Genomic DNA, 57128 nt, shown 5'->3' with positions numbered 1-57128 from the left:
CGCGGGCGTCAGCGCCACCGGCAGCGGCCCGTACCGCAGCAGCCGCCCCCACACCAGCGGCAGCAGCATCAGCGTGGCCAGCAGGCTCAGGCCGAACATCGCGTAGCAGCCGAGCAGCAGCGCCTCGCGGGCCTGCACCGCGCCGGGCGGCAGGTGCGGTACCAGGGCGGGGCCGAGTGCGGCGGCGACCATCGGCGCCACCACCGGAAGCAGCCACACCGGCGAGGCGTCGTCAGCGCCGATCCGGTGCCGGGTCACCATCAGGTACGGGACCGCCGCCGCGACCAGCAGCCCGCTCGCGGTGCCCGCCGTCCACAGCGCGGCGTCCAGCGTGACGGCGGCGCGCTCGCCGACCACCCGCGGCCCCAGGGCGAGCGCGCCCCCGCCGACCGAGAGCAGCGCCATCGGCAGGCAGCCGTAGAAGGGTGCGACGGCCGGGTCGCGCAGGTGCGCCCGCGCCGCGTCCGGGTGCCTGGCCCAGTGCCCGGCCCGTGCGGCGAGCACCAGGCAGAGCAGCCCGGCGGCCAGCACCCACACCCCGGTGCACGCGTCCCGCAGCCACCCGGGGCTGCCGGGCAGCGCGGCCCCCGCGTTCCCGACGATCGCGGTGCCCATGACGGCCGCGTACCAGTTCGGGCCGACGTATCTGAGGCGGAGGCCGGTGGTGCGTACGGCGGCGGGGGCGGAGACGACGGTGACCATGTCCTCCACGATCACCGGGAACGGGGCCGCCCGGTAGCACCCTCCCGGCGATCACCTCATAAGCTGGGGTTATGACCTCAGGCGACTCGTCCACAGGTGACCGGCCCGCAGGTGACCGGCCCGCAGCCGGGCTTGCCGGGAGGGTGCCGGACCTCGGCGGGATGGAACTGCTCGTCGCCGTCGCCCGGCTGGGGAGCCTGGGGCGGGCCGCGCGGGAGCTGGGGATCAGCCAGCCGGCCGCCAGCGGGCGGATGCGCGCACTGGAACGGCAGCTCGGGGTGGCGCTGGTACGGCGGTCGCCCGGCGGGTCGCGGCTGACGGAGTCCGGCGCGCTGGTCACCGAGTGGGCGCGCAAGGTGCTGGAGGCCGCGGCGGACTTCGACGCAGGGGCGCGGGCGCTGCGCGGGCAGCGCGACTCCCGGCTGCGGGTCGCGGCGAGCATGACCGTCGCCGAGTACCTGCTGCCCGGCTGGCTCACCGCCCTGCACGTACGCCACCCCGGCACCGCCGTCTCGCTGGCCGCGGGCAACTCCGTCGCGGTCGCCGCGCAGGTCGCCTCGGGCGCGGCCGACCTCGGCTTCGTCGAGGGCCTCGACGTGCCCGCGGGCCTCGACGCGGTCGTCATCGGTCAGGACCGGCTGCTGGTCGTGGTCGCCCCCGCCCACCCGTGGGCCGCCCGCCGCAGGCCGCTGCCCGCCGCCGAGGTGGCGACCACCCCGCTGCTGCTGCGCGAGGAGGGCTCCGGCACCCGGCAGGTGCTCGACGCGAGCCTCGCCCCGCACGGCGGCCCGGCCGTACCCCTGCTGGAACTCGCCTCCACCACCGCCGTGAAGACCGCGGCCGTCGGCGGCGCAGGTCCCGCCGTGCTGAGCGAACTCGCCGTCGCCGACGAGCTGTCCGCGCACCGGCTGGTCGACGTCCCCGTCGCAGGACTCGACCTGCGCAGGGCGCTGCGCGCGGTGTGGCCCGCGGGGCACCGCCCGGCAGGCCCGGCCCGCGACCTGCTCGGCCTCACCCGCCGCGCCGCACCTCGCAGATAGCCCAGGGCGGCCCCGAGCACCAGGCCGGGCCGCCCTCCTTACGGGATTCTCATGCGAGGGCCATAGGGTGACCGCCGTGACGACGACGACCCCGCCCGGCTGGTATCCAGAACCCGGGCACACAGGCAACGGCCCGGCGATGGAACGCTGGTGGGACGGCTCCGCGTGGACGGAGTACACCAGGACCGCCCCCGTGCCCGACGCGGCCCAGCAGGCGTACCCCGGCTACCCGTCGGGACCCGACTACATCGGATACCCCGGCGGCGGCACGGGCGGCCCCGGCGGCCGGCGCACCGGGACGGTGGTGATCGCCCTGGTCGCCTCGCTGGTCCTGATCGGCGCGATCGTCGCCGGCGTCCTCGTCCTGGGCAAGGACGACAACAAGAACGACGACGCGAAGACCTCGCCGACGCCCACCCACACCGGCGGCCGCATACCCGGACCCGCGCCCCAGCCGTCCGACGGCGGCAGCGGCGGTGACGACGGAGGCACCGGGGGCGACAGCGGCGGCTCGGGCAACCTGCCGCCCAACGACGGCAAGTCTGCCGTCGACGCCGCCGACGCGGTCAGCCTGCCGGTGCTCGACGGCTGGACCGGCCAGTCCGGCCTGAAGGGCTCCAGCGTCTCCTACGGCCCCTACACCTGCCCCGGCACCTCGGGCGGCACCTGCTCGCTGGCCGGCGCCAACGCGGAGCCCGCGGCCCAGGAGGAGATCACCGCCACCACCGCGGAGGGCGCAGCCAAGGAGGACATCGCCAAGAACGCGGCGGCCTCCTACAACCAGGACACCTACGGCGCCACCACCTCGCACCAGCAGCTCAAGGCCGGCGCGGTGACCGTCGCGGGCCAGAAGGGCTACTACGTGCGCTGGAAGGTCACCACCGCCTCCGGCACCAAGGGCTACGTCCAGTCGCTGGTCTTCCCCTCGCCGTCCACCAAGCAGCTGGTGCTGGTCCGCTTCGGCTTCGACATCACCGCCAAAGCGCCGGGCGCGGACGTGATCGACCAGATCGTCCAGGGCATCAAGTCCGACACCAGCCTCGGCAGCGGCACCGCCGGCGGCACAGGAACCGGGGTCTGAGACCCGCCGTCACCCCTCCCACCGCGGCGGCGGCGGACCCGGCCGGCCCTCTGGCACAGCTCAGAGGAAGGTCTTGCCCTCGCCGCGGTAGGTCGGCACCACCGCTGCCACCTCGTCGCCGTCGATCAGGTGCAGTTCGGCGAACCGCTCGCACAGCTCGCCGGCCTTCGCGTGCCGGAACCACACCTTGTCGCCGATCAGCAGGTCGTCGGCCGCAGACCCCAGCAGCGGGGTCTGCACCTCGCCCGCGCCCTCCTGCGGGTCGTAGCGCAGCCCCTCGGGCAGGTACGGCACCGGCAGCCGGTCGCCGCCCGGCGCGCCGGACGCCGGGTAGCCGCCGCCGAGCACGGTGACCACGCCGACGCCGGGGCGGCGCACCACCGGCAGCCCGAACAGCGCGGCCGGGCGGCCCCGGAAGGACGTGTAGTTGTCGAAGAGCCGCGGCACATAGAGCCCGGAGCCCGCCGCGATCTCGGTGACCGCGGCCTCCGCCGCCGTGTGCTGCACGCTGCCGGTGCCGCCGCCGTTGACGAACTCAAGGCCCGGCTCGACCGCGCGCACCGCCCGTACGGCCTCGGCCCTGCGCGCCGCCAGCTCCTTGCGGGCCGCGGACTGCATCAGGCGTATCGCCATCGAGCGCACCGGCCGCCCCCGCAGCGCGTCGCCGACACCGGCGACATGCCCCTCGTAGCCCATGACGCCGACCAGCCGGAAGCCGCGGCGCTCGGTGACCGTACGGGCCACCGCCGCCAGCGCCTCCGGGTCGTGCAGCGACGAGCGCAGCGCCCCGATCCGCAGCCGGCCCGCCAATTTGCGCAGGCTGGTGTCCAGTTCGAGGCACACCCTGACCGTCTGCGTGCCGGAGCCGCGGGCCGCGTCGATCAGGTCGAGCTGCGCCACGTCGTCCACCATCACGGTCACCGCGGCGGCGAGCTTGGGGTCGGCGGCCAGCTCGGCATAGGCGGCGCGGTCCGCCGAGGGGTAGGCCAGCAGCACATCGGTGAAGCCGGCCCTCGCCAGCCACAGCGACTCGGCGAGCGTGAACGACATCAGGCCCGAGAAGCCGTCGTGCTCCAGGGCGCGCTCCAGCAGGGCACGGCAGCGTACCGACTTGGTGGCGACACGGATCGGCTTGCCGCCGGCCCGCCGCGCCAGGTCGGCGGCGTTGGCGTCGAACGCCGCCAGGTCCACGACCGCGAGCGGGGCGTCGAGATGGGCGGTGGCCCGGTCGTACCGGGCGCGGTCGGCTGCGTGCTCTGACATGTGCCGCAGCTTGCCAGACCGGCCCTACCGGGCGGTAGGGCCGCGCTGCCCCGGGCCCGCGGGAACCGTAGGCCCCAGCAACCCCGTAGAGTGACGCGCAAGCCGCGCAGGTACAGGTCATACGAGGGGGCGCCGGGTGAGCACCGGAGTGGACAACGGAGAACCCCCGGCGACTCCGTTCCCCACCCTCCACCCCCGCACCCCCGAGCCCGCCGACGGCCCCCCGCCCCCGCCCCGCCACCGCCCGGTCCCGCCGCCCCCCAACCCCGCCACCCGCCTGACCGACCCGCCGCCCGCGCACGGTGCCGCCTCCCCGGCCGCGCCGGCGGCGGCAGACGGCGGTGGCGTCCTCCCGGCTGCGCCTGCCGCGCCGGTCGCTCCGCCCCGGGCGCATGCGTCGTCCGCGGCGCCGGATGCGGGCGGGGTCTTGCCGGGTGCTGCTGTGCCGCCTCCGGCGCCGGACGCGGGTGGGGCTTTCCCGGCTGCGCCTGCCGCGCCGGTCGCTCCGCCCCGGGCGCCCGCCTCGTCCACGCAGGACGCGGGTACGCCCCCGCCCGCCGCGCCGCCGAGGCCGTACGTGCCCGCGCCGACCGCCGCGCCCGACGCCACGCGGGTGCCGCCGCGGCCGGCCGCGCCGCCACCGCCTGCACGTACGCCCGTGCCGCCCCCGCCGCAGGCCGAGGCCCCGGCTGCCGCCCCGGAGGCGCCGCCCGGGCCGGCCGTACCGCCGCCGCCCGCGCACGCGCCGCAGCCGGTGACCGTCACACCGCCGCCCGCGGCCGTGCCCCCGCCGCCGCACGCGGCGCCCGCGCCCCCGGCCTACCCGCCGCGGAGGAGCCGGGCGGTCAGGGGAGCCGCGGCCGTGTCCGTCGTCGTCGGGCTCGGGCTGATCGGCGGGGCGGTCGCCGGTGCCGTGATCGACCGCGGCCCGCACGCGGCACCTCAGGCCGCACCCGGCAGCCCGGCGGAGTTCGCGCAGGCGCGGGACGTGTGGCACAGCGCACCGGTCGGCACGCTCTTCCCGCCGACCGTGGCGGGCAAGGGCGCGGGTCCCGGCGGCGCCGACCGGACGTGGACCCGGGTCGGGGTCGCCGCGCCCAGCACCTGCACCGGCGCCTTCGACCCGCTGCTCGGCCAGGTCCTGGCACCCACCGGGTGCCTGAAGCTGCTGCGGGCCACGTACGTGGACAGCACGTCGACCACGGTCACCACGGTGGGCCTGCTCGTCACCACGGCGGACGCCGCCGGCATGCAGGCGCTCGGCAGCCGCTGGTCCGGCGAGCACCTCGGCGACCGCACCGACCTGATACCGCGCCCCGTCGCCTTCCCCGGTACGCCCGCGGCCGCGTTCGGCGTGAAGCAGCGCGGCAGCTGGGACGTACGGGTCTCCGCGAACCTGCCCTTCGTCGTCTACGCGGTCAGCGGTTTCGCCGACGGCCGCGCCGTCCCCGGCCCGCAGCCCGCGTCCGCCGCCCTGGCCGCCGGCGCGACCACCGCCCCGGCGCAGGCGGGCCTCGGCCACGACGCCACCGGCCTGGCCAAGGCCATCGACGCCCGCCTGACCGCGACCGTGACCGCGGAACTGCACCCGACCCCCACCGCGCGAACGGAGCCCCGATGACCCCCCGCACGCCCCCCGGCCCCGGGGGCGTACCCACACCCCGCTTGGCCCCCGGCCCGGAACGCATACGGCCGACCGGCCCCGGCGCGACCCCCGGCCCGGAGGGCGTACGGACCACCCGCCGGCTGGCCCCCGGCCTCGGAGGCGTACCGACCACCGGCCGTAACGCGGCCCTCGGCCCGGACGGCGTACGGACCGTCGGCCGCACGCCCCCCGGCCCCGGGGGCATACCCGCCGCGCGCCGCCGCAGGGTTCTCGCGGGCAAGGCCGCAGCCGTCCTCACCGCCGCCGCCGCGCTGCTCGCCGCCGGCGGCGAGCCGGCTGCCGCTGACACCGTCAGGGACCGGGAGTGGGCGCTGGCGGCGCTGCATGCGCAGACGGCGTGGGAGACCAGCAAGGGCGCGGGCGTGACGGTCGCCGTGCTCGACACCGGTGTCGACGCCACCCACCCCGACCTGACCGGCCAGGTCCTGGCCGGCAAGGACCTGGTGGGATTCGGCGCCTCCCGCGGCGACAAGACGTGGGCCAACCACGGCACCGGCATGGCCGCGATCATCGCCGGGCACGGCCACGGCCCCGGCGGCGGCAGCGGAGTGCTGGGCATCGCGCCCGAGGCCAGGATCCTGCCCGTGCGGGTGATCCTGGAGGAGAAGGACCCCAAGCGCGACCAGGCGAGGAAGAGCCGGGGCGGGGCGCTGCCCGAGGGCATCAGGTGGGCCGCGGACCACGGCGCCGGCGTCATCAACCTCTCACTGGGCGACGACAGCGCGACCGCCGCCCCGGTGGCCGCCGAGGCGGACGCGATCCAGTACGCGCTGGGCAAGGGCGTCGTCGTGGTGGCCTCCGCGGGCAACAGCGGGGACAAGGCGGACCGTTCCTCCTACCCGGCCGCCTACCCGGGGGTCATCGCGGTGGCCGCGGTCGACCAGAGCGGGCGCCACCCCTCCTTCTCCACCCACCGCTGGTACGCCTCGGTGGCCGCACCCGGCGAGGACGTCGTCATCGCCGACCCGGACCGCAAGTACTACGACGGCCTGGGCACGAGCGCCGCCTCCGCGTACGTCTCAGGCGCCGCCGCCCTGCTCAGGTCGGCCTACCCCGAGCTCAGCCCGCTGCAGATCAAGCAGGTGCTCCAGGACACCACCCGGCACAAGCCGAAGGGCGGCAGGAGCGACGAGATGGGCACCGGCGAGATCGACCCGGCCGCGGCGCTGGCCGCGGCGGCGAAGCTCAAGCCGGCACCGCTCGCGCCGGTCGCCGCCGCCTACCCGCACCGCTACTTCGGCACGGGCCCCGACCCGGCGCCGGCGCCCGAGGCCGCTTCCAGCGTCCTGGGCAACGGCGTCGCCGCCGCCTTCGGCGCCGTCGGCGCGGTGCTGGTCGCGCTGGCCGCGCTGCTGTGGTTCCGCCCGCGGCGGCCCGCCCCCGCGGGCACGGGCGACGTACCGCCGCCGGATAGGCTGCCGGAGTGGCGCTGAAGAACATCCCCGACCCCGGTTACGCCGACGACGACGGCTCCGCGGACCCCGCCCTGGCCGCGGCCCTGGCCGCATGGGCCGCGGACCGCGGCAGGGAGCCGGAGCTGATCGAGGCGCTGCACGGCGCCAGGCTGCTGGTGCCGGTGGTCGCGGTGCTGGGCGAGGCGGAGACCGGCCCGGACGGGCTGCGCCGGGAGAAGAGCAGCGACATGGCGGTGCCCACCATCCAGGCACCCGGCGGAAGGCGTGCCCTGCCCGCCTTCACCTCCACGGCGGCGCTGGCGCGCTGGCGCCCCGACGCGCGGCCGGTCGCCGTACCGCTGCACCAGGCGCTGCAGGCGCTGGCCCACGAGCAGGCCGACACGCTGCTGATCGATCTGGCGGGGCCGGTCACGTACGAGCTGACCGGCGCCGCGCTGCGTACCGCCGCCCGCGGCCCCGGGCGCGGGGAGCCGCTGGACGACCCCGGGGTGCGGGCCGCGCTGCGGGCCGCGGTGGCCGCGGAGCCCGGTGTGGTGCGCGCCCACCTGACGCCCGGCACGGACAGCGACGGCACCCTCGGCCTGGTGCTCGCGCCGGGCGCGGACGTGGCCCGCACGGGTCGGGCGCTGGCCGCGGCGCTGGCCGCGGACGACACGCTGCGGGCGGGCCTGCGCCAGGGCATCGACCTGGCCCTGCTGCCGCCGGACGCCGTCCTGCCCGGGGAACCGCTCTTCACCCGCTGACCGCCCCGCCCGGCAGGTGCGCTCTTGTGGCATGGCAGACGGCTTTCGTCCGAGATGTGGGTTTCACCCGAAAAGCCGACAATGCCAAAGCAGGCACAGCGATCACCGTCGTGGAGGTCCGCATGGACATGCGAACGATCACCGAGAACCGGACGCCCGACGACCAGCGGGCGTTCGTCTGCGAGTTCCTGGGCACCATGGCCCTGGTCTTCTTCGCCGTCGGCGCGGCCGTGCTCTCCGGCGAGTACATCGGCACTCTGGGCATCGCGCTCGCGTTCGGCCTGGTCCTGCTGGCCATCGCCTACGCCGTCGGCCCGATCTCCGGCAGCCATGTCAACCCGGCGGTCACCCTGGGGATGCTGTTCGCGCGGCGGATCACCCTGCGTACCGCCGTCGAGTACTGGATCGCGCAGTTCCTCGGCGCCATCGTGGGCGCCGCGCTGCTGCTGCTGGTCGCCAAACAGGTGCCGGGCCTGCAGACGCACGGCGCCTTCGGCACCAACGGCTACGGCTACCGCTCGGCGGTCGGCATCAACATCTTCGGCGCCTTCGTGGCCGAGGTGATCCTGACCTTCCTGCTGGTATTCGTCGTCCTCGCGGTCACCCACCGGATCGCGGTGGTCGGCTTCGACGGGCTGCCGATCGGCATGGCGCTCGCCGTGGTCCACCTGATCGGCATCCCGCTCACCGGCACGGGTGTGAACCCGGCCCGCAGCCTGGCCCCCGCGCTCTTCGCGGGCAGCCCGGCGCTGACGCAGGTGTGGCTCTTCCTGGTGGCCCCACCGATCGGCGCGATTCTCGCCGCCCTGGCGCACGAGGTCACCCACCCGGCCCTGGCCGCGGTCCGCGCGGCAAGGGCGGCGGCAGCAGAAGCCGAGACGGCGGCCAGGGCTGCGGGAGAGGAGGGCTGACGCCCGAGGTCCCGTAGTGGTCGGCCGAGGTACGAGGCCGCCCGCGCAGGGACCGAGCAGGAGGACCGACCAGGCAAAGGGGCGGGATGAGCCGGCGGTCAGCCGAAGACGGGTCCCGTGAGCTTCTCGCCCGGGCCCTTGCCCGGCTCGTCCGGGACCACCGACGCCTCGCGGAAGGCCAGCTGCAGCGACTTGAGCCCGTCCCGCAGCGGCGCCGCGTGGAAGGTGCTGATCTCGCCGGCGCTCGCGGTGACCAGGCCGGCCAGCGCCTGGATGAGCTTGCGGGCCTCGTCGAGGTCCTTGTGCGCCTCGCCCTCCTCGGCCAGGCCGAGGTTCACCGCGGCGGCGCTCATCAGGTGCACGGCCACCGTGGTGATCACCTCGACCGCGGGCACGTCCGCGATGTCGCGGGTCATATCGTCGAAGCCGGGGGCTGGTGCGTCGCTCATGCCCGACACGATATGCCCCGTCCGGCCGATTACGACCCTCGGCCCTGCGCTGGTATGCTGGGTGAACGACCGGTCGGGCACCAGTGTGTCCGACCACCAAGTGGAGGCTCCGATCTCCCACCTGCTCGGCCACAAGGCCGACGGGTCCCGGTCAGACGGCGAGCACCGGCAGCATGCCGGTGGACACCGTCCGATGCGCCCCGCGGAATAACGCGGCGGTGCTCCCGGTTGTGAGGAGCCCCGCCTGTGTCCCGTACGGGGCGTTTTCTGCGCCTTGGGTACGGGTCGGTCGGAGGACAGCAGACCCGAGCACGGCTGTCGGCCAGTCAGCCGTGTGGTGCAACCGAGGAGGCCCCATCAGCGCCGAGCCCCGCATCAACGACCGGATTCGCGTTCCCGAGGTGCGACTTGTCGGTCCCAGCGGCGAGCAGGTCGGCATCGTGCCGCTTGCCAAGGCCCTGGAGCTTGCGCAGGAGTACGACCTCGACCTGGTCGAGGTAGCGGCGAACGCACGTCCGCCCGTGTGCAAGCTCATGGACTACGGGAAGTTCAAGTACGAGTCGGCCATGAAGGCCCGTGAGGCGCGCAAGAACCAGGCGCACACGGTCATCAAGGAGATGAAGCTCCGGCCGAAGATCGACCCGCACGACTACGACACCAAAAAGGGTCACGTCGTCCGGTTCCTCAAGCAGGGCGACAAGGTCAAGATCACGATCATGTTCCGCGGACGCGAGCAGTCCCGGCCGGAGCTCGGCTACCGGCTGCTGCAGCGCCTCGCGGAGGACGTCCAGGACCTCGGCTTCATCGAGTCGAACCCGAAGCAGGACGGCCGGAACATGATCATGGTCCTCGGTCCGCACAAGAAGAAGACCGAGGCCATGGCCGAGGCCCGTGAGGCGCAGGCCGCCCGCAAGGCGAGCAGCCGCCAGGGCGACGCGTCGGCCGATGCGGACGCGGACGCGCAGGTCGAGGCCCCGGCCGACGCCGGCTGAGACGAAGAACATCCCGGAGCGCCCGGCTCCGGGTCGGGTAAAGCAGAACTGACGCTCTCCGTGCGCCTTCGGGCGGACGGGAGGGCCAGCGACGAGGAGACTACGGCGCCATGCCGAAGAACAAGACGCACAGCGGTGCGAGCAAGCGCTTCAAGATCACCGGCTCCGGCAAGGTGCTGCGCGAGCGCGCCGGCAAGCGCCACCTGCTGGAGCACAAGCCGTCCAGCAAGACCCGCGCCCTGACCGGCACGGTCGAGGTCGCCAAGCCCGACGCCAAGAAGATCAAGAAGCTGCTCGGCAAGTGACGGCCGTGCCCCCGCCGGGGCGCACCGTCCCGGGCCGGGAGTCCATTCGCTTTCGGGCCGCGTGAGTCCTACCGCGGTCCCCTAGAAGGAGTTATCAAGTGGCACGCGTCAAGCGGGCAGTCAACGCCCAGAAGAAGCGCCGGGCGATCCTGGAGCAGGCCAGCGGTTACCGCGGTCAGCGTTCGCGCCTGTACCGCAAGGCCAAGGAGCAGGTCACCCACTCCCTGGTCTACAACTACAACGACCGCAAGAAGCGCAAGGGCGACTTCCGTCAGCTGTGGATCCAGCGCATCAACGCCGCTGCCCGCGCCAACGGCATCACCTACAACCGCTTCATCCAGGGCCTGAAGGCCGCCAACGTCGAGGTGGACCGCAAGATCCTCGCCGAGCTTGCTGTCAACGACGCAAACGCCTTCGCGGCGCTGGTCGAGGTCGCGCAGAAGGCGCTGCCCGCGGATGTGAACGCCCCGAAGGCGGCGTGAGGCTGCGCGCAAGGCGCAGTGCGGTTCTCAGGACCCGCGGGTGGTCGTGACGCCCGCGGGTCCTTCGCTGTCCCCCGCTGCCCGGCAGGGCCGCGGGCGCACCGACCCAGGAGCAGGCACCCCGATGGGCACCACACCGGAACTGACCTCGCTGCGTTCCGCGCGGGTCACCGCCGCGCACCGGCTGGCCCGGCGCAGCTTCCGCGGCAAGGAGCGGCGCTTCCTCGCCGAGGGACCGCAGGCCGTACGGGAGGCCGTCGCGCACCCCGGGGGACCGGCCGGGCGCACCCTGGTCGAGCTGTACGCCACGCCCGAGGCCGCCGAGCGGCACGCCGACCTGGTCGCCGCGGCCCGGGAGGCCGGGGCGCCGGTGCTGACCGCCACGCCCGAGGTGATGGCGGAGATCTCCGACACCGTCACCCCGCAGGGCGTCGTCGGGCTGTGCCGCTTCCTCGACACGCCCTTCGCCGAGGTGCTGCGCTCCCGGCCCCGGCTGGTCGCCGTCCTGGCCCACGTCCGCGACCCCGGCAACGCAGGCACCGTGCTGCGCTGCGCGGACGCGGCGGGCGCCGACGCGGTCGTCCTCACCGACGCCTCGGTCGACCTGTACAACCCCAAGGCGGTACGCGCCTCCGCCGGCAGCCTCTTCCACCTGCCGGTCGCGGTCGGGGTGCCGGTCGCCGACGCCGTCGCCGGGCTGCGCGCCGCGGGCGTACGCGTCCTGGCCGCCGACGGGGCGGGGCAGCGCGACCTGGACGCTGAGCTGGACGAGCGCACCATGCAGGGGCCCACCGCCTGGATCTTCGGCAACGAGGCCTGGGGCCTGCCCGAGGAGACCAGGGCGCTCGCCGACGAGGTGGTGCGCGTCCCCATCCACGGGCGTGCGGAGAGCCTCAACCTCGCCACGGCCGCCGCCGTGTGCCTCTACGCATCCGCTCGTGAGCAGCGTGCGCCCGCAGGGTGCCGCAGCGTGACCTCCAGCTAGTAGGGTGGCGGCCCGGGGGACCCTGAAAGGGGGGTGGCGCGCATGGGTGTCACGGCGCGAAGGAACGGCGCGCACAACGGCCTGACGGTCCTGCCCGCGGACTCGCGGCAGCCGCCTGCGGCCGAACACGACCAGGCGGCGGACCCGTACCCGGGCGCCGCAGGTGCCTACGGCCTGCACCCCGACGACCTGCCCGACGGGCTGCTGGTCGCCGACCACACCGGGCGCGTCGTGTGCTTCAACGCCGCCGCCGCCAAGATCACCGCACTGCGCCCGCAGGACGTCCTGGGGCGGCCCGTCGACCAGGCGCTGCCGCTCGAGGACCTGGAAGGCCGCCGCTGGTGGCCGCTCACCGACCCCTACGGCGGCCTGGCCATCAGGGCGGGCCAGCCCGAGCGCAACCTGCTGCTGCCCGGCGGCCGCGAGGTGCTGGTCGCCGCCCGCTACGTGCGCGAGCGGCCCACAGGCCCGGTCCGCCGGCTGGTGGTCACGCTGCGCGGCACCGACGCCAGGCGGCGCACGGAACGCAGCCACGCCGAGCTGATCGCCACCGTCGCACACGAGCTGCGCTCCCCGCTGACCTCCGTCAAGGGCTTCACCGCGACGCTGCTGGCCAAATGGGAGCGCTTCACCGACGACCAGAAGAAGCTGATGCTGGAGACCGTCGACGCCGACGCCAACCGCGTCACCCGGCTGATCGCCGAACTCCTCGACATCTCCCGCATCGACTCCGGGCGGCTCGAAGTGCGCCGCCAGCCGGTCGACCTGGCCGCCGCCGTCCAGCGGCACGTCGACGCGCACGTCGCCGCAGGCCAGCCGCCGGACCGCTTCGGCGTACGGGTCGGGCAGCCGCTGCCCGAGCTGTGGGCGGACCCCGACAAGATCGACCAGGTGCTTGGCAATCTGCTGGAAAACGCGGTGCGGCACGGCGAGGGAACTGTCACCATCGAAGTGGCGCCCTCCTACGCCGGCGCGTCGTACATGGTCGGCGAGCGGTGGTCCACCGGTACAGTGGTCACCGTCAGCGACGAGGGTCCAGGCATCCCGGAGGAGTCCATGAGCCGCGTGTTCACCCGCTTCTGGCGGGGCAGCAAGCGCGGCGGCACGGGCCTGGGCCTCTACATCGTCAAGGGCATCGTCGAGGCGCACGGCGGCACCATCTCGGTCGGCAGGGCCGCCGGCGGCGGCGCCGAGTTCCGATTTACGCTGCCCGTCGGGGCACCCGCGTTCATGGCCTGAGCGGCACCGCCGCCGGAGGCCACCCACCGGGAAGCGCTTGTACTTGGTCGGTCTTCCTGCTCTCCCCCTACCTTCGGCGGGAGGTGCCCCCTTCCTGCGCGGGCGGCCTCGTTCCTCGGCCGACCACTCCGGAAGCTCGCGCGTCAGCCCTCCTAGACGGGCGAAAAACAGCCCCCCCTTTTCGCGCCAGTAGACTCGTGCCCTGGCATGTGTCCGGTCGGGCAGAGCCTCCACCGGAAGGTCGGCACGCGAGGCGCCCCCAACATCATCCATTTCGGAACGGGAAGAGATGTCGGCACCGAATAAGTCGTACGACCCTGTCGAGGTCGAGGCGCTCAAGCCCGACGCGATCGAGCGGATGCGCACCGACGCACTCGCCGCCATCGCGGCCGCCGGCGACCTCGAAGCGCTCACCCATGTGAAGACCGCGCACACCGGCGGCGGCTCGCCGCTGGCGCTCGCCAACCGCGAGATCGGCGCTCTGCCGCCGCAGGCCAAGGCCGAGGCGGGCAAGCGGGTGGGCCAGGCCCGCGGCGCGGTCAACCAGGCGCTGGCCGCCCGGCAGGCGGAACTGGAGGCCGAGCGCGACGCGCGGGTGCTGGTCGAGGAGGCCGTCGACGTCACCCTGCCCTACGACCGCCGCCCGGCCGGCGCCCGGCACCCGCTCACCACGCTGTCCGAGCGGATCGAGGACATCTTCACGGCCATGGGCTACGAGGTCGCGGAAGGCCCCGAGGTCGAGGCCGAGTGGTTCAACTTCGACGCGCTGAACTTCCCGCCCGACCACCCGGCCCGCGAGACCCAGGACACCTTCTTCGTCGAGGGCCGGGGCGGCAGTGGCGAGTCCGGCGTCGTGCTGCGCACCCACACCTCGCCGGTGCAGATCCGCGCCCTGCTGGAGCGCGAGCTGCCGGTGTACGTGATCGCGCCGGGCCGCGTCTACCGCTCCGACGAGCTGGACGCCACCCACACCCCGGTCTTCGCGCAGGTCGAACTGCTCGCCGTGGACGAGGGCCTGACCATGGCCGACCTCAAGGGCACCCTCGACCACATGGTGGTCTCGCTGTTCGGCGAGGGCATGACGACCCGGCTGCGGCCCAACCACTTCCCCTTCACCGAGCCGTCCGCAGAGATGGACATGCTCTGCTACGTGTGCCGCGGCGACTCCGTCGGCAACCCCGACCGCCCCTGCCGCACCTGCTCCTCCGAGGGCTGGATCGAACTGGGCGGCTGCGGTGTCGTCAACCCCCGGGTGCTCACCGCCTGCGGTGTCGACCCGGAGAAGTACAGCGGCTTCGCGTTCGGCTTCGGCATCGAGCGGATGCTGATGTTCCGGCACAACGTCGAGGACATGCGAGACATCGTCGAGGGTGACGTGCGCTTCACCCTCCCGTTCGGGATGGAGATCTGATGCGGGTCCCGCTTTCTTGGCTGCGGGAGTACGTCGACCTGCCCGCCGGAGTCACCGGCCGCGACGTCCAGGCCAAGCTCATTTCCGCCGGCCTGGAGGTCGAGACCGTCGAGCAGCTCGGCGCCGGCCTCAAGGGCCCGCTGGTCGTCGGCCGCGTCCTGACCATCGAGGAGCTGGAGGGCTTCAAGAAGCCCATCCGCTTCTGCACCGTCGACGTCGGCGACGCCAACAGCACAGGTGAGCCGCAGGAGATCGTCTGCGGCGCCCGCAACTTCGCCGTCGGCGACCTCGTCGTGGTCGTGCTGCCCGGCGGTGTGCTGCCCGGCGACTTCCAGATCGCCGCCCGCAAGACCTACGGCCACACCTCGCACGGCATGATCTGCTCCGCCCGCGAACTGGGCATGGGCGACGACCACGACGGCATCATCGTGCTGCCGCCCGGCTCCGAGCCCGGCGCCGACGCGATCGGGCTGCTCGAACTCGTCGACGAGGTCCTCGACATCGCCGTCACGCCCGACCGCGGCTACTGCCTGTCGCTGCGCGGCATCGCCCGCGAGGCCGCCATCGCCTACGGGGTGCCGCTGCGCGACCCCGCACTGCTCGACGTGCCCGCGCACAACGGCGAGGGCTACCCGGTGCGGATCGCCGACCCGGAAGGCTGCGACCGCTTCACCGCCCGCACCGTCACCGGCCTCGACCCCGAGGCGACCTCGCCGATCTGGCTCCAGCGCCGGCTGCAGAAGGTCGGCATGCGCCCGATCTCGCTCACCGTCGACATCGCCAACTACGTGATGTTCGAACTGGGCCAGCCGCTGCACACCTACGACCGCACCCGCATCGCCGGCGCGATCGGGGTGCGCCGCGCACAGCCCGGCGAGAAGCTCACCACCCTCGACGGCGCCGAGCGGGTCCTGGACGCCGAGGACCTCGTCATCACCGACGACAAGGGACCCATCGGGCTCGCCGGCGTCATGGGCGGCGCCCACACCGAGATCACCGACGGCGGCTCCACCGACGTCGTCATCGAGGCCGCGCACTTCGCGCCGATCCCGATCGCCCGCACCTCGCGCAGGCACAAGCTCGGCTCCGAGGCCTCCCGCCGCTTCGAGCGCGGCACCGACCCGCTCACCACCTCCGCCGCCGCCCAGCGCACCGTCGACCTCCTCGTCGGCCTCGCCGGCGGCACCGCGGAGCCCGGCGTCACCGAGATCGCCTCCCCGGCAGGGCCGCGCACCATCGCCATGCCCGCCGACCACCCCGACCGGGTCGCCGGCACCGAATACGGCCGGGAGACCGTCGTACGGCGCCTGCAGGAGATCGGCTGCGACGTCGCCGGCAGCGACGACCTGACCGTCACCGTGCCGTCCTGGCGCCCCGACCTGTCGTACCCCAACGACCTGGCGGAAGAGGTCATCAGGCTCGAAGGCTACGAGAACCTGCCCTCGACCCTCCCGCAGCCGCCCGCCGGCCGCGGCCTGACCGAGTCCCAGCTGCTGCGCCGCCGCGTCGGCCGCGCACTGGCCGGCGCCGGATACGTCGAGGCGCCCAGCTACCCCTTCGTCGGCGCCGAGGCCTTCGACCAGCTCGGCCTCGACGAGGGCGACGAGCGGCGCCGCACGGTGCGGCTCGCCAACCCGCTCGACGACACCGAGCCGGCGCTGCGCACCACCCTGCTGCCCGGGCTGCTCGGCACCCTGCGCCGCAACAGCGGCCGCGGCGCCCACGACCTGGCGCTCTTCGAGACCGGCCTGGTCTTCCTGCCCGCCGCCGAGCAGACCGCCCCGCCGCGGCTGCCCGTCGACCGGCGGCCCACCGACGAGGAGATCGCCGCCCTGGAGGCCGCCCTGCCCGACCAGCCCCGGCGGGTCGGCGCGGTGCTCGCCGGAGCGCGCGAACTCCCCGGCTGGTGGGGCGCGGGCCACACCGCGAGCTGGGCCGACGCGGTCGAGGCCGCACGGACCGTCGCCCGCGAGGCGGGCGTCGACCTCACCGTACGGGCCGGGCAGTACGCGCCCTTCCACCCCGGGCGGTGCGCGGTCCTGTCCGCAGGCGAGCAGGTCGTCGGCCACGCCGGCGAACTCCACCCCCGGGTCACCAAGGCCTTCGGGGTGCCCGAGCGGACCTGCGCCATGGAGATCGACCTCGACCTGGTCGAAGCGGCCGGCGGTGCGCGCGCCGAAGGGCCGCGCGTGTCGACCTTCCCTGTCGCCACGCAGGACGTCGCCCTCGTGGTCGACGCGGACGTGCCCGCCGCCGACGTCGAGGCGGCGCTGCGCGCCGGGGCCGGCGAACTGCTCGAATCGGTACGCCTCTTCGACATCTTCACCGGGCCGCAGATCGGCGAGGGCCGCAAGTCCCTGGCCTATGCGCTGCGCTTCCGGGCGGCGGACCGCACGCTCACCGCCGAGGAGGCCTCGGCGGCGCGGGACTCGGCCGTCGCCTCGGCGGCGGGCCGTACCCACGCCACCCTCCGCGGCGCCTGACCCCCGGGGGGAGGGGCCACCACCCCCTCCCCCCGCACCCCGCCGGTGCTCGCCACGTGCCGTGGCGTTGCTTCTTTCCCCCGGTGGCGCCTTGTCGCGCAGTTCCCCGCGCCCCTGGTGTGTGCCACTTGCGGCGGCGTTGCTTCTTTGCCCCGGTGGGGGCTTGTCGCGCAGTTCCCCGCGCCCCTGGGTGGTGCCCTCCTCGCGCAGGGTGGGCGTTTTTCAGGGGGTGCCGTCTGCCTGCGAGGGTGAGCGTTTCCAGGGGCGCGGGGAACTGCGCGCCCGGTCACCCACGCACCGAGAGGTGCGAGCCACGGCAAGTGGCAATCACCCAGGGGCGCGGGGAACTGCGCGGCCAGCCACCGCGCACCGCGTGGGCAGTCAGCCCGGGGCGGGGGGTACCTCGATCGGGTGAGTGGAGGGGAGGGAGGGGGCGCGGGGGCGGAGCGGCCGGGAGAATTCGGGGGACGCGAAGAGCCGCAAGGGGGAGCCGGCCGTATGAGCCTGACGCGAACCATCCGCGGCCTGCGCCGCAAACCCTGGGCACCGCTGTCGGCGGCCTGGGTCGCCGCCATGGGCATCCTGGCCTGGCAGGTGCCCCAGGGCACCGACGTGCTGCCCGCCCTTGCGGTGACCCCCGCGCTCAGCGCGGCGACGGGCGCGCGCCGCCGCGCGGTCCTCGCCAGCGGCACGCTCGCCCTGGCAGCCCTCGGCACGGACCTCGCCGACGACTCCGTCGGCATGTCAGGCCCGGCGGCAGGAGCCGCTTGCGCGGTCCTGGCCGTGATAGCCGCGGGCATGTGGACCGCGGGCCACCGCAGCCACCTGTCGGCGGAGCTGGCCAGAACCCGGGAGATCGCAGCCGCGGCCCAGCACGTCCTGCTGCGCCCGCTGCCGCGCACCGTCGGCGGTGTGGAGGTGAGCGGCGAGTACCTGTCGGCCAGCCACGGCGCCCGGATCGGCGGCGACTTCTACGAGGTGCTGGCCACCCCGTACGGCGTGCGCGCCCTGATCGGGGATGCCCGCGGGCACGGCCTGCCCGCGATCGGCCTGGTCGCGGCGCTGCTGGGCAGTTTCCGCGAGGCCGCGCACCACGAGCAGGACCTGGCGGGTGTCGTGCACCGCCTCGACGGCGCGATGCACCGGCACCTGAGTGAGCGCACCCCTGGGGAGGACGTGGACGACGAGGAGTTCGCGACCGTCCAGCTGGTGCAGCTGGCCGAGGACGGCGCCTTGCAGGCGGTCAACTGCGGGCACCCGCCGCCGTATCGGCTGGGGCCGCGGACGGCGCCGTTGGCGCTGGGCGAGCCGCTGCCGCCGCTCGGGCTGTTCGACCCGGTCCGCACCGACGTCACGGTGTGCCGGGGCCGGCTGGCACCGGGGGAGGGGCTGCTGCTGTACACCGACGGCGTCCCGGACGCGCGCGACCGTACCGGCCGCTTCTTCCCGCTGCCCGACACGCTGGCCGCGCTGGCGGCGACCCGCGTGCGTGACGCCGATGTGGCCTCCCTGCTACGCGCGGAGATCGTGCTGCACACCGGCGGGCACCGTGCGGACGACATGGCCTTGCTGGTCCTCACCACGCCGCCCGCGCTGCCTGAGCCGCCCCGGGCTCCCCGGCTGGGGCACCCGGTGCGCAACTGCTGACCGCCTGCGAACGACCACCCGGACGGGTGGGCCGGCGGGTCATCCGGCGTCTGGCGCCGCCTGCTCCGCCGAGGTGAGCGCGGCGACGACCGCCGAGGCGAGGCCGTCGAGTTCGGCGGGGCCGTATGCCGCGCCCAGGACGGCCTGGCGCCAGTAGAGGGGGCCGGCCAGCAGGTCGACGGCGAGGTCGGCGGGTGTGCCGGGCGGGACCTCGCCGCGGGCGGCGGCCTGGGCGAGGACGGCGGCGACGATGCCGCCGTGCGCGTCCCGCAGGGCGCCGTGCAGCGCCTGGGCCAGTTGCGGGCTGCGGGCGGCCTCGGCGAGCAGGTCGGGGAGGATCTGCGCGACCGCCGGGTGGCGCAGCGCCCGGGCGCTGACGTCCAGCAGTGCCGTGACGTCCCCGCGCAGCGACCCGGTGTCCGGCACCGGCAGCCCCTGTGCGGTGACCGCGGGCACGACGTCGAGGACGAGCGGCAGTTTGGACTGCCACCGCCGGTAGACCGCGGCCTTGCCGACGCCCGCCCGCCGGGCGATGCCCTCCATGGACATCCGCGCGTAGCCGACCTCCGCCAGCTCGGCGAAGACCGCACCCCTGATCGCCTCGGTGACCTCGGTGCGCAGGACCGCGGCGCCGGCGGGGGGCCTGCGGGGCGCGGATGCGGGTACGGGCGCAGGCGGGGGCGGGGCGGAGTCGGCGGTCATACGTCGAGCCTATCGCGTCGGAACGGTTGCGTTCCGACGGTCAGGAGTCGTAACGTCGTCACGACGATACGGCCCCGTTCCAACGTAAGTGCCACCGGAGACAGCCCATGCCGGAACCCACCCCGCTCGCCGCCCTGGCCGCAGCCCACGGGCTCGGCGTCAGCGGCGCACGGCCCCCGCTGGCCGAGTACACCCGGCAGCTGTGGAGCCGCCGGCACTTCATCCGCGCCTTCGCCACGGCACGCGCCAGCACCCCGTACACCCAGGCCAGGCTCGGCCAGCTGTGGCAGGTCGGGACACCGCTGCTCAACGCGGCGGTCTACTTCCTGGTCTTCGGCAGCCTGCTCGGCTCGGGCCGCGGTGTGCCGGACTACATCCCCTTCCTCTGTACCGGGATCTTCGACTTCACCTTCACCCAGTCGGCGGTGCTGGCCGGTGCGCGCTCGCTGACCGACAACATGGGGCTGGTCAGAGCCCTGCACTTCCCGCGCGCCGGGCTGCCGCTCGCGGTCACCCTCGCGCAGTTGCAGCAGCTGCTGCTCTCGCTCGGCGTGCTCGCCGTGATCGTCGTGGCCAGCGGGGTGCCGGTCACCGCACGCTGGCTGCTCGCGGTGCCCGCGCTTGGCGCTGCAGACCGTCTTCACCGCGGGACTGGCCCTGGCCGTGGCCCGGATCGGCGCCCGCACCACCGACTTCGCCCAGCTGCTGCCCTTCGTGGTCCGCAGCTGGATGTACGTGTCCGGGATCTTCTACGACCTCTCCCGGATCACCGCGCACGCCCCCCGCGCCGTGGCGCTGGCGCTGGACGCCAACCCGGCGCAGGTCTACGTCGCGCTGATGCGCTACGCCCTGATCGACAGCGTCACCGCCGGCCGGCTGCCGCCCCACGTGTGGCCGCTCGCGCTGATCTGGGCGAGTGTGGCGGGGTGCGCGGGATACGCCTTCTTCTGGTCGTCCGAGGAGGAGTACGGACGTGGCTGAACAGACCGCAGGCGAGGCCGCAGAGCAGCCGCAGCCCGAGCGGCCGGCCGACAAGGCAGGGCAGGCACGACGGGCAGGGCAGGCGGGTCGGGCCGGGCCCGCGGCGGGACCCGCCCCCGCGACGGAACCGCGGCCCGCGGGGCCGCCGGGAGTGCCGACCGTCGTGGTCGACGGCCTGCACATCGTCTACCGGATCTACGGGGCCGGCGCGGGCAAGGGCAGCGCCACCGCCGCCCTGCGCCGCATGCTGCTGCGCCAGGGCTCGCCCAGCGTGACCCTCGTGCACGCGGTGCGCGGGGTGAGCTTCACCGCCTACCGCGGCGAGGCGATCGGCATCATCGGCTCCAACGGCTCGGGCAAGTCCACCCTGCTCAAGGCCATCGCGGGCCTGCTCCCACCGGACCGCGGGCGGGTCTACACCGACGGCCAGCCGTCCCTGCTGGGCGTGAACGCGGCGCTGATGAACGACCTGACCGGGGCCACCAACGTGGTCCTGGGCGGCCTGGCGATGGGCATGACGCAGGAGGAGGTGCGTGAGCGCTACCAGGGCATCGTGGACTTCTCCGGCATCAACGAGAAGGACGACTTCATCTCGCTGCCGATGCGCACCTACTCCTCGGGCATGGCCGCCCGGCTGCGCTTCTCCATCGCGGCGGCCAAGAACCACGACGTGCTGATGATCGACGAGGCCCTGGCCACCGGCGACCGGGCCTTCCAGCGCCGCTCGGAGGAACGCATCCGCGAGCTGCGCAAGGAGGCCGGCACGGTCTTCCTGGTCAGCCACAACAACACCTCGATCCGCGACACCTGCGACCGGGTGCTGTGGCTGGAGAAGGGCGAGCTGCTGATGGACGGCCCCACCGACACGGTGATCAAGGCCTACGAGGACCACACCGCCGGCGGCTGACCGCAGCCGGGGGAGCGGTCAGTACGGTCAGTACGGGTAGAAGCCCGCGCCGGACTTACGGCCGAGGCGCCCGGCGTCCACCATCCGCTGCAGGATCGGCGGGGCCGCGTACAGCGGCTCCTTGTACTCGGTATACATCGAGTCGGCGATGGCGGCGACGGTGTCCAGGCCGATCAGGTCGGACAGCTTGAGCGGCCCCATCGGGTGGGCACAGCCCATCTCCATGCCGTTGTCGATGTCCTCGCGGGTCGCGATGCCGGACTCGAACATCCGGATCGCGGACAGCAGATACGGCACCAGCAGCGCGTTCACCACGAAGCCCGAGCGGTCCTGCGCGCGGATCGCGTGCTTGCCCAGCACCTCCGTGACAAGGTGTTCCGCCCGCTTGAGGGTGTCACTGCCGGTGGTCAGCGCCGGGATCAGCTCGACCAGCGCCTGCACGGGCGCCGGGTTGAAGAAGTGGATGCCCAGCACATGGTCCGGGCGGGAGGTGGCCACCGCCAGCCGGACCAGCGGGATCGAGGAGGTGTTGGACGCCAGGATCGCGTCCTCGCGGGTGACCACCTGGTCCAGCACCCGGAAGATGTCCGTCTTGACCTGCTCGTCCTCCACCACGGCCTCGATCACCAGGTCGCGGTCGGCGAACTCGCCCAGATCCGTGGTGAAGCTCAGCCGGCCGAGCGCCTCGTCCCGCTGGCCGGCGGTGATCTTGCCGCGCTCCGCCGCCTTGTCGAGCGACCCGGTGAGCCTGGCCCGGCCCAGCTCCAGCGCCTCGCCCGTGGTCTCCGCGACCCGGACGTCGAGCCCGGCCTTCGCGCACACCTCGGCGATCCCGGAACCCATCTGGCCCGCGCCGACCACTCCGACACGCTCGATGTCACTCACTCGACCAGCCCTTCGCGCAGCTTCACGTTTACCGGACAGACGTTACCGGTGTACGGAGCGGGCGCCGCGGGTGGGACCGGCGCTGTGCCGTCCCCACCCGCGGTGCCCCTGGTCGAAGGCGGCCGGCCGCGGCCGGGCTCAGACCTTGGTGCAGGCCGTGCCGTTCAGCGTGAACGCGCCTGGCACCGCCGCGGTCCCGGTGACGGCGCCGCCGAAGCCGAAGCTCGCGTTGCCGCCCGCCGGTATGGAGGTCGCCCAGCTCGGCGCGGTCACCGAGACGGCCGCCCCGCTCTGCGTGTAGTCGGCGCTCCACAGCGAGCTGATCGTCTCACCCGCGGTGAAGGACCAGCCGAGCTTCCAGTCGGCCACCGCGGAACTGCCGGTGTTGTTGATCGTGACGGCCACCTGGAAGCCGCCGGGCCACTGGTTGGTGATCGCGTAGCCGACCGTGCACGACCCGGTCGACGGCCCCGTGGTCGGGGGAGTGGTCGGAGGCGTGGTGGGCGGCGTCGTCGGGGGAGTGGTCGGAGGTGTCGTCGGCGGTGTGGTGGGGGGAGTGGTCGGAGGTGTCGTCCCGCCCGTGCTGTCCGAGGTGTCGCCGTAGATGATGCCGCGGCCGTTGGTCGCCACGTACACCCGCCCGAAGACCCGCGGGTCGCCGGTGATCGCGGTGTTGGTCACCCCGTACTGGTGCTTGTCGTCGTTGATCCGCACCCAGTTCGCGCCCGCGTCGGTCGAGCGGAAGATGCCGCGGATGCCGCCGATCTTCGCGCTGGTGTACAGCGCCTGGTAGGACGTGCCGGGAGCGGCCTTGCCGAAGCCGATGGTGTCGGCCTCCTGCACGTTCGACAGCTTGGTGAAGGACGCACCCGAGTTGGTGGAGTGCCACATCCCGTACGTGCTGCCGCTGCCTCCCACGACCCACACGTCGCCCTCGGCGCCGGGCAGCGCCTTGAGCTTCCCGCTGTCGTTCGGCAGCCCGGTGGCCGCGGTGGCGGTGAAGCTCGCGCCGCCGTCGGTGCTCACGTAGAACTTCCCGGCGTACAGGCCGTAGAACTTCTTCGGGTTGACCCGGTCAGAGCCGATCGCCGCCCCGGTCGGCAGGCCGCTGGCGGCGGACCAGGAGTTGCCGAAGCCGGTCGTGTGCTGCACGCCCACGCCCGCGGTGCTCCACACGAACCCGCTGCCGTCGGCCGCCGCCGCGACCGTACCGCCGGTGGCGCCCGACGGGTCGGTGCCCGCGAACCAGTTGGCGCCGTCGTCGGTGGAGAAGGCCACATGCGCGCCGGTGTCCTCGTTGCCGACCCTGACCATGACGCTCGGGTTGGCGGCGGCGAAGTCCAGGCTGGTGGTCGTGGTGAAGTTCGGCTGGGTGAACATCATCGACGGCACGGTGTCCAGGTCGGTGTGCCGGAAGCCGCCGATGTCGCCGAGCGCGCTGATCAGCGGGGCGCCGGTGGGCGGGCTGATCAGGTCCTGGACCGAGGTCTCCTCAAGGCCCTTGGCGTTCGGCTTGACGGTGAACTTCGCGCCGGTGTCCCAGTTGGTGAGGTTGTCGGTGCCGTAGAGGGTGGCACCGGTCCCGTACCACATGCGGTTGGAGTTGAACGGGTCGATCTCCAGTGACTCCGTCATCCAGCCGAGCTTGGGCGTCTCCTCCGGCGGCGCCGGGTTCGCACCCCAGCTCAGCCACGGGGACGCGGACACGTCCATCGTGTAGCGGTCGCTGCGGGTCGGGTAGCTGGGGGTGTCCCAGGCCCGCGTCCAGGTCGCCCCGCTGTCGGTGCTGCGGAAGACCTGCGTGTCCGCCCACCAGGAGCTGTACCCGGTGACCATCACCGTGCCCGGGTGCTGCCGGTCCACCGTCAGGCCGCTGTAGCCGAAGTAGGTGTCCGCGTCCGACATCGGGCTGATGTTGGTCCACGTGCCGGTCGCGGTGGCGTACCGCCAGACCTGGCCCTTCGCGCCGTCGTACGGCCCGCCGGTGTCGCTGGTGGCGATGTAGAGGTAGCCGTTGACCGCGTCCAGTACGCCCTTGTGCGCGATGTAGCCGGTGGGCTGGCCGGCCAGCCTCGACCAGGTGGCGCCGCCGTCGGTCGAGCGGTAGACGGTGTTGGCCTTGTCCGCCACGCCCACGTAGATCGTCTGCGTGGTCGAGCCCTTGGTGCCGCTGCGCGGGTCGAACGTCACCCACACGTCGCCCTGGTTGTCGCTCTGGTAGCCGGTGCTGTCGGAGGGGTCCGCGACGTAGTTGCCCACGTTGGGGAAGGAGGTGACCTTCGCCCAGGTCACGCCCGAGTCCGTGCTGCGCCACAGGCCGTTGCCGCTGGGCGCGGCGAAATACAGGACGCTGTCCTTGTTCGGGTCGATGGCCAGCCGTTCGCCCATGCCGCGGCCCGGCATGTTGCCGCCCAGCTTGAACGGCAGCGTCGTCGCCGACCAGGTCGCACCGCGGTCGGAGGACCGCAGGATGGAACCGTTGTTCGGGTCCCAGGAGTTGGTGTACATCCCGACCGCCGCGTACACCTTGTCAGGCGCCAGCGCGTCGGTGGCCAGGCTCACCACGCCGTTCTTGTTCCAGTCGGTCCAGCCCGCCGAGTCCAGCAGCGGTATCCACGACTTGGTCGACTCGTTCCAGCGGTAGGCGCCGCCGATGTCGGTACGGGCGTAGGCGAGGTTCTTCTCCGACTGGTTGAAGACGATGCCGGGGACGAAGCCGCCGCCCTCGATCTGCACGTTCTTCCAGCTGTAGGTGTCCGAGACGGCGGCGGGCGCCGCCGCGCCCGAACCGGACGCGGCAGCCGTGGCCGAGGCCACGGTGACGGCGCCGCCGATGAGGGAGAGCGCCGCGACGAGCGCGGCGAGGGGTCTGCGAAGCATCGGTACGTCCTTGGTGTGGGGGGCGGACGAACGGTGGGAGGTGTGGGAGCGCTCCCACGAGAGATCCGATGCTAGCGCTCACGCGCGGACCCGAGAAGAGGTTGCCATCGGTGGCCAGGGCACCCCTGAAAACGCTTACCCTCCCGGGCAGCGGCGACCCCTGCCGGGGTGCGGGGCTGCGTCCCGTCTGCGCGCTCAGCCGGCCACCGGCGGGTGGTCCGTCTTCGACAGGAATTGCCCCTTCGGGGCCGGTGACGACCCGCGCGCCCGGTGGGGGCTGGTCGCGCAGTTCCCCGCGCCCCTGAAAAACGCTCGCCCTCTCACGCAGAGGGCACCCGCCCCTGAAAAACGCCGGCCCTCTCGCGCAGAGGGCACCGCCCTGAAAGACGCCGGCCCTCGTGCAAGGGGCACCCACTGAGGGGCGCGGGGAACTGCGCGCGCAACCCACCGCCGGGGGGTGGTCCGGGGGCGGACCGAGGAGGTCCTTTGGGGCGGTGGCGAGCCGCACGGGGTGGAAAGGCCTGGGGTCCGGGAAGAGGGTGGGGAAGGATGGGCCGGTGACGGAAGGTCAGGAGGCAGCATGGGCAAGGTCTCACGCAGAACGCTCACCCTCGCGGCGGCAGCCGCAGCCGCAGCAGCGGTGGCGCCGCCCGCGAGGGCGGCAACGCACCCCCACCCGCCCCGCAGGGAATTGCGGGGGATGTGGATCGCGACCGTCGCGAACACGGACTGGCCGTCGGCCCCCGGCCTGTCCCCGCAGGCCCAGCGCAGCGAGCTGCTCGACCTGCTCGACCTGGCGGTCGAACGCCGGCTGAACGCCGTCATGTTCCAGGTGCGGCCCACCGCGGACGCGTTCTGGCCTTCGCCGTACGAGCCCTGGTCGGCGTATCTGACGGGGACGCAGGGGCTCGACCCCGGCTGGGACCCGCTGGGCACCGCCGTGCGCGAAGCGCACCGCAGGGGGCTTGAGCTGCACGCCTGGTTCAACCCCTACCGGGTGGCCAACAGCGCGGACCCGGCCCTGCTGTCGCCCGAGCACCCGGCGCGGCTGCACCCCGAGTGGACGGTCGCCTACGGCGGCAAGCTCTACTACAACCCCGGCCTGCCGGAAGTACGCCGCTTCGTGCAGGACGCGATGCTGGACGCGGTCCGCCGCTACCCGGTGGACGCGGTCCACTGGGACGACTACTTCTACCCCTACCCGGTCGCGGGCCAGGTCTTCGACGACGACGCGGCCTATGCCGCGTACGGTGCCGGCTTCCCCGACCGCGACGCGTGGCGCCGCCACAACACCGACCAGCTGGTCCGCGAGACGGCCGCCCGCATCAAGGCGATCCGCCCGCGGACCCGGTTCGGCATCAGCCCCTTCGGGGTGTGGCGCAACGCGGCCTCCGACCCGCTGGGCTCGGCCACCACCGCGGGTGTGCAGACCTACGACGACCTGCACGCGGACACCCGCGGCTGGGTGCGGCGCGAATGGATCGACTACATCGTTCCCCAGGTCTACTGGAACATCGGCTTCACCGCGGCCGACTACGCGGTCCTCGTCCCCTGGTGGTCCGATGTCGTCTCCGGCACCCGGGTGCAGCTCTACATCGGCGAGGCCCTGTACAAGGTCGGTGTCGCGGGCCAGCCCGCCGCCTGGCAGGATCCCGCGGAGCTGACCCGCCACCTCGACTTCTGCGCCGACCACCGCGAGGTCCGGGGCAACGTCTACTTCTCCGCCACCCAGGTCGCGTCCGACCCGCTGGGGGCCATGACGCTCGTCCAGGACCGCTATGCACAGCGGGGCGGGCAGTGGGTCCGGCAGGGCGGGTGACTCAGGGCGCCGCGCTGCCGGCGAGCACGTCGAGGAAGGCCGCGGCGGCAGCCGTCCTGTGGAGGTCGCGGCAGGTGGCCGCGTAGACCGTGCGGACCGGCAGTTCGTCTGGACGGAGCGGTACGAGCGCCACGTCGGGGCGTACCGCTCCCACCGCGAGCGAGGGCAGCAGGGTGACGCCGAGGCCCTGCGCCACGAAGCCGAGCTTGGCCAGCCAGTCGGCGACCACCACGCTGACCCGCGGCCGGAAGCCGCTGCCGAGGGCGGGCGCCAGCAGGGTGTCCTCGGCCCTGGGGCTGCTGGCCACCCACGCCTCGTCGGCGACGTCCGCGAGCGCCACCTGCGCCCGCCCGGCCAGCCGGTGCCCCGAGGGGAGCGCGAGCAGCATCGGGTCGTCGAGCAGCCGGACCAGGTCGAGGCCCGCGAAGTCGGGGCTGCCGGTCGTGCTGACCACCGCCACGTCGAGGTCGCCGGCCAGCACCCGGGCGGCGAGCCGGTGCGACGGCCCTTCCTGCACGGTGACCGCCACCCCCGGGTGGCGGCCGCGGAAGGCCGCGTAGGCGCGGGGCAGCAGCCAGGCCTGGGCGGTGGCGAAGGCGCCGACCCTGACCCGGCCCGCGGTCACCTCGCGCAGCGCGGCCAGGTCGCGCCGCGCCGCCGCCAGCCGCCCGAGCACGGCCTCCGCGTGCGGCAACAGGGCCTGACCTGCGGCGGTGAGCCGTACCCCGCGCGGCAGCCGGTCGACCAGCGGCCCTCCGGCGGCCGTCTCCAGTGCGGCGATCTGCCGGGAGACGGCCGACTGCGTGTAGCCGAGCGCCCGTGCGGCCGCGGTGAAGGAGCCGAGCCGCGCCACGTGGGTGAAGACACGCAGCGCGGCAGCGGGCATGTCGACCGCAGAGGTATGCGTGTCACTCATGCCATGCATGCTAGACATTCGCTTGTTGCATGCCGCGGTCGGGCCTAGCGTCGGCGGCATGACATCGCACACCGCCGTATCCGAATCCATGGCGCTTGCCAGGACCGCCTCTCCCAGGACCGCTTTCCTCGGCCTCGGGCTGATGGGCACCCCGATGGCGCACCGGCTGCTCGACGCCGGTCTGCCGCTGACCGTGTGGAACCGCACCGCCGCCAAGGCGGAGCCTTTCGCCGAGCGCGGCGCCACCGTCGCCGGCAGCGCGGCCGAGGCCGTCGCGGGCGCCGACGTCGTGGTGACGATGCTGGCCGACCCGGCGGCCGTGGCGTCCGTGGTCGGCCAGGTCGCCGGGGCCATGCGGCCCGGCAGTGTCCTGGTCGACACGTCGAGCATCGGCCCGGACGCGGCCAGGGCGGCGGCCGCCCGCCTGCCGGCGGGGGTGGCCTACGTGGACGCGCCCGTCATGGGCAGCGTCGACCGGGCGGCGGCAGGAGAACTGCTGATCCTGGCAGGCGGCGACACCCGGCCGGTGCGGGAGCTGCTCGCACATCTCGGCATGGTCCGCGAGTGCGGCGGCGTCGGCTCGGGCGCGGCGCTCAAGCTGGTGCTCATCAACGCGGTGATCGGCGGTGTCGTGCTGACGGCCGAGGCCCTGGACCTCGGCCGGGTGCTCGGGCTGGACGGCGAGCTGGTCACCACCGCCCTGGCCGCGAGCCCCATGGGGCCGCTGCTGCAGCGGGTGCTGACCACCACCGCGCACTTCCCGCTGGAGCACGCGGCCAAGGACGTACGGCTCGCGGCCGCCGCGGCCGACCTGCCGCTGGCGCGCGCGGTGCTCGACCGGCTCACCTCGCACCCGGGACCGGCGGACGCCGACCTGGCGCGTGTCGCCGTCAGGGAAGCGGTCGGTCAGCAGGCGGGCGGGCAGGGCCTACGCTGAGAGGATCATGTACCGATTCAGCACCCCCTGGGGCGACCTCGACCTGACGCGCTATCCGCAGGAGCCGCGGGAGCAGCTGCGGGCGTGGGACGCCGCGGACGACTACCTGCTGCGGCACCTGGACGAGAAGGCGCCGGCGGCGGGCGGGACGACCGTGGTGCTGGGGGACCGGTGGGGTGCGCTGGTCACGGCGCTGGCCGGGCGGGAGCCGGTGCAGGTCTCGGACTCCTACCTCGGCCAGCAGGCGACCCGGGATAATCTGCGCAGGATCGGCGCCCAGGACCGGGTGCGGCTGCTGTCCACCCGGGAGAGCCGGGGCGGCAAGGCGCCGGAGCGCATCGACCTGCTGCTGGTGCGGGTGCCCAAGAGCCTGGCGCTGCTGGAGGACCAGCTGCACGCGCTCGCCCCCGCCGTCCACCGGGACACCGTCGTGGTGGGTACGGGCATGGTCACCGAGATCCACACCTCGACGCTGGCCCTCTTCGAACGCATCCTCGGTCCGACCGTCACCTCGCTCGCGGTCCGCAAGGCCCGGTTGATCTTCTGCACGCCCGACCCGGACCTGTCCCGCGGCGCCAACCCCTGGCCGCTGCGCTACGCCCTGCCGGACGGCATCGGCCCGATGTCGGGGCGTACGGTCACCAACCACGCCGGCGTCTTCTGCGCCGACCGGCTCGACGTCGGCACCCGGCTGCTGCTCGGGAACCTGCCGCGGCGGCAGGGACCCGACCGGGTGATCGACCTCGGCTGCGGCAACGGCGTGGTCGGCACCGCCGCCGCGCTGGCGAACCCGGCCTCCGACGTGCTGTTCACCGACGAGTCGCACCAGGCCGTGGCCTCGGCGGAGGCCACCTTCCGGGACAACGCGGACCCGGCGACGGCCGCGGAGTTCTTGGTCGCCGACGCGGCTGCGGGCGTGCCCGCGGGCAGCGCCGACCTCGTACTGAACAACCCGCCCTTCCATTCGCACCGGGCCACCAGCGACAGCAGCGCCCGCCGGATGTTCGCCACCGCCCGGGCGGCGCTGCGCCCGGGCGGCGAGCTGTGGGTGGTCGGCAACCGCCACCTGGGCTACCACGTACGGCTGCGGCGGCTGTTCGGGAACTGCGAGGTGGTGGCGTCCGACCCGAAGTTCGTGGTGCTGCGCGCGGTACGGCAGGCGCCCCGGGCGCGCTGAGACCTGTGCGGCCCCGGTGGTGAACACGCCCTAGACGGCCGCCTCGACCGCCGCCTTGATCCGGCCGGCGAAGGCGCCTGCGTCCCTGCGGGCCGCCAGCAGGGCGAGGCCGACCAGCAGCTTGCCGGTCCCGTGGCCCTCCAGGACGTTGAAGATGGTCACCCGGGTGCCGCCGCCGGGCAGCCGCTCCAGGTCGTAGCCGCCCTCCTTGGCGGTGATGGAGTTCCTGGACAGCTCGGTCCAGCGGATCGTGACGGGCTCGACGAACTCGCTGATCCGGAACTCGCGCCTGGTCGTCATCCCGGCGTCCTTGACGGTGCTGGCGAAGACGGTGCCGACCCCGACGGGGCCCTCCGTGGTCTTGGTGATCTCCTGGACCCTGGGGCTGAACTTCGGGTCGTTGGTGCCGTCGGCGAGGAAGGCGAAAACCTCCTCGATGGGGCGGTCGATCTCGGCTGCTGCCTCGAACCTGCCGGCCATGGTTCCTCCTGTACGGGCGCGCGCCCCGGCTGCCGGGGTGCGGGCATCGTCGCAGAAGGCCCGGGGTGCCGGTGGCAGGCTCGCGCGCGGGAACTCCGACCGGGTGGCACGTGCCGTGAGGAGGCTAGGGCGCCACTCCCGCCAGTACCGTCCGCACCACCGTGCCGACCTCCGCGGCCTCCGGTGCGGTGCCGGTCCGCCGCCCGGCGAAGAGCAGATGGCCGGTCCCGACCAGCATCATCGCCAGCGTGGCGGTGTCGGCGTCCGGTGCGAGGCGGCCGAGGCCGCGTTCCGCGCCGAGGTAGCCGGCGAGCATGTCCGTCGCCTCGGCCAGCAGCGGAATACCGCCGTGCCCTTCCTCGCGCAGCCGGGCGCGCAGGCCGTCGCGTGCGGTGACCAGGGCGACGACCGCGACGGCGACCGAACTGAAGACCTCGGTGAGCGCCCCGGCGAGGTTGCCCTCGACGGTGCCGCTGCCCGCGGCCTCGCGCAGGGCGGCCGCCTGCTGTTCGACGCGGCCGATGCGGTCGGTCACCAGGTCGGCGAGGAAGGCGTCGAAGTCGGCGAAGTGCCGGTGCAGCACCCCCTTGGCGACGCCCGCCTCCGCGGTGACCGAGCGGCTGGTCAGTGCCTGCTGGCCCTCCCTCAGCAGGATGCGCTCCGCGGCGTCGAACAGCTGCTCGCGCACGTCGCGCAGGGCCACTCCTGTCGGCACCGCGGGTCCGCCTCTCGCCGGTGGGTACGTCTTCGCGCCCGGCCGCCGGTTGACGAGTGGGCATGCGCCCACTCATAGTGGGCGCATGCCCACTGTACCGTTCTCCGGCAACCGGCCGCCGCACCGCGAGCGCGGCGCGGCCGAGTCCTTCGGCGCGGACACCGAACGCTACGAGCGCACCCGCCCCGGCTACCCCGACGCCCTGATCGCCGCTGTCACGGCCGCCGCCCCCGGCCCCGACCTGCTCGACGTCGGCTGCGGCACCGGCATCGCGGCCCGGCAGTTCCGCGCGGCCGGCTGCCGGGTGCTCGGTGTGGACCCCGACCCGCGGATGGTCAGGGCCGCCGCGGCCGACGGGCTCGACGCCGAGGTCGCCGCCTTCGAGAGCTGGGACCCGGCGGGCCGCCGATTCGACGCGGTCGTCGCAGGCCAGGCCTGGCACTGGATCGACCCCGCAGCAGGCGCGGAGCGGGCGGCGCTGGCGCTGCGGCCCGGCGGCCTGCTCGCCCCGTTCTGGAACGTGGCCCGCCTGCCGCAGGACCTGGCGGAGGCCGTACGCGCGGTCTACGCCCGGGTGCTGCCCGACGCGCCCGTCTACCGCCGGGTGCAGCCGGGGCTCGACGCCTACGTGCCGATCCTGGACACGGCCGCCGACGGCATCCGGCGGGCGGGCGCCTTCACCGAGCCCGAGCGGTGGCGTTTCGACTGGCAGCGCGCCTACACGCGCGACGAGTGGCTCGACCAGGTCCCCACCTTCGGCGGCCACAGCGGCTTCCCGCCGGGCGTCCTCGCGGCGCTGCTGTCCGGCATCGGCGAGGCGGTCGACGCGGCGGGTGGCGGCTTCACCGTCGACTACGCGGCCGTCGCACTCGCGGCGACCCGCCTCCCGGCGGCGTAGGAAGCGTAGGAATCAGCGCACCCTGGCCGGCCACACCCCGGCGGCGACCGTGCAGGCGCAGGCAAGGCCCGCAAGGGGCACCGCCAGATGGCCCGCCAGGGTGCAGGCCAGGACCGCCACCGCACCTGCGGGCAGCACCATGTGCTGGGCCAGGCCGCTCTTGAAGTGCCGGGTGTGCACCGCCCACACCATGAGCAGGAAGACGGCCGTCGGCACTGTCACACAACTGGCCGCGGCCCGCGCCGAGATCTCCGCGTGGTGGGTGACCTGCTCCACCGCCACCTCGATGCCCGCGCCGATCGCGGCTGCCGAGCCCAGCACCGCGTAGTGGCCGTAGCCCCACAGGAAGGCCTGCCGGTTGGAGCTGAGGTGCTCGTGGATGGGCACGGCGAAGTAGCTCCAGAAGGCCGCGAAGACGATCACCAGGCCGCCGGCCGCGATGGGCAGCAGCAGGTCGAGCGCGGCGGACTCGTCCAGCGCCGACTGCACCGCGACCGTGGCCGCCGAGATCGACTCGCCCAGCACGATGAGGGTGAACAGCCCGTAGCGCTCGGCGATGTGGTGCGGGTGCCAGGAGGTGCGGTGGTCGTGCTCTGTGTAGGCGGGCACGGACAGCTCGGCAACGACCAGGACCAGGAAGCCGCCGGTCCACCAGGAGCCGGGCAGCAGGAGCAGCACCACCCAGGCGATCTGCACCACGACGAGCCCGGCGGCGTAGCGCAGCGCGACGGTGCGCGCCGCCCCGCTCTCGCCGGACGCGGCCTGCAGCCACTGGAAGGTCAGCGCGGCCCGCATGATGAGGTAGCCGAGGACCGCGACCGTGTAGTCGGCGTCGTCGAAGGCCCGCGGCACACCGGCGGCCAGCACCAGCACCCCGGACATCTGCACCAGGGTGACGAGCCGGTAGAGGACGTCGTCGGTGTCGTAGGCGGAGGCGAACCAGGTGAAGTTCATCCAGGCCCACCAGATGGCGAAGAAGACCAGCAGGTAGCCGGTGATCCCGTGCCCCGGGTGGCCGGCCGCGAGCGCGTGCACCAGCTTGCTGCCGGCCTGCGCGACCGCCACCACGAAGCACAGGTCGAACAGCAGCTCCAGCGGTGTCGAGGCGCGGTGCGGCTCGGTCCTGCTGCGTGCCCTTATCCGCACCCGCGTGGCGACCGCCCGGCCGTGCCCTGCTCCCGTCGGGGTGCTCTCGTCCATGGGGGTGCCGCTCTCCTTCGCCGCCGGGTGGGCCGTCGGAGGCGATTGTCGCCCACGGGCGGCCGGTCCACGGGGCAGCCCGGCGCGTTCCGCTCTTTGCATAAAAGTGCGGGTCGCCGTATAGTCATGCCATCGACGAGGAGGGTTCGATGGCTGTGCGGGCGGCGGTTGCCGGGGCGAGCGGGTATGCGGGCGGTGAGGTGCTGCGGCTGCTCGCCGGGCACCCGGAGGTCGAGATCGGGGCGGTGACCGCGCACTCCAGCGCGGGCCGGCGGCTCGGCGAACTGCAGCCGCACCTGCTGCCGCTGGCCGGCCTGGTCCTCCAGGACACCACCGCCGAGGTGCTCGCCGGGCACGACGTGGTCTTCCTCGCGCTGCCGCACGGGCAGTCCGCGGCCGTGGCCGAGCAGCTCGGCAAGGACGTGCTCGTGGTCGACATGGGCGCCGACTTCCGGCTCAAGGACGCCGCCGACTGGGAACGCTTCTACGGCTCGCCGCACGCCGGCACCTGGCCGTACGGACTGCCCGAGCTGCCCGGTGCGCGCACCGCACTGGCCGGCACCCGGCGCATCGCCGTCCCCGGCTGCTACCCCACCGCCGTCTCGCTCGCGCTCGTACCCGCCTACGCAGCCGCGCTCGCCGAGGACGAGGCCGTCGTCGTCGCCGCGTCCGGCACGTCGGGCGCGGGCAAGGCAGCCAAGCCGCACCTGCTGGGCTCCGAGGTCATGGGGTCGATGAGCCCCTACGGCGTCGGCGGCGGCCACCGGCACACCCCGGAGATGATCCAGAACCTCAGCGCCGCGGCCGGCGCCAGGGTCGGCGTGTCCTTCACGCCCACGCTGGCGCCGATGCCCCGCGGCATCCTCGCCACCTGCACCGCCAGGGCCCGCCCCGGGGTCACCGCCGCCGACGTGCGCGCGGTCTACGAGAAGGCGTACGCGGACGAGCCGTTCGTCCACCTGCTGCCCGAGGGGCAGTGGCCCGCGACCGCCTCGGTCTACGGCTCCAACGCCGTGCACCTCCAGGTCGCCCTCGACCCCGACGCGCACCGGATCATCGCGATCAGCGCGATCGACAACCTGACCAAGGGCACCGCGGGCGGCGCGGTGCAGAGCATGAACATCGCCCTCGGACTGCCCGAGGTGACGGGACTTCCCACGATCGGAGTCGCTCCATGAGCTGGGGGCACCTCCCAGCGGTAGCTGGGGGAGACCGCGAGGCCTCCGGGCAGCAGATGACGACGATGCCCGCGGGTTTGTGCCGAGCGGGCGGAGACGGGGGTACCGCCCAGGCGGTAGCCCTGGGGGAGAAAAGGAGCACCAAATGAGCGTGACGGCAGCGAAGGGATTCCGGGCGGCGGGTATCGCCGCAGGGATCAAGGCGAACGGCAACCCAGACCTGGCCCTGGTGGTCAACTCCGGCCCGCGCCGCGCCGCCGCGGGCGTCTTCACCTCCAACCGGGTGAAGGCCGCGCCCGTGCTCTGGTCGGAGCAGGTGCTCAAGGGCGGTGCGGTCACCGCGGTCGTCCTCAACTCCGGCGGCGCCAACGCCTGCACCGGACCGCAGGGCTTCCAGGACACCCACGCCACCGCCGAGCGGGCCGCCGAGGTGCTGGGCCACAGCGCGGGCGAGATCGCGGTGGCCTCCACCGGGCTGATCGGCGTGCTGCTGCCGATGGACAAGCTGCTGCCGGGCATCGGGCAGGCCGCGGCCGAACTGTCGGAGCACGGCGGCGAGAAGGCGGCGATCGCCATCAAGACCACCGACACCGTCCACAAGACGGCCGTCGCGCAGGGACCCGGCTGGACCGTCGGCGGCATGGCCAAGGGCGCGGGCATGCTCGCGCCGGGGCTTGCCACCATGCTGGTCGTGCTCACCACCGACGCCGACGTGGACACCCCGACCCTGGACAAGGCGCTGCGGGAGGCCACCCGGGTGACCTTCGACCGGGCCGACTCCGACGGCTGCATGTCGACCAACGACACCGTGCTGCTGCTGGCCTCCGGCGCCTCCGGCACCACCCCCGGCTACGACGAGTTCGCCGACGCGGTCCGCACGGTCTGCGCGGACCTCGCCCGGCAGCTGATCGGTGACGCCGAGGGCGCGAGCAAGGACATCAGGATCGAGGTCGTCAACGCGGCGACCGAGGACGAGGCGGTGGACGTCGGCCGCACCATCTCCCGCAGCAACCTGCTCAAGTGCGCGATCCACGGCGAGGACCCCAACTGGGGGCGGGTGCTGTCCGCGATCGGCACCACCTCCGCCGCCTTCGAGCCGGACCGGCTGAGCGTGGCCATCAACGGTGTGTGGGTGTGCAGGAACGGTGCGGTCGGCGACGACCGCGACCTGGTCGACATGCGCTTCCGTGAGGTCGTGATCACCGCCGACCTGGCGGCCGGCGACGCGTCCGCGGTCATCTGGACCAACGACCTCACCGCCGACTACGTCCACGAGAACAGCGCGTACAGCTCATGAGGGCCCGCAAGAACGCCGCCCTGCCCAAGGCGCAGGTCCTCATCGAGGCGCTGCCCTGGCTGACCCGGCACAACGGCCGGGTCGTGGTGATCAAGTTCGGCGGCAACGCCATGGTCGACGACGGGCTGAAGGCCGCCTTCGCACAGGACGTGGTCTTCCTGCGGCAGGCCGGCCTCAAGCCGGTCGTCGTGCACGGCGGCGGCCCGCAGATCAACGCGCAGCTCGACCGGCACGGCCTGGTCAGCGAGTTCAAGGCGGGGCTGCGGGTCACCACGCCCGAGGCGATGGACGTCGTGCGCATGGTGCTGGCCGGTCAGGTGCAGCGGGAACTGGTCGGGCTGCTCAACGGGCACGGCCCGCTCGCGGTCGGCCTGACCGGCGAGGACGCGCACACCATCACCGCGGTCAAGCACCTGCCGACGATCGACGGCGAGTCCGTCGACATCGGGCGGGTCGGCGAGATCACCGCCATCGACACCGGTGCGATCGAGGCGCTGCTGGCCGACGGCCGCATCCCGGTGGTCTCCTCGATCGCCCGCGCCGCGGACGACGGGCACATCTACAACGTCAACGCCGACACCGCGGCCGCCGCCCTCGCCGCGGCCCTGGGCGCCGAGACGCTGATGGTGCTCACCGACGTCGAGGGGCTGTACGAGGACTGGCCCAACAGCGACGAGGTGATCAGCCGGCTCACCGCGACCGAGCTGGAGAAGCTGCTGCCGGACCTGTCCAGCGGCATGGTCCCGAAGATGCGCGGCTGCCTGCACGCGGTACGTAACGGCGTGCGCACCGCCCGGGTCATCGACGGCCGGGTGCAGCACTCGATCCTGCTGGAGATCTTCACCGACGAGGGTATCGGCACGATGGTCGTCCCCGACGACGCGCCGCCGCCCGCTGCCCAGCACGCGGCGGAACACGTACCGGAACAGGCAGCAGAAGGGGGAGTACGGTGACCAGCACCACCACGGACACCACCAGCACCGGCGCGACCGGGGTCACGGGCAACGAGGCGCTTGCGACGCGCTGGCAGGGCGCGCTGATGGACAACTACGGCCTGCCCCGGGTGCCGCTGGTCCGCGGTGCGGGCGCGCGGTTCTGGGACGCCGACGGCAAGGTCTACCTGGACTTCCTCGGCGGCATCGCGGTCAACTCGCTGGGCACCGCGCACCCCGCGGTGGTCGAGGCGGTGACCCGGCAGATCGGCTCGCTGGGCCATGTCTCCAACCTCTTCGTGGCCGAACCGCCGGTCGCGCTGGCCGAGCGGCTGCTGCAGCTGTTCGGGCGGTCAGGGCGGGTCTACTTCAGCAACTCCGGCGCCGAGGCCAACGAGGCCGCCTTCAAACTCGGCCGGCTCACCGGGCGCAGCAAGATGGTCGCCACCGACGGCGCCTTCCACGGCCGCACCATGGGCGCCCTCGCGCTGACCGGCCAGCCGAAGAAGAAGGCCGCCTTCGCTCCGCTGCCCGGCGACGTCACGCATGTGCCGTTCGGCGACGCGGAAGCGCTGCGGGCGGTGGTGGACACCGACACCGCACTGGTGGTCATCGAGCCGATCCAGGGCGAGAACGGCGTGGTCATCCCGCCGCCCGGCTATCTGCAGGCGGCCCGGGAGATCACCGCGGCCACCGGCACCCTGCTGGTGCTCGACGAGGTGCAGACCGGCATCGGCAGGACGGGCCACTGGTTCGAGTGCCTGGCCCAGGGTGTCGAGCCCGACGTGGTGACGCTGGCCAAGGGCCTGGGCGGCGGTCTGCCGATCGGCGCGACCGTGGCCTTCGGCGCCGCGGCCGAGCTGTTCACGCCCGGCGCGCACGGCTCGACCTTCGGCGGCAATCCGGTGGCGTGCGCTGCGGCGCTGGCCGTCCTCGACACCATCGCGGCCGACGGGCTGCTCGACCACGTCAAGCGGCAGGGCGAGAAGCTGCGGGCCGGCATCGAGGCACTCGGCCACCCGCTGGTCGATCATGTGCGCGGCGCGGGCCTGCTCATCGGTATCGTGCTCACCGAGCCGCTGTCCGCACCGGTCCAGCAGGCGGCTCAGGACGCCGGACTCCTGGTGAACGCCGCCGTGCCCGACACGGTGCGGCTCGCGCCGCCGCTCGTCGTCGGCGACGACGACACGGACGCGTTCCTCCGGGTGCTGCCCGGTGTGCTCGACCAGGTGTGGCAGGCCGACCGGCACAGCCGCGGGACGGACGGAGAATGACGCGACGATGAGCGAGGCGCAGCAGCACGGCGGCGGCCAGGCCGTACCGCAGACCCGCACGGCCAGGCACCGCAGGATCGTGGACATCCTCGGCCGGCAGCCGGTGCGGTCCCAGAGCCAGCTGGCCAAGCTGCTGGCCGACGACGGGCTGAGCGTCACCCAGGCGACGCTCAGCCGGGACCTGGACGAACTGGGCGCGGTCAAGATCCGCACCAACGACGGGGAGCTGATCTACGCCGTCCCCTCCGAGGGCGGCTTCCGCACCCCCCAGGCTCCGCTGGGCGAGTCGGTCAAGGAGGAGCGGATGCGGCGGCTGGCGGGTGAGCTGCTGATCTCCGCCGAGGCCTCGGCCAACCTGGTGGTGGTGCGCACCCCGCCGGGCGCCGCCCAGTTCCTGGCCTCGGCCATCGACACCGCGGAGGTCTACGACATCCTCGGCACGATCGCCGGCGACGACACGGTCGTGCTGATCAGCCGCGACCCCACCGGCGGCCAGAAGCTCGCCGACCACCTGCTGCGCCTGGCCCAGGGCGAGGTCTAGGCCGTGTTTTGGAAGTAGCGCCGTCCGCCCCACGGGGCAGGCGGGACTTCCAAAACACGGCCTAGGCCCGCGGGCCCCGCACCACCGGCCCCGTACTCCACTCGGTTCCCGGGACACGCTGACCTGGGAATTGGACTAACCATACGGTGGAGTGCATACTTATACCAGTCAGTGTATGCACGTAAGGAGACACCCGTGACCGAGCGCGTCGTACTCGCCTACTCGGGCGGCCTTGACACCTCCGTCGCCATCGGCTGGATCGCCGAGGAGACCGGGGCCGAGGTCATCGCCGTGGCCGTGGACGTCGGCCAGGGCGGCGAGGACCTGGACGTCATCCGCAAGCGCGCGATCGCCTGCGGCGCCGTCGAGGCCGAGGTCGCGGACGCCAAGGACGAGTTCGCCGACGAGTACTGCCTGCCGGCGATCAAGGCCAACGCGCTCTACATGGACCGCTACCCGCTGGTCTCCGCGCTGTCCCGGCCGGCCATCGTCAAGCACCTGGTCGCCGCCGCCCGCAAGCACGGCGCCGACACCGTCGCCCACGGCTGCACCGGCAAGGGCAACGACCAGGTCCGCTTCGAGGCCGGCATCTCCTCGCTCGCCCCCGAGCTGCGCTGCATCGCCCCGGTCCGCGACTACGCCATGACCCGGGACAAGGCCATCGCCTTCTGCGAGGCCAACAACCTGCCGATCGCCACCACCAAGAAGTCGCCGTACTCGATCGACCAGAACGTCTTCGGGCGGGCCGTCGAGACCGGTTTCCTGGAGGACATCTGGAACGCGCCGATCGAGGACGTCTACGAGTACACCCAGAACCCGGCCACCCCGCGGGAGCCCGACGAGGTGGTCATCACCTTCCACAAGGGCGCGCCCGTCGCGATCGACGGCCAGGAGGTCACCGTCCTGGAGGCGGTCCAGCAGCTCAACCGGCGGGCCGGCGCCCAGGGCGTCGGCCGGATCGACATGGTCGAGGACCGGCTGGTCGGCATCAAGTCCCGGGAGATCTACGAGGCCCCCGGCGCCATCGCCCTGATCACCGCCCACCAGGAGCTGGAGAACGTCACCGTCGAGCGCGAACTCGCCCGCTACAAGCGGCAGGTCGAGCAGCGCTGGGGCGAACTCGTCTACGACGGCCTGTGGTTCTCGCCGCTCAAGCGGGCACTGGACGGTTTCATCGCCGAGGCCAACGAGCATGTCTCGGGCGAGGTCCGGATGGTGCTGCACGGCGGCCGGGCGGTCGTCAACGGCCGCAGGTCGGGCGAGTCGCTGTACGACTTCAACCTCGCCACCTACGACACCGGCGACACCTTCGACCAGTCGCTGTCCAAGGGCTTCATCGAGATCTTCGGCATGTCCAGCAAGATCGCCGCCAAGAGGGACGTGGCACTGTGACCGACAACGCCAAGAGCGGCAAGCTCTGGAGCAGCCGCTTCGTCGACGGACCCTCCGCGGCCCTGGAGAAGCTGTCCGCCTCCGTGCACTTCGACTTCCGGCTCGCGCCCTACGACATCGCCGGCTCCCGCGCGCACGCCCGCGCCCTGTACCGGGCCGAGCTGCTCACCGCCGACGAGCTGGACCGGATGATCGCCGGGCTCGACGCCCTCGAAGCGGACGTCGCGGCGGGCGACTTCACCGGCACCGTCGCCGACGAGGACGTGCACACCGCACTGGAACGCGGCCTGGTCGACCGGCTCGGCGCGGAACTCGGCGGCAAGCTGCGGGCCGGCCGGTCCCGCAACGACCAGATCGCCACCCTCTTCCGGATGTACCTGCGCGACCACGCCCGCATCATCGGCGGCCTGGTCGCCGACCTGCAGGACGCGCTCGTCGGCCTCGCCGAGGCGCACCCGGACGCGGCGATGCCCGGCCGGACCCACCTCCAGCACGCCCAGCCGGTGCTGTTCGCGCACCACATGCTGGCGCACGTCCAGTCGCTGTCCCGGGACGCGGAGCGGCTGCGCCAGTGGGACGAGCGCACCGCGGTCTCGCCCTACGGCTCGGGTGCGCTCGCCGGGTCCTCGCTGGGCCTCGACCCCGAGGCGGTCGCCCGCGACCTGGGCTTCGAGCACGGCTCGGTCGGCAACTCCATCGACGGCACCGCCTCGCGGGACTTCGTCGCGGAGTTCGCCTTCGTCACCGCGATGATCGGCGTCAACCTGTCGCGGATCGCCGAGGAGGTGATCATCTGGAACACCAAGGAGTTCTCCTTCGTGACCCTGCACGACGCCTTCTCCACCGGCTCGTCGATCATGCCGCAGAAGAAGAACCCGGACATCGCCGAGCTGGCCCGCGGCAAGTCGGGGCGGCTGATCGGCAACCTGACCGGGCTGATGGCCACCCTCAAGGCGCTGCCGCTGGCCTACAACCGGGACCTGCAGGAGGACAAGGAGCCGGTCTTCGACTCCTGCGACACCCTTGAGGTGCTGCTGCCGGCCTTCACCGGGATGATGGCGACCCTGACCGTGCACACCGAGCGGATGGCCGAGCTGGCACCGGCCGGCTTCTCGCTGGCCACCGACATCGCCGAGTGGCTGGTCAGGCAGGGCGTGCCCTTCCGGGTCGCGCACGAGGTCGCGGGGGAGTGCGTCAAGGTCTGCGAGGCCGAGGGCATCGAGCTGCACGAGCTGAGCGACGAGCAGTTCGGCAAGATCTCCGCGCACCTGACCCCCGAGGTCCGCGACGTGCTGAACGTGCCGGGCGCGCTGGCCTCCCGCAGCGGGCGCGGCGGTACGGCGCCGAGCGCGGTCGCCGTCCAGCTCGCCGAGGTCAAGGCGGACCTGGCGCTCCAGCACGCCTGGTCGGACAGGGCGGGCAGCTAGGCCGTGTTGTGGAAGTCCCGCCTGCCCCGCGACGCCTGGCACGCACGCTTGCTGCGTTGTCGGAGTCGTCCGAGCAGGCCCACTACGAGGACGACCCTCCGCCTTGCGATCGCACGCACCGGACGCCGCGGGGCCCGCCCTGTGGGCGGACGGCGCCACTTCCAAAACACGGCCTAGGCGGCACGGCGGACGGAGCCGGGAGTCAGTCCCGGTAGACGGCGGGAGGCGGCCCGAAGGTGGCGCCGTCTCCCAGCCAGTCCTGGGCCAGCTTCTTCAGCGAGCCGTCCTGCCGCATCTGCTCCAGCACGCCGTTGACGAAGCGCACGAAGTCCACCTGCTGCGGCTGCATGGCGATGCCGTGCGGCTCGGCGGTGAAGCGCGGGCCGATCAGCTTGGTGTTCGGATCCTGCCGCTGCAGGCCGATCAGGATGGTGTCGTCGGTGGAGACCGCGTCGACCTGCCCCAGCTGCATGAGCATCAGGCAGTCCGTCCAGTCCTTGACGCCCACCGGGACCACCGGGTGGTCCTTGAGCCCCGTGAGGGTGTCGATGGAGGTCGTGCCGGAGGCCGCGCACACCTTCTTGCCGCCCAGGTCGTCGATCGACGTGGCCGCCGAGTCCTTGGGCACCAGCACCCGCTGGCCTGCGTCCATGTAGTCGCTGGAGAAGGCCACGCTCTTCCAGCGCTCGCAGTTGACCGTCATCGAGTCGATGACGATGTCCACCGGGTCCTGCTTCTGCAGCAGCACCGGGATGCGCTGGGCCGAGGTGATGGTGCGGAACTGGATGCGGTCGGGGCTGCCGAAGAGCGCCGTCGATATCCGCTTGAGCAGCTCGATCTCGTAGCCGTCGAGCTGCCCGGTCAGCGGGTTGCGGTAGCCGAAGAGGTACGAGTTCTGGTCCACGCCCGCGATCAGCCGCCCGCGGGCCGCGATCGCCGCCATCGTGGAGCCCGCGGGCATGTGCCCGGGCTGCGGCTGCGTCCCCGCGGGCCGGTAGCTGTCCGGGGTCTTCCCGCACGTGGTGTCGTCGGCCGGGCGGGCGGAGGCCGACGGTGCCGCCGCGGCGGCACCGTGGTGTCCCGGCCGCGGTGTGCCGCCGCCGGACGCGCCGCCCGAGGAGCAGCCCGTCAGCAGCAGTGCCGCCAGGGCCGCCGCCACCGTCCCGTACCGTAAACCACCGCGCACCGCAGGTCCCCCTGACACCGGGTCTGGTCGTGTGCAAACCACGACGCCGGTGATCTTCCCGCGGTTCCTGCCGGTGAACCGTGCCCGGTGCGGGCGGCTGCCGCGGCTGCCGTCAGGCGGCCTTGGCCTTGGTGGCGTAGATGTCCACGTACTCCTGGCCGCCGAGCCGCATGACCTCGCTCATGACCTCGTCGGTGACCGCCCGCAGGACGTAGCGGTCGCGGTCCATGCCCTCGTAGCGGGCGAACTCCAGGGCGTCGCCGAAGCGGATGGTGACCGGGGCGATCCGCAGCATGCCGGAGCCGCCGGGCTGCACCTTGTCGGTGCCGACCATCGCGAAGGGCACCACGGGGGCGCCGGTCATCAGGGCGAGCCTGGCGACACCGGTGCGGCCGCGGTAGAGCCGCCCGTCGGGGGAGCGGGTGCCCTCGGGGTAGATGCCGAAGATCCGGCCCTCCTCCAGCACCCGGCGCCCGGTCATCAGGGCCGCCACACCGCCGTGCCCGCCGTCCCGGTCCACCGGGATCATGCCGCAGGTGGTGAAGAACCAGGCCATCAGCCGGCCCTTGACGCCCTTGCCCGTGACGTACTCGTCCTTGCCGATGAAGTAGACCTGCCGCTCCACCACCAGGGACAGGAACAGCGAGTCGACGAAGGTCACGTGGTTGCCCGCCAGGATCACCGGGCCGTCGCCCGGGATGTTCTCCACACCCTCGACCCGGGGGCGGTACAGGACCCGCATCAGCAGTCCGAGAATCGCCTTGAGCACGCTGCGGGACAACGCATTCCTCCGGTTCGCGCAGGGGGGCGGCCGGACCTACCGGCCCGTACGTACACGAGGACGATACTTCTGGGAGGGCCGCCCCCGCACGTCGGGTTCACGGAGATGCCACACGGTGTTGACCTGAGTTACGGATGTGTTCCGGTCGGCGTCGGGCGCAGTCAAGCTGCCCTTGGCACGATGCGGGCATGACGGATGACCAGCACACGACAGGCCCCGGCAGGCGCGCCCTGCTGTCCGCTGCCGCCCTCGGCGCGGGCGGCGCGGTCCTCGGCACCGCCGGCGCGGCACAGGCCCAGTCCGGTGGCGGCAGCGCGGGCAGGGGGCACGGCCGCGCCCCGAAGCTGCCGGTGCCCGCCATCGTCGGCCACCGCGGCAGCGCGGGCTACCGTCCCGAGCACACCTTCGGATCGTACGAGTACGCGCTGGCGATCGGTGCGGACGTCGTCGAGCAGGACGTCGTACCCACCAGGGACGGGCACCTGGTGTGCCGGCACGAACCGGAGATCGGCGGCACCACCGACGTCGCCGACCACCCCGAGTTCGCCGGCCGCAGGACCACCAGGACCATCGACGGCACCGCCACCACCGGCTGGTTCACCCAGGACTTCACCCTCGCCGAGCTCAAGCGGCTGCGTGCGGTGGAGCGGCTGCCCGCGGTCCGGCCGCACAACGCGATCTACAACGGCCGCTGGGACATCCCCACCTTCGCCGAGGTGCTGGAGTGGGCGGACGAGGAGGGCCGCAAGCGCGGCAAGCCGGTCTGGCTGCACACCGAGACCAAGCACCCCACCTACTTCCGCGGCATCGGCCTGCCCCTGGAGGAGCGGCTGGTCGCGCAGCTCAAGCCCTACGGCAGGCACCGCGCCGACGCCCCGCAGTTCCTGCAGTCCTTCGAGGCGCAGAGCCTGCAGCGGCTCGGCCGGCTGGGCGCGGCGGCGACCAAGGTCTTCCTGCTCAACGGCCTGACCTCGCAGCCCTGGGACTTCGTGGTGGCAGGCGACAAGCGCACGGTCGCCGACCTGGTCACCCCCGAGGGGCTGGCCTGGATCGCCGGCTTCGCCCAGGGCATCGGCCCGACCACCGACGTGATCATCCCGCGCGACTCCTCCGGCAGGCTCCTGGAGCCCACCGCCGTGGTCAGGGACGCGCACCGGGCCGGCCTGGTCCTGCACCCCTTCACCGCGCGCAACGAGAACCAGTTCCTGCCGGCCGACTTCCAGGTCGGCACCGACCCGAACGCCTACGGCGACCCGATCGCCGCGTTCAGGACCTGGTTCGCCACCGGCATCGACGGCCTGTTCACCGACAACGCCGACACCGCGGTGCTGGCCCGCGAGGACTACTGGGCCTCGTGAGGGGCGCCCGCCTCGTGAGGGGCGCGTGCACTCCATGAGGTGAAAGCGGCCGCGCCGGGCAACCGCCCGGCGCGGCCCGCGCGTAGAGGCGGATATGCACATGGCCATGGACACCGCCCTCGCCGCCGCCGTCGCGGAACAACTGCCCGCCGGATACCCGGCACCGCCGGCCGCCTTCGCCGCGCTGCTGGCCGCCGAGGCCGCCGCCTACGCGCTGCCGGGGACCGGCATCGAGGCCGCCGACCTCGAACAGGCGGTCTGGCTGCGGCTGCTCGAAGGCGACGGGCCGCCTGCCGACCCCGCCGAGTGGACGAGGGCCGCGGTCCGCGCAGAGGCGCTGGCTTTCGACGTACGGCGGCGCTGCGAGCGGCCGTACGCCGACCAGGACGCCGGACCGCCGCCGCGGTCGGCGCACCGCGGCGGCGGCGTCGAGGAGCGGGTGATCGCCGCGGACGCGCTGCGCGCGGTCCTCGCGGCGGTGCGCACCCTGCCGGGGCGCTGCCCGCAGCTGCTGCACGCCCTGATGTCCGGTTCTGACCCCACATACCGGGAAATCTCCCGGGAGTTGGGAATCTCACAGGGGAGCCTGGGGCCGCTGCGCTCGCGGTGCGCGGGGTGTCTGCGATCCATCCTGAATTCGAGGGTTGGATCCCCGGTGGGACGGGGTAATGCACGGTAAACAGTCAGCGGCAGTGGGCACCTCCGGCACGCCTGGACGAGCCTGGAAGGGGTAGCGCGCAGGCGGTACCCCGGCGGAGTGTTTGTGCGATCATCGGCGCCACGGAGACGGCGCACACCCGCACCAACTCCGGTCAGGCACACGTCCCGGGCCACACCTCACCCTCAAACTGCCCGGACGGATTCGAAGGGGAGGCCTGCGCGCATGGGCATGAGCGTGACCATCTCTACGGCGGAGTCGAGCGACGCCGAGAAGATCCTGAAACTCCAGTACCTCTGCTACCAGAGTGAAGCCGAGCTGTACGGCGACTACAGCATCGAACCGCTGACCCAGACCCTGGACGACCTGCGTGCGGAACTGTCCGGGGGCTGCGTGCTGGTGGCACGCCTCGGGGAAGAGGTCGTCGGGTCCGTCCGGGGGGCCGTCGACGACGACGGCACCGCAAGGATCGGCAAGCTGATCGTGCATCCGCGACTGCAGCGGCACGGCCTGGGCGGGCGGCTGCTGCACGCCGTCGAGGACCGGCTCGCGGCCGAGGCGGAGGCCAAGCGGTACCGGCTGTTCACCGGGCACCGCAGCGAGGTCAACCTGCGGATGTACCGCAAGCTGGGCTACGAGCAGGTGGGTGCGGCCGAGCCGGTCACCCGCCGGCTGAGCCTGGTGACGATGGAGAAGTCCGCGGAGACGGCGGGATACGCCGCCACCGCCTGATCCCACGTGCCCCGCCCGGGGCCCGGAACCGTCGTGCGGCGGTATCGGGTCCCGGTGCGGAGGCCGCGCTCAGGCCGCCTCCGCGCCCCTGAGCTCGGCGCCCGCCTTGCGCAGCCACAGCAGGCCCATGACGGGCAGGATCACCGGCAGGAAGACATAGCCGTACCCGAAGTCGGACCACACCGTCTGGTCGGGGAAGGCCGAGGAGTCCGCCAGGGTCAGCACGCCCACCCCGATCACGCCCAGCAGCTCCGCCGAGCACGCCACAAGCGCGACCTTGCGGGCCTGGCCGCCGCCCCGCCACAGGGCCACGGTGATCACCGCGTAGACGATGCCGGCCGCGAGCGAGAGCAGGTAGGCCAGGCGCGCGTCCGAGAACTTGGTGCTGATCTGCACGATCGAGCGGGACAGCGCGGCCACGGTGAAGACGCCGTAGAACCACAGCAGCAGCCGCCCGGGACCCTGCCCGATGCGCGCACCGCCGCTCTGCGCCGCGGGGGCGGGCGCCGCCGCTTCCGCTGCCGCGGGTGCCTGGGGTGGTGTCTGCTGCCGGGCCATCGCCGTGTCCTCCGTGCCGTCCGCGGTGCTCTCCTCAGCCATTGCCGGCTCCCCAGATCTCGTGCAGCCGCAGCTCCAGCACGGCCAGGACCACACCGCCCGCCGCCACGATCGCCGAGCCCCAGCGGCTGCGCTCGGTCAGCGACATGATGGCCGCCAGCGGGACCGTGCAGGCCGCGCCGACCAGGTAGCCGACGAAGGTGGCGGTGCCGTGGTCGGGCCGGTCGCCCTGCCCGAGCTGCACCAGCCCCACCACCAGCTGGACCAGCGCGGCGAGTGTGACCACCGCCATGCCGATGAAGTGCCAGTCGTTGGTCGGCTCGTCGCGGTAGGCGGCATAGGCGCACCACACCGCGAGCAGCAGTGCCGTGACCGTGACCGTGATGGTGACCGCGTCGAGCATGCGCCGACTTTATTACGGACCGTCCGGCCGCCGATCCGGTACCCCTCCCCGCCCGCTCCGGCCCCGCTCCCACGGCACAGTGTGTCCGCATAGTGAACAGGTTGCCCGGATTTCGGAACCGGGCGGGATGTCTGGTTTACTGGGCCGCATGACCACGACGAACCGCCGCATCCGCGCGACCGAGGCGACCACGCCCGGTGTCCGTCGTCTGTGTCGAATGTGTGCCTGACCTGAGGCCCTGAGCGGCGCGTCGCCCCCGACCGCCGCGCCCCGCGTCACCCCCCGGTGCAGCGCCGCGCCGCGCCGCCGGAAACCGAAGCTCCGTGCGGGCAGACCCGCGCCGCGCTCCAGCAGCACACACCCCTTGTGCGGTGGTTCGTCCCGCCGCGCGCCCGACCACGATGGACACTCCTGTGATCACCACCACCGACCTGCGCAAGGTCTACCGCTCACGCGACCGCGAGGTCACCGCACTGGACGGGGTCGACCTCACCGTGCGCGAAGGCGAGGTCTACGGCGTCGTCGGCCGCAGCGGCGCCGGCAAGAGCACCCTGATCCGCTGCGTCAACCTGCTGGAACGCCCCACCTCAGGCACCGTCGAGGTGGACGGCCGCGACCTGACAGCGCTGGCCGGCCGCTCCGACCGGGCACCCGCGGCATTGCGGGCGGCCAGGGCCGGCATCGGCATGGTCTTCCAGCACTTCAACCTGCTGTCCTCGCGCACCGTCCAGGACAACGTCGAACTCCCGCTGGAGATCCTCGGCGTCCCGCGGCGCGAGCGCGCCCGCAAGGCAGCGGAACTCCTCGACCTGGTGGGCCTGTCCGACAAGGCCCGCACCTACCCCGCGCAGCTGTCCGGCGGCCAGAAGCAGCGCGTCGGCATCGCCCGCGCCCTGGCCGGCGAGCCCAAGGTGCTGCTCTCCGACGAGGCCACCTCCGCGCTCGACCCGGAGACCACCCGCTCGGTCCTGCAGCTGCTGCGCGACCTCAACCGGCAGCTCGGCCTGACCGTGCTGCTCATCACCCACGAAATGGACGTCGTCAAGGCGGTCTGCGACTCGGCGGCCCTCATGAAAGGCGGACGCGTGGTGGAATCCGGCACCGTGGCGGAACTGCTCGCCACCCCCGGCTCGGAACTGGCCGACGAACTCTTCCCGGTCGGCGGTCAGGCCTCGGGACCCGACCGCACGGTCGTCGACCTCACCTTCCACGGCGAGAGCGCGACCCGCCCGGTGATCTCCCAGCTGGCCCGCACCTACAACGTCGACGTGTCCATCCTGGGCGCCGCCATGGAGACCTACGACGGGCGGCAGATCGGCCGGATGCGGATCGAACTGCCCGGCCGCTTCGAGGACAACGTCGTGCCCATCGGCTTCCTGCGCGAGCAGGGCCTGCAGGTCGACGTCGCCGAGGCCGGCATCGCGGACGTCGGCATCGCCGCGCCCGAGCCCGCCAGGACCCGGGCGGTGGCCAAGTGACCTGGTCCGAGATGCACCCGCTGCTCACCCAGGCGTGTACCGACACCCTCAAGATGGTCGGCTGGTCCACCGCCGTGACCGTCGCCGCGGGCCTGCCGCTCGGCGTGCTGCTGGTCCTCACCGACCGCGGCGGCCTGCTGCGCAACCTCGCGGTCAACCGCGCACTCGGCTTCGTGGTGAACCTCGGCAGGTCGCTGCCGTTCGTGATCCTGATGATCGCGCTGCTGTCCTTCACCCGCGCGGTCGTCGGCACCACCATCGGCTGGCAGGCCGCCGTCGTACCGCTGTCGGTCGGCGCCATCCCCTTCTTCGCCCGGCTCGTGGAGACCTCGCTGCGCGAGGTCGACGGCGGCCTGGTCGAGGCCGTCCAGTCGATGGGCGGCAGCACCTGGACGGTGGTCCGCAAGGTGCTGCTGCCCGAGTCGCTGCCCTCGCTCATCGCCGGCGCCACCACCACCGTCGTCGCGCTCATCGGCTACTCGGCGATGGCCGGCGTGGTCGGCGGCGGGGGACTGGGCGACCTGGCACTGCGCTACGGCTACCAGCGCTTCGAGACCGGCTTCATGTGGGTGATCGTCGCCGTCCTCGCCGTGCTGGTCACCCTCGTCCAGCTGGCCGGCGACCTCGCCGCCAGGACCGCCGCCCGCCGCGGCGGCCGCGGTCCGCTGCCCCGGCTGCGGCTGCTGCGGCCCGCGCCGCCCGCCGCACCCACCTCCCCCTGACCTCCCTCCCGCGGCCGCCCGGCCGCACCGCACCACCAGAACACAGGAAAGAGGCACTTTTCGTGCGTAGCACCACCAAGATCACCGCCGCCGCCCTCGTCACCGGAGCGCTCGCGCTCGGCCTGTCCGCCTGCGGCTCCTCCGGCTCCGGCACATCGAGCAAGGACGACGGGAAGGCCGCCAAGGACGCGTCCGCCCCGCTGGTCGTCGCCGCCAGCCCCACCCCGCACGCCCAGATCCTGGACTACGTCCGCGACCACCTGGCCAAGAGCGCCGGACTCGACCTGCAGGTCAAGGAGTTCTCCGACTACGTCCTGCCCGACACCGCGACCGAGCAGGGCCAGGTCGACGCCAACTTCTTCCAGCACCAGCCCTACCTGGACGACTTCAACAAGAAGAACGGCACCCACCTCGTGTCCGTCGCCGACGTCGAACTCGAACCGCTGGGCCTGTACTCGCACAAGGTCACCGCGCTGTCCGCGCTCAAGGACGGCGCCACCGTCGCCGTGCCCAACGACACCACCAACGAGGCCCGCGCCCTGGACCTGCTCGCCGCCAACGGGCTGATCACCCTCAAGCCCGGCACCGGCCAGACCGCGACCCCCGCCGACGTCACGGCCAACACCAGGCACCTGAAGTTCAAGGAGCTGGAGGCCGCGCAGCTGCCCCGCTCGCTGGGCGACGTCGACGCAGGCGTCATCAACGGCAACTACGCCATCGAAGGCGGCCTCAACCCCGCCAAGGACGCCCTGGTCATCGAGAAGGCGCAGGGCAACCCCTACGCCAACATCCTGGTCGTCAAGCAGGGCCGGGAGAGCGACCCGCGGGTGCAGAAGCTGGTCAGGCTGCTCAACTCGCCCCAGGTCGAGCAGTACATCAAGGACACCTTCAAGGGCGCGGTCATCCCCGCCTTCGGCACCCCCGCCGCCTGACGCACACGGGTCCGCGGCCGCACGCCGGCCGCGGACCCGTGTGCGTACCGCGGTGTCCGCTCAGGCCCGCCGCACCCAGTAGACGTCCGTGGTGTACGGCATCTCTATCGCGCCGCTGACCCGCGTCGCGTCGTGCGCGCCGAGCACCGCCTCGACCTCCGCACGCACCCGCGCCTGCGCGTCGGCGTCCAGCACCGCGATGTGGCTGGAGGACATCATCCGCTCCACCACGTCGTCCACCGTCGTCGAGTACGGGTTCGGCCAGTGCCGCTCCGACATCTCGCCCCAGCCCGCGGCGCCCGCCTCGAAGGCCTTGCGCCACCCGCCGCCAGGACCCGCGTCGCCCAGCGCCGACGTCAGCGGAGGACTGGGCAGGTCGCGTGGCGCCAGCCGGAAGTAGATGTCCTGGAAGTCCCGCACCCACGGCACCGACGTGTCGTAGGTGTTCCACACCAGCGCCAGCGCACCGTCCGGCCGCAGCAGCCGCTCCACCTCGGCCAGCGCCGCCCGCTCGTCGAACCAGTGCCAGGACTGCGCGGCCACCACCGCGTCCGCACACCCGTCGGGCAGCCCGGTCGCCTCCGCCGTGCCCGCCGTCACCGCCACCCCGGGCAGCAGCTCCGCCAGCGTCTCGCGCATCTCCTTGACCGGCTCCACCGCCAGCACCTCGGCGCCGGTCAGCGCCAGCAACCGGGTGAACTTGCCGGTCCCCGCGCCCAGATCGACCACCGTACGGCCCGCCTCCAGGGGCAGCGCGTCGGCGAGCGCGGCGAGCGCGGCGAGCGGATAGGAGGGCCGGGAGCGCTCGTAGACCCCCGCGGCCCGCTGGTAACCGACTCCTGCTGCGTGGTGCACCGTCACGCGGGCTGACGGTAGCAGGATCGGATGACGTCCACGGATACCCGCCCTGACCGGCATCCGCCCTACTCTGGAAGGGCGTTCGCCGCTCGGTCCGCCGCCGGCCGCCCGCGGCGACCCTGCCCGGCGGATGCCGCGCACGATGCTGCATGCTGTGCAATCCACCTATGCCCTGGTTACGGAGCAGTGAATGACCTCCACCTTTCCGGACATCTCACTCAGTACGGAGCGGCTGGTGCTGCGCCCGTACGACGAGGCCGACATCCCCGAGCTCGTGGAGATGATGAACGACGAGCTGGTGACCGCCTGGACCGGTGTGCCGTGGCCGTACACCGAGGCGACCGCCCGCGCCTTCGTCACCGGCGCGGGACCCGCGGAAAGGCGCAGCGGCCGCGGCCTGGTGCTCGCCGTGACCGAGATGCTCACCCAGCGGCTCGTGGGCACCGTCCAGCTGCAGAACACCGACTGGCGCATCCGCGGCACCGAGATCGGCTACCTGACCGCTTCCTGGGCGCGCGGCGAGGGATACGCCGGCGAGTCCGTGCTCGCCGTCGTGCGCTGGCTGTTCGGCAGCCAGGGCTTCGAGCGGGTCGAACTGCGCACCGCCGCGGACAACACCGCCTCGCAGCAGGTCGCGCAGAAGATCGGCTGCATCAGCGAGGGCGTCCTGCGCAACGCCGGGATCATCCGCAGCAGGCCCCACGACGACCCGCAGGGACCCTGGGCCGAGACCCGCACCGACCTGCTGGTGTGGAGCCTGCTCCCGGAGGACGTCGACGACGCCGACGAGGCCGCCGCCCGCGCCGGCGCCTACGGGTCCGACTACGGGTCCGACTACGGGTCCGACTACGACGGCGGACACCGCGGGCACGCCGGCTACAGCGCCGCCGCCCACCGCCGCTGACCTGCGCCCGCAGCCGCAGCGGGCCGGGTGCGCACACACGCACCGCACTCGGCACACCGCCGCACACGCTGCCGGGTTAGGGTTCTCACCCGGGCCTTCCCTCCGCCCCGCCGAGAGGGCTCCACCGGCACCCCCGCGACCCACGGCATGGAGGCAGACGACGATGGCCGACCGGGTCACCGTGATCGGATGGGACGGCTCACCCCCGTCCGAGGCCGCCCGCGCCGCGCTGGACGCCGCGACCCTCGTGGCCGGCACCCGTCATCACCTGGCCCTGCCCTACGTCCCCGCCCAGGCCGAGCACATCGTGCTCGGCAGCATCGACATCGCCGCCCGCCGCATCGCGGGACACCGCGGCACCGCGGTCGTCCTCGCCGACGGCGACCCCGGCTTCTTCGGCGTGGTCCGCGCCCTGCGCGACCCGGAGCACGGGCTGGAGATCGAGGTCATCCCCGGCGTCTCCGCCGTCGCCCGGGCCTTCGCCCGCGCCGGCATGCCATGGGACGACGCCCGGGTCGTCGTCGCCACCAGCCGCACCCTGCGCCGCGCGGTCAACGTCTGCCGCTCCTACCCCAAGGTCGCCGTCCTGACCGCACCCGGCGCGGGACCCGCCGAAGTCGCCCTGCTGCTCACCGGGGTGCACCGCACCTTCGTCATCTGCGAGGCCCTGGGCACCGAGCAGGAGCAGATCTCCGTCCTGACCTCGGACAAGGTCGCCGACCACATCTGGCGCGACCCCAACGTCGTCCTCGTCGTCGGCGGCAGCACCACCGCCCCCGGCATCGCCGCCCTGGGCGCCGCCCCGCTGCCCGCCCCCGGCTCGCCCGCCGCACGCCCCGGCGCCGGCGGCTGGATCGCCGGCCGTGACCCCGGCTTCCCCGGCCCCGTGCGCGGCTGGGCGCTGCCCGCCGCCGAGTACGGCGGCGACGTGCCCGCCCATGTGCGCGCCCTCCAACTGGCCAGGCTCGGCCCGCGAACCGGCGACCTGGTGTGGGACATCGGCGCCGCCGACGGAGCCGTCGCCGTGGAGGCCGCCCGCTTCGGCGCCGCCGTCATCGCCGTCGACAGCAACTCCGACGCCTGCGACTGGATCGCCGCCACCGCCCGCCGCAGCGGCGTCCAGGTCCAGGTCGTCCACGGCAGCGCACCGCAGGTGCTGGAGGACCTGCCGGAGCCCGACGTGGTCAGGATCGGCTGCGCCGACCCCGTCGTCGTCGCCGCCTGCGCCGCCCGCCGCCCCGAGCGGATCGTCGCCGCCGCGACCACCCGGGACACCGCGGAGGCCGTCGACAGGGCGCTCGGCGAAGGCGGTTACACCGTCGAACGCATGTTGCTGCAGTCGGTCGAGCTGGGCTCGGGCTGGGACGAGCGGGGCCGCTCCGCGGACTTCGTGCTGTGCGGCACCCGGCGCTGACCTGTCCATGATCAAACAGTCGCCGCCCGCGGTGTTTGCGCCGGTCGGAGCGCTGCCGGTACGGCCATTGTGAGATACGTCCCGAGGTGCGGACTTCGGCACGGGCGGCGGTGTCCCGGAGGGTAGGCTGACGGATCGTTGTGCCGTCGTCGTGCGTTGACGGGGCGTCGAGACTTCCGGCGCCCCGGCGGCCGACGTGCCGCATCCCATGCACGCTCGTTGGAGTCCGTGGGGGGTGGGTTGTGCGCGGTGCAGCGGCTGGAAGGAGCGAAACCGATGGGCGAGGGGCACGCATGACGGACACCGGTCAGATCCCCGGCGAGGGGCTGCCGGAGAACGCGGTCGGTGAAGCGGCTCCGCAGCCGCACACCGACGCACTCGGCGCACCGCAGGCCACCGCCCCCGGCTGGGGCACGGAGCAGCCCGCAGAACCCGGCGCTCCCGCCTACACCTACCTCGACCAGCCCGCCGCCCCCGGCGCCGGGCTCGACGATGACGACGACGTCCTGCTCATGCCGGGACCGCAGGGCACCTGGAGCGACCCGCAGCCGGTGCCGCCGCAGCCGTCCCCGGTCGCGGAGACGCCCGCGCCCGACTACGGCACCCCGCAGGCGGTTGACACCCCGTCACCCGCCCCCGCAGCACCCCGCCGCCCGCTGCACATGGGCCCGCCGGTCCACGACACCCCCAGCGGCGGCGTCTCCGTACGCTCCCTCGCCGACCGCGGCCCCGCCCAGGGCGGCCAGCTGCCGCCCCCGGCCAGGCTGCAGAGCGGCCCGCCCACCTCGGGACCCGAATACCTCGACGTCCCCCAGGACGACGGCCACGGCATCCCCGCCCAGCAGACCGGCGACTCCGCCGACCCGGCTGCCCTGTCCCCGGGCAGCGCATGGCCCGCCGCGCAGACCCCGTCGCAGCAGTCGCTGATCCCGCACGCCGACAGCGTGATCCCCACCCAGCAGGCCCCCGAGCCGATCCGCGCCTTCCCCCCGGCGGAAGCCGCGCCGACGCCGCCCGCAGGCGGCGAGCAGGTGGCGTACGACGCGGCGCCGGCCCCGGCCGAGGAGCAGCCGGCAGGACCTGCCGCCGTCACCCCGGCGGCAGCAGAGCCGGTGGCGGCAGGGACCGGGCAGGCCCGTCCGGCTCCCGCGGCTGCCGTCGCCGAGCAGACCGCCGTACCGCACATGACCGCGGACGTTCCCGCAGCACCGGTCGCGGCCGAGCCGGCCGGCGTACCGCCCCTGGCAGCGGGACCCGCGGCCACCGCGGCCGAGCCGGCCGGTGGGGTCTCCGCAGGACCCGTCGCGCCGCAGGGCGAGCAGGCCGAGAGCGCCGTGCCCGTGCCGCCGCAGGCGCAGGTGCCGGTGCCCGCCGCCGAGCAGGGTACGGCCGCGCGGACGCCGTCCGGCGGTACGCCCGTTCCTCCCGCCGAGGTGGCCGAGGCAGGCCCCGTCCTGTCGGGCCCGGCAGCCGCGCTGTCCGGTGCGCTCCAGGAGGTCGCGCCGACCCCGCCGATCGGCCTCGACCTGTCGGCCCCGCCGTCGGGACCGGCCTTCGGTGACCAGCCCGCCGCGGGCGGCAGCGCCTTCGTCTCGGCGACCGGCACCGCCAACCTCGCGGCGCTCGTCGCGTCGGCGGGCAACACCCCCGCGGGCGACGCCGGTTCGCCCACCGCGCCCGAGGCCGTCCAGATGGCGGAGGCCGCCGTGCCCGCCGCCGAAGCCGCCCCCGAGCAAGCGGCCCCCGAGCAGGCCGCCCCCGAGGCGGTCGTCGCCGCGGACGCCGCCCCCGCCGTGGCGCCCGAGGCCGCCGTGCCCGCTCCCGCAGCGGCCGCCGAGGAGACCGCCGAGGCCGTCGCTGTACCCAAGGGCCGTACGGTCAGGCGCGCAAGCCGCGCGCACGCGGCCGAGGCACCCGCCCACACCGAGCAGGGCGAGCAGCCGGCGCAGACCGAGGCGGAAGCGGAGAGCGGTACGGAACCGGCCGCCCCCAAGGGCCGCAGGGCCGCCCGCCGGGCCGAGGCCAGGGCCGCGGAGGCCGAGGCACCGGAGCCCGCCGAGGCGTACGAGCCCGCCGTCCGCGACGCCGTCCACCGGGTCATCCGGGAGCGCCGCGACATCCGCAACGGCTTCCGCTCCGACCCGATCCCGCACGACGTGCTGCTGCGCGTCCTGGAGGCCGCGCACACCGCGCCCAGCGTCGGGCACTCCCAGCCGTGGGACTTCGTCGTCATCCGCTCGGAGAAGACCCGCGAGAAGATGCACGAACTGGCCATGGCCCAGCGCGAGGCCTACGCCAAGTCGCTCCCCAAGGGCCGCGCACGGCAGTTCCGCGAACTGAAGATCGAGGCGATCCTCGACACCCCCGTCAACATCGTGGTCACCGCCGACCCCACCCGCGGCGGCCGGCACACCCTCGGCCGGCACACCCAGCCGCAGATGGCGCCCTACTCCTCCGCGCTCGCCGTCGAGAACCTGTGGCTCGCCGCCCGCGCCGAAGGACTCGGCGTCGGCTGGGTCAGCTTCTTCGACGAGCGCCAGATGGTCGCCGAACTCGGCCTGCCCGAGCACCTGGAGGTCGTCGCCTACCTGTGCGTCGGGTACGTCGACGAATTCCCCGAGGAACCCGAGCTGATGCAGGCCGGCTGGTCGCAGCGCCGGCCGCTGTCCTGGGTCGTCCACGACGAGGAGTACGGCAACCGGGCGCTGCCCGGCGAGGAGCCGCACGACCTGCTGGAGGAGACGCTGCGCGGCATCCGCCCGCTGGACGCCAAGGCGCTCGGCGAGGCCTGGGAGCGGCAGAAGCGGATGACGAAGCCGGCCGGGGCACTGGGCATGCTGGAGATCATCTCCGCGCAGCTCAGCGGCCTGTCCCGGCAGTGCCCGCCGCCCATCCCCGAGCCCGCGGCCGTCGCGATCTTCGCCGGCGACCACGGGGTTCACGCCCAGGGCGTCACCGCGTGGCCCCAGGAGGTCACCGGCCAGATGGTCGCCAACTTCCTCGGCGGCGGCGCCGTCTGCAACGCCTTCGCCAACCAGGTCGGCGCCGAGGTCTGCGTCATCGACGTCGGCGTCGCCTCGGAACTGCCCGGCACACCAGGGCTGCTGCCGCGCAAGGTACGGCCCGGCACCGCGGACTTCACCACCGGCCCCGCCATGACCCGCGAAGAGGCGCTGCGCGCCATCGAGGTCGGCATCGAGACCGCCCGCGACCTGGTCGCCGCCGGCAACAAGGCGCTGCTCACCGGGGAGATGGGCATCGCCAACACCACGACGTCCGCGGCGCTCATCGCCGTCTTCACGGGGGTCGACCCCGCGGAGGTCACCGGACGCGGCACCGGCATCAACGACGAGATGCACGCCAGGAAGGTGGACGTCGTCCGGCGCGCACTCGACCTGCACCGGCCCGATCCGGCCGACCCGATCGCGGTCCTCACCGCCATCGGCGGCCTCGAACACGCCGCGATGGTCGGCCTGCTGCTCGGTGCGTCGGCGCTGCGCACACCGGTGATCCTCGACGGGGTCAGCGCCGGGGCGGCGGCGCTCGTCGCCCGGGCGATCGCGCCGGAGGTGCTGGCCGCGTGCATCGCCGGGCACCGCAGTGCCGAGCCCGGCCACGTCGCGGCCCTCACCACCCTCGGCCTGCGGCCCCTGGTCGACCTCGACCTCCGCCTCGGCGAAGGGACGGGAGCGCTCCTTGCGCTCCCGCTCGTCCAGAGCGCGGCTCGCGTCATGCACGAGGTCGCCACGTTCGACGCGGCGGGAGTCACCGAAAAGGCCTAGTCCGTGTTTT

Annotated in this window: 50 protein-coding genes and 1 pseudogene (1 of these 51 running past the window's edge); 36 read left to right on the top strand and 15 right to left on the bottom strand. The window is 73.6% G+C overall.

Annotated elements, in window-relative coordinates:
* Window positions 1-702 carry the 5' portion of a TDT family transporter gene (locus JT723_RS17960; protein ID WP_205045682.1) on the bottom strand. It extends 420 nt beyond the left edge of the window, so 702 of the gene's 1122 nt are visible here — the first part of the coding sequence; the start codon lies at window positions 700-702; its stop codon lies beyond the left edge, outside the window.
* A gap of 71 nt (window positions 703-773) precedes the next feature.
* On the opposite strand from JT723_RS17960, the gene JT723_RS17955 reads away from it, so the two are divergent.
* Both JT723_RS17955 and JT723_RS17950 read left to right on the top strand, forming a co-directional pair.
* Complete coding sequence (locus JT723_RS17955; protein ID WP_205045681.1) at window positions 774-1742, top strand: LysR family transcriptional regulator; 969 nt, start codon at window positions 774-776, stop codon at window positions 1740-1742.
* 76 nt (window positions 1743-1818) lie between these two features.
* Window positions 1819-2823, top strand: coding sequence for a DUF2510 domain-containing protein (locus tag JT723_RS17950; protein ID WP_205045680.1), 1005 nt, complete (start codon window positions 1819-1821; stop codon window positions 2821-2823).
* A gap of 60 nt (window positions 2824-2883) precedes the next feature.
* On the opposite strand, the gene JT723_RS17945 is transcribed toward JT723_RS17950, so the two are convergent.
* Window positions 2884-4086, bottom strand: a complete 1203-nt coding sequence (locus tag JT723_RS17945) for an amino acid deaminase/aldolase (RefSeq protein WP_205045679.1) — start codon at window positions 4084-4086, stop codon at window positions 2884-2886.
* Window positions 4087-4744: 658 nt separating this feature from the next.
* On the opposite strand from JT723_RS17945, the gene JT723_RS17940 reads away from it, so the two are divergent.
* The 4 genes from JT723_RS17940 (at window position 4745) to JT723_RS17925 (ending at window position 8821) form a co-directional block, all read left to right on the top strand.
* Entirely contained in the window at window positions 4745-5707 is a 963-nt protein-coding gene (locus JT723_RS17940; RefSeq protein ID WP_251513804.1) for a hypothetical protein, read from the top strand.
* A 227-nt stretch (window positions 5708-5934) separates the two neighbouring features.
* The gene (gene mycP, locus JT723_RS17935) at window positions 5935-7185 is read left to right on the top strand and encodes a type VII secretion-associated serine protease mycosin (RefSeq protein WP_372441336.1); all 1251 of its coding nucleotides are present in this window, start codon (window positions 5935-5937) and stop codon (window positions 7183-7185) included.
* The gene (locus tag JT723_RS17930) at window positions 7176-7910 is read left to right on the top strand and encodes an SseB family protein (RefSeq protein ID WP_205045676.1); all 735 of its coding nucleotides are present in this window, start codon (window positions 7176-7178) and stop codon (window positions 7908-7910) included. The genes mycP and JT723_RS17930 overlap by 10 nt, the downstream gene beginning before the upstream one ends.
* A gap of 128 nt (window positions 7911-8038) precedes the next feature.
* Window positions 8039-8821, top strand: a complete 783-nt coding sequence (locus JT723_RS17925; protein ID WP_205045839.1) for an MIP family channel protein — start codon at window positions 8039-8041, stop codon at window positions 8819-8821.
* Window positions 8822-8919: 98 nt separating this feature from the next.
* Here JT723_RS17925 and JT723_RS17920 read toward each other — a convergent pair whose 3' ends face one another.
* On the bottom strand, window positions 8920-9270 hold the full coding sequence (locus JT723_RS17920) for a DUF1844 domain-containing protein (protein ID WP_205045675.1): 351 nt from the start codon (window positions 9268-9270) through the stop codon (window positions 8920-8922).
* A gap of 332 nt (window positions 9271-9602) precedes the next feature.
* On the opposite strand from JT723_RS17920, the gene infC reads away from it, so the two are divergent.
* The 8 genes from infC to JT723_RS17880 all read left to right on the top strand — a co-directional run bounded on the left by infC (window position 9603) and on the right by JT723_RS17880 (window position 18814).
* Window positions 9603-10262 (top strand): translation initiation factor IF-3, encoded by a 660-nt coding sequence (infC, locus tag JT723_RS17915; RefSeq protein ID WP_205045674.1) that lies wholly within the window; start codon window positions 9603-9605, stop codon window positions 10260-10262.
* Window positions 10263-10372: 110 nt separating this feature from the next.
* The gene (rpmI, locus tag JT723_RS17910; RefSeq protein WP_033178181.1) at window positions 10373-10567 is read left to right on the top strand and encodes a 50S ribosomal protein L35; all 195 of its coding nucleotides are present in this window, start codon (window positions 10373-10375) and stop codon (window positions 10565-10567) included.
* Window positions 10568-10665: 98 nt separating this feature from the next.
* The gene (rplT, locus tag JT723_RS17905; RefSeq protein ID WP_033178180.1) at window positions 10666-11049 is read left to right on the top strand and encodes a 50S ribosomal protein L20; all 384 of its coding nucleotides are present in this window, start codon (window positions 10666-10668) and stop codon (window positions 11047-11049) included.
* A gap of 124 nt (window positions 11050-11173) precedes the next feature.
* Window positions 11174-12034 (top strand): TrmH family RNA methyltransferase, encoded by an 861-nt coding sequence (locus tag JT723_RS17900; protein ID WP_205045673.1) that lies wholly within the window; start codon window positions 11174-11176, stop codon window positions 12032-12034.
* A 42-nt stretch (window positions 12035-12076) separates the two neighbouring features.
* The gene (locus tag JT723_RS17895; protein WP_205045672.1) at window positions 12077-13273 is read left to right on the top strand and encodes a sensor histidine kinase; all 1197 of its coding nucleotides are present in this window, start codon (window positions 12077-12079) and stop codon (window positions 13271-13273) included.
* Between the two features lie 289 nt (window positions 13274-13562).
* Window positions 13563-14684 carry a phenylalanine--tRNA ligase subunit alpha gene (gene pheS, locus JT723_RS17890; RefSeq protein WP_205045671.1) on the top strand — a complete coding sequence of 374 codons (1122 nt, stop codon included), beginning with the start codon at window positions 13563-13565 and terminating at the stop codon, window positions 14682-14684.
* Complete coding sequence (gene pheT / locus JT723_RS17885; RefSeq protein ID WP_205045670.1) at window positions 14684-17167, top strand: phenylalanine--tRNA ligase subunit beta; 2484 nt, start codon at window positions 14684-14686, stop codon at window positions 17165-17167. The genes pheS and pheT overlap by 1 nt, the downstream gene beginning before the upstream one ends.
* Window positions 17168-17665: 498 nt before the next feature.
* Complete coding sequence (locus JT723_RS17880; RefSeq protein WP_205045669.1) at window positions 17666-18814, top strand: PP2C family protein-serine/threonine phosphatase; 1149 nt, start codon at window positions 17666-17668, stop codon at window positions 18812-18814.
* Between the two features lie 39 nt (window positions 18815-18853).
* Here JT723_RS17880 and JT723_RS17875 read toward each other — a convergent pair whose 3' ends face one another.
* Window positions 18854-19516, bottom strand: a complete 663-nt coding sequence (locus tag JT723_RS17875) for a TetR/AcrR family transcriptional regulator (RefSeq protein WP_205045668.1) — start codon at window positions 19514-19516, stop codon at window positions 18854-18856.
* Window positions 19517-19623: 107 nt separating this feature from the next.
* On the opposite strand from JT723_RS17875, the pseudogene JT723_RS17870 reads away from it, so the two are divergent.
* Window positions 19624-20497, top strand: a pseudogene (locus tag JT723_RS17870) (ABC transporter permease).
* 151 nt (window positions 20498-20648) lie between these two features.
* Window positions 20649-21404 carry an ABC transporter ATP-binding protein gene (locus tag JT723_RS17865; protein WP_205045838.1) on the top strand — a complete coding sequence of 252 codons (756 nt, stop codon included), beginning with the start codon at window positions 20649-20651 and terminating at the stop codon, window positions 21402-21404.
* Window positions 21405-21431: 27 nt separating this feature from the next.
* Here JT723_RS17865 and JT723_RS17860 read toward each other — a convergent pair whose 3' ends face one another.
* Window positions 21432-22289 carry a 3-hydroxybutyryl-CoA dehydrogenase gene (locus JT723_RS17860; RefSeq protein ID WP_205045667.1) on the bottom strand — a complete coding sequence of 286 codons (858 nt, stop codon included), beginning with the start codon at window positions 22287-22289 and terminating at the stop codon, window positions 21432-21434.
* A gap of 138 nt (window positions 22290-22427) precedes the next feature.
* The gene (locus JT723_RS17855) at window positions 22428-25169 is read right to left on the bottom strand and encodes a cellulose-binding domain-containing protein (RefSeq protein ID WP_205045666.1); all 2742 of its coding nucleotides are present in this window, start codon (window positions 25167-25169) and stop codon (window positions 22428-22430) included.
* Between the two features lie 580 nt (window positions 25170-25749).
* On the opposite strand from JT723_RS17855, the gene JT723_RS17850 reads away from it, so the two are divergent.
* Window positions 25750-26988, top strand: a complete 1239-nt coding sequence (locus JT723_RS17850; protein WP_205045665.1) for a glycoside hydrolase family 10-like protein — start codon at window positions 25750-25752, stop codon at window positions 26986-26988.
* Window position 26989: 1 nt separating this feature from the next.
* Here JT723_RS17850 and JT723_RS17845 read toward each other — a convergent pair whose 3' ends face one another.
* Window positions 26990-27904, bottom strand: a complete 915-nt coding sequence (locus JT723_RS17845) for a LysR family transcriptional regulator (RefSeq protein WP_240165792.1) — start codon at window positions 27902-27904, stop codon at window positions 26990-26992.
* Window positions 27905-27962: 58 nt separating this feature from the next.
* Between JT723_RS17845 and JT723_RS17840 the strand changes: the two genes are divergently transcribed.
* On the top strand, window positions 27963-28841 hold the full coding sequence (locus JT723_RS17840; RefSeq protein ID WP_240165791.1) for an NAD(P)-dependent oxidoreductase: 879 nt from the start codon (window positions 27963-27965) through the stop codon (window positions 28839-28841).
* 7 nt (window positions 28842-28848) lie between these two features.
* Entirely contained in the window at window positions 28849-30018 is a 1170-nt protein-coding gene (locus JT723_RS17835) for a methyltransferase (protein WP_205045664.1), read from the top strand.
* A gap of 30 nt (window positions 30019-30048) precedes the next feature.
* Here JT723_RS17835 and JT723_RS17830 read toward each other — a convergent pair whose 3' ends face one another.
* Window positions 30049-30498 carry an SRPBCC family protein gene (locus JT723_RS17830; protein WP_205045663.1) on the bottom strand — a complete coding sequence of 150 codons (450 nt, stop codon included), beginning with the start codon at window positions 30496-30498 and terminating at the stop codon, window positions 30049-30051.
* A 124-nt stretch (window positions 30499-30622) separates the two neighbouring features.
* Window positions 30623-31213: a TetR/AcrR family transcriptional regulator gene (locus JT723_RS17825; protein WP_205045662.1), complete on the bottom strand. Its 591-nt coding sequence runs from the start codon at window positions 31211-31213 to the stop codon at window positions 30623-30625.
* An 85-nt stretch (window positions 31214-31298) separates the two neighbouring features.
* Here JT723_RS17825 and JT723_RS17820 point away from each other — a divergent pair, with 85 nt between their 5' ends.
* Window positions 31299-32111, top strand: a complete 813-nt coding sequence (locus tag JT723_RS17820) for a class I SAM-dependent methyltransferase (RefSeq protein ID WP_205045661.1) — start codon at window positions 31299-31301, stop codon at window positions 32109-32111.
* A gap of 12 nt (window positions 32112-32123) precedes the next feature.
* Here the strand turns inward: JT723_RS17820 and JT723_RS17815 are convergent, their stop codons facing one another.
* The gene (locus JT723_RS17815) at window positions 32124-33311 is read right to left on the bottom strand and encodes a low temperature requirement protein A (protein WP_205045660.1); all 1188 of its coding nucleotides are present in this window, start codon (window positions 33309-33311) and stop codon (window positions 32124-32126) included.
* A 149-nt stretch (window positions 33312-33460) separates the two neighbouring features.
* Here JT723_RS17815 and argC point away from each other — a divergent pair, with 149 nt between their 5' ends.
* From argC to argH, 7 genes are all read left to right on the top strand, one after another.
* Entirely contained in the window at window positions 33461-34489 is a 1029-nt protein-coding gene (gene argC, locus JT723_RS17810) for an N-acetyl-gamma-glutamyl-phosphate reductase (protein WP_205045659.1), read from the top strand.
* 145 nt (window positions 34490-34634) lie between these two features.
* Entirely contained in the window at window positions 34635-35786 is a 1152-nt protein-coding gene (gene argJ, locus JT723_RS17805; RefSeq protein WP_205045658.1) for a bifunctional glutamate N-acetyltransferase/amino-acid acetyltransferase ArgJ, read from the top strand.
* A complete protein-coding gene (gene argB / locus JT723_RS17800) occupies window positions 35783-36739 on the top strand; it encodes an acetylglutamate kinase (protein WP_205045657.1) in 957 nt (318 codons plus the stop codon). The genes argJ and argB overlap by 4 nt, the downstream gene beginning before the upstream one ends.
* Complete coding sequence (locus tag JT723_RS17795; protein ID WP_205045656.1) at window positions 36736-37992, top strand: acetylornithine transaminase; 1257 nt, start codon at window positions 36736-36738, stop codon at window positions 37990-37992. Before argB ends, JT723_RS17795 begins: the two co-directional genes overlap by 4 nt.
* A gap of 7 nt (window positions 37993-37999) precedes the next feature.
* Window positions 38000-38533 carry an arginine repressor gene (locus tag JT723_RS17790; RefSeq protein WP_205045655.1) on the top strand — a complete coding sequence of 178 codons (534 nt, stop codon included), beginning with the start codon at window positions 38000-38002 and terminating at the stop codon, window positions 38531-38533.
* Window positions 38534-38728: 195 nt separating this feature from the next.
* Complete coding sequence (locus JT723_RS17785) at window positions 38729-39925, top strand: argininosuccinate synthase (RefSeq protein WP_205045654.1); 1197 nt, start codon at window positions 38729-38731, stop codon at window positions 39923-39925.
* Window positions 39922-41352, top strand: a complete 1431-nt coding sequence (gene argH / locus JT723_RS17780) for an argininosuccinate lyase (RefSeq protein ID WP_205045653.1) — start codon at window positions 39922-39924, stop codon at window positions 41350-41352. The genes JT723_RS17785 and argH overlap by 4 nt, the downstream gene beginning before the upstream one ends.
* Window positions 41353-41554: 202 nt before the next feature.
* Here the strand turns inward: argH and JT723_RS17775 are convergent, their stop codons facing one another.
* Window positions 41555-42511 carry a glutamate ABC transporter substrate-binding protein gene (locus tag JT723_RS17775; RefSeq protein WP_251513751.1) on the bottom strand — a complete coding sequence of 319 codons (957 nt, stop codon included), beginning with the start codon at window positions 42509-42511 and terminating at the stop codon, window positions 41555-41557.
* A 139-nt stretch (window positions 42512-42650) separates the two neighbouring features.
* Window positions 42651-43319 carry a lysophospholipid acyltransferase family protein gene (locus tag JT723_RS17770; protein ID WP_205045652.1) on the bottom strand — a complete coding sequence of 223 codons (669 nt, stop codon included), beginning with the start codon at window positions 43317-43319 and terminating at the stop codon, window positions 42651-42653.
* A 188-nt stretch (window positions 43320-43507) separates the two neighbouring features.
* Here JT723_RS17770 and JT723_RS17765 point away from each other — a divergent pair, with 188 nt between their 5' ends.
* From JT723_RS17765 to JT723_RS17755, 3 genes are all read left to right on the top strand, one after another.
* Window positions 43508-44677, top strand: coding sequence for a glycerophosphodiester phosphodiesterase (locus JT723_RS17765; RefSeq protein WP_205045651.1), 1170 nt, complete (start codon window positions 43508-43510; stop codon window positions 44675-44677).
* A 100-nt stretch (window positions 44678-44777) separates the two neighbouring features.
* Complete coding sequence (locus JT723_RS17760; protein ID WP_240165790.1) at window positions 44778-45356, top strand: sigma-70 family RNA polymerase sigma factor; 579 nt, start codon at window positions 44778-44780, stop codon at window positions 45354-45356.
* 204 nt (window positions 45357-45560) lie between these two features.
* Window positions 45561-46067 carry a GNAT family N-acetyltransferase gene (locus JT723_RS17755; protein WP_205045650.1) on the top strand — a complete coding sequence of 169 codons (507 nt, stop codon included), beginning with the start codon at window positions 45561-45563 and terminating at the stop codon, window positions 46065-46067.
* A gap of 69 nt (window positions 46068-46136) precedes the next feature.
* Here the strand turns inward: JT723_RS17755 and JT723_RS17750 are convergent, their stop codons facing one another.
* Both JT723_RS17750 and JT723_RS17745 read right to left on the bottom strand, forming a co-directional pair.
* Complete coding sequence (locus JT723_RS17750) at window positions 46137-46667, bottom strand: hypothetical protein (protein WP_240165789.1); 531 nt, start codon at window positions 46665-46667, stop codon at window positions 46137-46139.
* Window positions 46660-47028, bottom strand: coding sequence for a hypothetical protein (locus JT723_RS17745; RefSeq protein WP_205045649.1), 369 nt, complete (start codon window positions 47026-47028; stop codon window positions 46660-46662). The genes JT723_RS17750 and JT723_RS17745 overlap by 8 nt, the downstream gene beginning before the upstream one ends.
* 413 nt (window positions 47029-47441) lie before the next feature.
* On the opposite strand from JT723_RS17745, the gene JT723_RS17740 reads away from it, so the two are divergent.
* The 3 genes from JT723_RS17740 to JT723_RS17730 all read left to right on the top strand — a co-directional run bounded on the left by JT723_RS17740 (window position 47442) and on the right by JT723_RS17730 (window position 50160).
* Window positions 47442-48506, top strand: a complete 1065-nt coding sequence (locus JT723_RS17740) for a methionine ABC transporter ATP-binding protein (RefSeq protein WP_205045648.1) — start codon at window positions 47442-47444, stop codon at window positions 48504-48506.
* Entirely contained in the window at window positions 48503-49228 is a 726-nt protein-coding gene (locus JT723_RS17735; protein WP_205045647.1) for a methionine ABC transporter permease, read from the top strand. The genes JT723_RS17740 and JT723_RS17735 overlap by 4 nt, the downstream gene beginning before the upstream one ends.
* Window positions 49229-49290: 62 nt before the next feature.
* Complete coding sequence (locus JT723_RS17730) at window positions 49291-50160, top strand: MetQ/NlpA family ABC transporter substrate-binding protein (RefSeq protein ID WP_205045646.1); 870 nt, start codon at window positions 49291-49293, stop codon at window positions 50158-50160.
* Between the two features lie 60 nt (window positions 50161-50220).
* On the opposite strand, the gene JT723_RS17725 is transcribed toward JT723_RS17730, so the two are convergent.
* Window positions 50221-51021, bottom strand: a complete 801-nt coding sequence (locus tag JT723_RS17725) for a class I SAM-dependent methyltransferase (protein ID WP_251513694.1) — start codon at window positions 51019-51021, stop codon at window positions 50221-50223.
* 187 nt (window positions 51022-51208) lie between these two features.
* On the opposite strand from JT723_RS17725, the gene JT723_RS17720 reads away from it, so the two are divergent.
* The 3 genes from JT723_RS17720 to cobT all read left to right on the top strand — a co-directional run bounded on the left by JT723_RS17720 (window position 51209) and on the right by cobT (window position 57118).
* On the top strand, window positions 51209-51922 hold the full coding sequence (locus JT723_RS17720) for a GNAT family N-acetyltransferase (RefSeq protein WP_205045644.1): 714 nt from the start codon (window positions 51209-51211) through the stop codon (window positions 51920-51922).
* A 163-nt stretch (window positions 51923-52085) separates the two neighbouring features.
* Window positions 52086-53336 (top strand): precorrin-6y C5,15-methyltransferase (decarboxylating) subunit CbiE, encoded by a 1251-nt coding sequence (gene cbiE / locus JT723_RS17715; protein WP_205045643.1) that lies wholly within the window; start codon window positions 52086-52088, stop codon window positions 53334-53336.
* A gap of 293 nt (window positions 53337-53629) precedes the next feature.
* Window positions 53630-57118: a nicotinate-nucleotide--dimethylbenzimidazole phosphoribosyltransferase gene (cobT, locus tag JT723_RS17710; RefSeq protein ID WP_205045642.1), complete on the top strand. Its 3489-nt coding sequence runs from the start codon at window positions 53630-53632 to the stop codon at window positions 57116-57118.
* Window positions 57119-57128: the final 10 nt, after the last annotated feature.

Source organism: Actinacidiphila bryophytorum, assembly GCF_016916835.1.
Taxonomy (GTDB): Bacteria; Actinomycetota; Actinomycetes; order Streptomycetales; family Streptomycetaceae; genus Actinacidiphila; species Actinacidiphila bryophytorum.
The sequence above is the reverse complement of the archived record's forward strand: the minus strand, read 5'-3'. Positions and strand labels throughout refer to the sequence as shown.

Excerpts from the sequence above, each read along its gene's own strand:
- JT723_RS17920 (WP_205045675.1), bottom strand. The coding sequence starts at position 9,270 with ATGAGCGACGCACCAGCCCCCGGCTTCGACGATATGACCCGCGACATC.
- JT723_RS17790 (WP_205045655.1), top strand. The coding sequence starts at position 38,000 with ATGAGCGAGGCGCAGCAGCACGGCGGCGGCCAGGCCGTACCGCAGACC.
- argB (WP_205045657.1), top strand. The coding sequence starts at position 35,783 with ATGAGGGCCCGCAAGAACGCCGCCCTGCCCAAGGCGCAGGTCCTCATC.
- JT723_RS17895 (WP_205045672.1), top strand. The coding sequence starts at position 12,077 with ATGGGTGTCACGGCGCGAAGGAACGGCGCGCACAACGGCCTGACGGTC.
- pheS (WP_205045671.1), top strand. The coding sequence starts at position 13,563 with ATGTCGGCACCGAATAAGTCGTACGACCCTGTCGAGGTCGAGGCGCTC.
- pheT (WP_205045670.1), top strand. The coding sequence starts at position 14,684 with ATGCGGGTCCCGCTTTCTTGGCTGCGGGAGTACGTCGACCTGCCCGCC.
- JT723_RS17925 (WP_205045839.1), top strand. The coding sequence starts at position 8,039 with ATGCGAACGATCACCGAGAACCGGACGCCCGACGACCAGCGGGCGTTC.
- JT723_RS17880 (WP_205045669.1), top strand. The coding sequence starts at position 17,666 with ATGAGCCTGACGCGAACCATCCGCGGCCTGCGCCGCAAACCCTGGGCA.
- JT723_RS17750 (WP_240165789.1), bottom strand. The coding sequence starts at position 46,667 with ATGGCTGAGGAGAGCACCGCGGACGGCACGGAGGACACGGCGATGGCC.
- argC (WP_205045659.1), top strand. The coding sequence starts at position 33,461 with ATGGCTGTGCGGGCGGCGGTTGCCGGGGCGAGCGGGTATGCGGGCGGT.
- JT723_RS17765 (WP_205045651.1), top strand. The coding sequence starts at position 43,508 with ATGACGGATGACCAGCACACGACAGGCCCCGGCAGGCGCGCCCTGCTG.
- JT723_RS17815 (WP_205045660.1), bottom strand. The coding sequence starts at position 33,311 with ATGGACGAGAGCACCCCGACGGGAGCAGGGCACGGCCGGGCGGTCGCC.
- JT723_RS17855 (WP_205045666.1), bottom strand. The coding sequence starts at position 25,169 with ATGCTTCGCAGACCCCTCGCCGCGCTCGTCGCGGCGCTCTCCCTCATC.
- JT723_RS17945 (WP_205045679.1), bottom strand. The coding sequence starts at position 4,086 with ATGTCAGAGCACGCAGCCGACCGCGCCCGGTACGACCGGGCCACCGCC.
- cbiE (WP_205045643.1), top strand. The coding sequence starts at position 52,086 with ATGGCCGACCGGGTCACCGTGATCGGATGGGACGGCTCACCCCCGTCC.
- JT723_RS17745 (WP_205045649.1), bottom strand. The coding sequence starts at position 47,028 with ATGCTCGACGCGGTCACCATCACGGTCACGGTCACGGCACTGCTGCTC.
- JT723_RS17845 (WP_240165792.1), bottom strand. The coding sequence starts at position 27,904 with ATGAGTGACACGCATACCTCTGCGGTCGACATGCCCGCTGCCGCGCTG.
- JT723_RS17835 (WP_205045664.1), top strand. The coding sequence starts at position 28,849 with ATGTACCGATTCAGCACCCCCTGGGGCGACCTCGACCTGACGCGCTAT.
- JT723_RS17840 (WP_240165791.1), top strand. The coding sequence starts at position 27,963 with ATGACATCGCACACCGCCGTATCCGAATCCATGGCGCTTGCCAGGACC.
- JT723_RS17755 (WP_205045650.1), top strand. The coding sequence starts at position 45,561 with ATGGGCATGAGCGTGACCATCTCTACGGCGGAGTCGAGCGACGCCGAG.
- JT723_RS17720 (WP_205045644.1), top strand. The coding sequence starts at position 51,209 with ATGACCTCCACCTTTCCGGACATCTCACTCAGTACGGAGCGGCTGGTG.
- rpmI (WP_033178181.1), top strand. The coding sequence starts at position 10,373 with ATGCCGAAGAACAAGACGCACAGCGGTGCGAGCAAGCGCTTCAAGATC.
- JT723_RS17955 (WP_205045681.1), top strand. The coding sequence starts at position 774 with ATGACCTCAGGCGACTCGTCCACAGGTGACCGGCCCGCAGGTGACCGG.
- JT723_RS17830 (WP_205045663.1), bottom strand. The coding sequence starts at position 30,498 with ATGGCCGGCAGGTTCGAGGCAGCAGCCGAGATCGACCGCCCCATCGAG.
- JT723_RS17850 (WP_205045665.1), top strand. The coding sequence starts at position 25,750 with ATGGGCAAGGTCTCACGCAGAACGCTCACCCTCGCGGCGGCAGCCGCA.
- JT723_RS17875 (WP_205045668.1), bottom strand. The coding sequence starts at position 19,516 with ATGACCGCCGACTCCGCCCCGCCCCCGCCTGCGCCCGTACCCGCATCC.
- JT723_RS17900 (WP_205045673.1), top strand. The coding sequence starts at position 11,174 with ATGGGCACCACACCGGAACTGACCTCGCTGCGTTCCGCGCGGGTCACC.
- JT723_RS17760 (WP_240165790.1), top strand. The coding sequence starts at position 44,778 with ATGGCCATGGACACCGCCCTCGCCGCCGCCGTCGCGGAACAACTGCCC.
- cobT (WP_205045642.1), top strand. The coding sequence starts at position 53,630 with ATGACGGACACCGGTCAGATCCCCGGCGAGGGGCTGCCGGAGAACGCG.
- JT723_RS17820 (WP_205045661.1), top strand. The coding sequence starts at position 31,299 with ATGCCCACTGTACCGTTCTCCGGCAACCGGCCGCCGCACCGCGAGCGC.
- argJ (WP_205045658.1), top strand. The coding sequence starts at position 34,635 with ATGAGCGTGACGGCAGCGAAGGGATTCCGGGCGGCGGGTATCGCCGCA.